Origin of the sequence: Corynebacterium epidermidicanis, assembly GCF_001021025.1 — a bacterium.
GTDB lineage: Bacteria > Actinomycetota > Actinomycetes > Mycobacteriales > Mycobacteriaceae > Corynebacterium > Corynebacterium epidermidicanis.
Genome location: NZ_CP011541.1, coordinates 1,782,980 through 1,840,650 on the forward strand (window position 1 = coordinate 1,782,980; position 57,671 = coordinate 1,840,650).

The 57,671-nt window shown below is 58.5% G+C and carries 51 protein-coding genes, 1 tRNA gene and 1 other RNA gene (2 of these 53 running past the window's edge); 24 read left to right on the forward strand and 29 right to left on the reverse strand.

Features of this window, described 5'->3' with window-relative positions; translation table 11 throughout:
• Nucleotides 1-286, forward strand: the 3' portion of a protein-coding gene (locus tag CEPID_RS08250; protein WP_047240568.1) for a leucyl aminopeptidase. It extends 1,205 nt beyond the left edge of the window; only the last 286 of its 1,491 coding nucleotides appear in the window; its start codon lies beyond the left edge, outside the window; it ends in the stop codon at nucleotides 284-286.
• Between the two features lie 3 nt (nucleotides 287-289).
• Here the strand turns inward: CEPID_RS08250 and CEPID_RS08255 are convergent, their stop codons facing one another.
• Entirely contained in the window at nucleotides 290-685 is a 396-nt protein-coding gene (locus tag CEPID_RS08255; RefSeq protein ID WP_047240569.1) for a hypothetical protein, read from the reverse strand.
• A gap of 131 nt (nucleotides 686-816) precedes the next feature.
• Between CEPID_RS08255 and sucB the strand changes: the two genes are divergently transcribed.
• The 4 genes from sucB to gcvH all read left to right on the forward strand — a co-directional run bounded on the left by sucB (nucleotide 817) and on the right by gcvH (nucleotide 7,397).
• A complete protein-coding gene (sucB, locus tag CEPID_RS08260; protein WP_047240570.1) occupies nucleotides 817-2,838 on the forward strand; it encodes a 2-oxoglutarate dehydrogenase, E2 component, dihydrolipoamide succinyltransferase in 2,022 nt (673 codons plus the stop codon).
• Nucleotides 2,839-3,026: 188 nt separating this feature from the next.
• On the forward strand, nucleotides 3,027-5,879 hold the full coding sequence (gene gcvP / locus CEPID_RS08265) for an aminomethyl-transferring glycine dehydrogenase (RefSeq protein WP_047240571.1): 2,853 nt from the start codon (nucleotides 3,027-3,029) through the stop codon (nucleotides 5,877-5,879).
• A complete protein-coding gene (gcvT, locus tag CEPID_RS08270; protein WP_047240572.1) occupies nucleotides 5,880-6,980 on the forward strand; it encodes a glycine cleavage system aminomethyltransferase GcvT in 1,101 nt (366 codons plus the stop codon).
• A 36-nt stretch (nucleotides 6,981-7,016) separates the two neighbouring features.
• The gene (gene gcvH / locus CEPID_RS08275) at nucleotides 7,017-7,397 is read left to right on the forward strand and encodes a glycine cleavage system protein GcvH (protein ID WP_047240573.1); all 381 of its coding nucleotides are present in this window, start codon (nucleotides 7,017-7,019) and stop codon (nucleotides 7,395-7,397) included.
• 54 nt (nucleotides 7,398-7,451) lie between these two features.
• On the opposite strand, the gene CEPID_RS13315 is transcribed toward gcvH, so the two are convergent.
• Nucleotides 7,452-7,619, reverse strand: a complete 168-nt coding sequence (locus tag CEPID_RS13315; RefSeq protein WP_158408036.1) for a hypothetical protein — start codon at nucleotides 7,617-7,619, stop codon at nucleotides 7,452-7,454.
• A 95-nt stretch (nucleotides 7,620-7,714) separates the two neighbouring features.
• Nucleotides 7,715-8,437, reverse strand: coding sequence for an AIM24 family protein (locus CEPID_RS08280; RefSeq protein ID WP_047240574.1), 723 nt, complete (start codon nucleotides 8,435-8,437; stop codon nucleotides 7,715-7,717).
• A 130-nt stretch (nucleotides 8,438-8,567) separates the two neighbouring features.
• Here CEPID_RS08280 and lipB point away from each other — a divergent pair, with 130 nt between their 5' ends.
• Complete coding sequence (gene lipB / locus CEPID_RS08285) at nucleotides 8,568-9,326, forward strand: lipoyl(octanoyl) transferase LipB (protein WP_047240575.1); 759 nt, start codon at nucleotides 8,568-8,570, stop codon at nucleotides 9,324-9,326.
• A gap of 37 nt (nucleotides 9,327-9,363) precedes the next feature.
• A complete protein-coding gene (gene lipA / locus CEPID_RS08290) occupies nucleotides 9,364-10,383 on the forward strand; it encodes a lipoyl synthase (protein WP_047240576.1) in 1,020 nt (339 codons plus the stop codon).
• A 173-nt stretch (nucleotides 10,384-10,556) separates the two neighbouring features.
• Here lipA and CEPID_RS08295 read toward each other — a convergent pair whose 3' ends face one another.
• Nucleotides 10,557-11,297: an AAA family ATPase gene (locus tag CEPID_RS08295; RefSeq protein WP_047240577.1), complete on the reverse strand. Its 741-nt coding sequence runs from the start codon at nucleotides 11,295-11,297 to the stop codon at nucleotides 10,557-10,559.
• The gene (locus CEPID_RS08300) at nucleotides 11,294-11,977 is read right to left on the reverse strand and encodes an AAA family ATPase (RefSeq protein ID WP_047240578.1); all 684 of its coding nucleotides are present in this window, start codon (nucleotides 11,975-11,977) and stop codon (nucleotides 11,294-11,296) included. Before CEPID_RS08300 ends, CEPID_RS08295 begins: the two co-directional genes overlap by 4 nt.
• A 95-nt stretch (nucleotides 11,978-12,072) precedes the next feature.
• On the opposite strand from CEPID_RS08300, the gene CEPID_RS08305 reads away from it, so the two are divergent.
• Together CEPID_RS08305 and CEPID_RS08310 are read left to right on the forward strand one after the other, a co-directional pair.
• Entirely contained in the window at nucleotides 12,073-12,852 is a 780-nt protein-coding gene (locus CEPID_RS08305; RefSeq protein WP_047240579.1) for a DUF4191 domain-containing protein, read from the forward strand.
• Nucleotides 12,853-12,920: 68 nt separating this feature from the next.
• A complete protein-coding gene (locus CEPID_RS08310; protein WP_144413491.1) occupies nucleotides 12,921-14,537 on the forward strand; it encodes an aspartate:alanine exchanger family transporter in 1,617 nt (538 codons plus the stop codon).
• Between the two features lie 19 nt (nucleotides 14,538-14,556).
• On the opposite strand, the gene CEPID_RS08315 is transcribed toward CEPID_RS08310, so the two are convergent.
• Nucleotides 14,557-15,030: an RDD family protein gene (locus CEPID_RS08315; RefSeq protein WP_047240581.1), complete on the reverse strand. Its 474-nt coding sequence runs from the start codon at nucleotides 15,028-15,030 to the stop codon at nucleotides 14,557-14,559.
• 170 nt (nucleotides 15,031-15,200) lie between these two features.
• Between CEPID_RS08315 and glnA the strand changes: the two genes are divergently transcribed.
• Nucleotides 15,201-16,634: a type I glutamate--ammonia ligase gene (gene glnA / locus CEPID_RS08320; RefSeq protein ID WP_047240582.1), complete on the forward strand. Its 1,434-nt coding sequence runs from the start codon at nucleotides 15,201-15,203 to the stop codon at nucleotides 16,632-16,634.
• A gap of 112 nt (nucleotides 16,635-16,746) precedes the next feature.
• Here glnA and CEPID_RS12930 read toward each other — a convergent pair.
• Both CEPID_RS12930 and CEPID_RS08335 read right to left on the reverse strand, forming a co-directional pair.
• Nucleotides 16,747-17,984 (reverse strand): IS3 family transposase gene (locus CEPID_RS12930; protein WP_407921621.1). Its coding sequence is split into 2 segments (ribosomal slippage): nucleotides 16,747-17,648 and nucleotides 17,648-17,984, totalling 1,239 coding nucleotides; the frame shifts between segments, so codons are not numbered across the junction.
• 376 nt (nucleotides 17,985-18,360) lie between these two features.
• Nucleotides 18,361-19,758: a hypothetical protein gene (locus tag CEPID_RS08335; RefSeq protein ID WP_047240585.1), complete on the reverse strand. Its 1,398-nt coding sequence runs from the start codon at nucleotides 19,756-19,758 to the stop codon at nucleotides 18,361-18,363.
• Between the two features lie 412 nt (nucleotides 19,759-20,170).
• On the opposite strand from CEPID_RS08335, the gene CEPID_RS08340 reads away from it, so the two are divergent.
• The 4 genes from CEPID_RS08340 (at nucleotide 20,171) to CEPID_RS08355 (ending at nucleotide 26,370) form a co-directional block, all read left to right on the forward strand.
• Nucleotides 20,171-20,731, forward strand: coding sequence for a hypothetical protein (locus CEPID_RS08340; protein WP_047240586.1), 561 nt, complete (start codon nucleotides 20,171-20,173; stop codon nucleotides 20,729-20,731).
• Nucleotides 20,732-20,843: 112 nt separating this feature from the next.
• Nucleotides 20,844-22,838, forward strand: coding sequence for a site-specific DNA-methyltransferase (locus CEPID_RS08345; RefSeq protein WP_047240587.1), 1,995 nt, complete (start codon nucleotides 20,844-20,846; stop codon nucleotides 22,836-22,838).
• Nucleotides 22,839-22,841: 3 nt separating this feature from the next.
• Nucleotides 22,842-25,445, forward strand: a complete 2,604-nt coding sequence (locus CEPID_RS08350) for a DEAD/DEAH box helicase (RefSeq protein WP_047240588.1) — start codon at nucleotides 22,842-22,844, stop codon at nucleotides 25,443-25,445.
• 127 nt (nucleotides 25,446-25,572) lie between these two features.
• On the forward strand, nucleotides 25,573-26,370 hold the full coding sequence (locus CEPID_RS08355) for a TIGR02391 family protein (protein WP_047240589.1): 798 nt from the start codon (nucleotides 25,573-25,575) through the stop codon (nucleotides 26,368-26,370).
• A gap of 133 nt (nucleotides 26,371-26,503) precedes the next feature.
• Here the strand turns inward: CEPID_RS08355 and CEPID_RS08360 are convergent, their stop codons facing one another.
• Entirely contained in the window at nucleotides 26,504-27,172 is a 669-nt protein-coding gene (locus CEPID_RS08360; RefSeq protein WP_144413492.1) for a hypothetical protein, read from the reverse strand.
• A 1,062-nt stretch (nucleotides 27,173-28,234) separates the two neighbouring features.
• On the opposite strand from CEPID_RS08360, the gene CEPID_RS08365 reads away from it, so the two are divergent.
• The gene (locus CEPID_RS08365; protein ID WP_047240591.1) at nucleotides 28,235-29,083 is read left to right on the forward strand and encodes a PRC and DUF2382 domain-containing protein; all 849 of its coding nucleotides are present in this window, start codon (nucleotides 28,235-28,237) and stop codon (nucleotides 29,081-29,083) included.
• Nucleotides 29,084-29,164: 81 nt separating this feature from the next.
• Here CEPID_RS08365 and CEPID_RS08370 read toward each other — a convergent pair whose 3' ends face one another.
• Nucleotides 29,165-29,800 carry a cation transporter gene (locus tag CEPID_RS08370; RefSeq protein WP_047240592.1) on the reverse strand — a complete coding sequence of 212 codons (636 nt, stop codon included), beginning with the start codon at nucleotides 29,798-29,800 and terminating at the stop codon, nucleotides 29,165-29,167.
• Nucleotides 29,801-29,837: 37 nt separating this feature from the next.
• Here CEPID_RS08370 and CEPID_RS08375 point away from each other — a divergent pair, with 37 nt between their 5' ends.
• From CEPID_RS08375 to CEPID_RS08385, 3 genes are read left to right on the forward strand one after another with little or no spacing between them, the layout of a single operon-like run.
• Nucleotides 29,838-30,575 (forward strand): hypothetical protein, encoded by a 738-nt coding sequence (locus tag CEPID_RS08375; protein WP_047240593.1) that lies wholly within the window; start codon nucleotides 29,838-29,840, stop codon nucleotides 30,573-30,575.
• Nucleotides 30,576-30,581: 6 nt separating this feature from the next.
• Entirely contained in the window at nucleotides 30,582-31,268 is a 687-nt protein-coding gene (locus tag CEPID_RS08380; protein ID WP_047240594.1) for a sortase family protein, read from the forward strand.
• A 32-nt stretch (nucleotides 31,269-31,300) separates the two neighbouring features.
• Nucleotides 31,301-32,560 carry an MFS transporter gene (locus CEPID_RS08385; protein ID WP_047240595.1) on the forward strand — a complete coding sequence of 420 codons (1,260 nt, stop codon included), beginning with the start codon at nucleotides 31,301-31,303 and terminating at the stop codon, nucleotides 32,558-32,560.
• Between the two features lie 3 nt (nucleotides 32,561-32,563).
• Here CEPID_RS08385 and CEPID_RS12510 read toward each other — a convergent pair whose 3' ends face one another.
• From CEPID_RS12510 to CEPID_RS08405, 4 genes are all read right to left on the reverse strand, one after another.
• Nucleotides 32,564-33,373, reverse strand: coding sequence for a hypothetical protein (locus CEPID_RS12510; RefSeq protein ID WP_052843456.1), 810 nt, complete (start codon nucleotides 33,371-33,373; stop codon nucleotides 32,564-32,566).
• Nucleotides 33,374-33,411: 38 nt separating this feature from the next.
• On the reverse strand, nucleotides 33,412-33,717 hold the full coding sequence (locus tag CEPID_RS08395; RefSeq protein ID WP_047240596.1) for a hypothetical protein: 306 nt from the start codon (nucleotides 33,715-33,717) through the stop codon (nucleotides 33,412-33,414).
• Between the two features lie 92 nt (nucleotides 33,718-33,809).
• Complete coding sequence (locus tag CEPID_RS08400; RefSeq protein ID WP_047240597.1) at nucleotides 33,810-36,878, reverse strand: bifunctional [glutamine synthetase] adenylyltransferase/[glutamine synthetase]-adenylyl-L-tyrosine phosphorylase; 3,069 nt, start codon at nucleotides 36,876-36,878, stop codon at nucleotides 33,810-33,812.
• Nucleotides 36,879-36,926: 48 nt separating this feature from the next.
• On the reverse strand, nucleotides 36,927-38,267 hold the full coding sequence (locus CEPID_RS08405; RefSeq protein WP_047240598.1) for a glutamine synthetase family protein: 1,341 nt from the start codon (nucleotides 38,265-38,267) through the stop codon (nucleotides 36,927-36,929).
• Nucleotides 38,268-38,444: 177 nt separating this feature from the next.
• Between CEPID_RS08405 and CEPID_RS08410 the strand changes: the two genes are divergently transcribed.
• The gene (locus CEPID_RS08410; RefSeq protein ID WP_047240599.1) at nucleotides 38,445-40,073 is read left to right on the forward strand and encodes a CYTH and CHAD domain-containing protein; all 1,629 of its coding nucleotides are present in this window, start codon (nucleotides 38,445-38,447) and stop codon (nucleotides 40,071-40,073) included.
• Nucleotides 40,074-40,083: 10 nt separating this feature from the next.
• Here the strand turns inward: CEPID_RS08410 and CEPID_RS08415 are convergent, their stop codons facing one another.
• Nucleotides 40,084-40,296, reverse strand: coding sequence for a hypothetical protein (locus CEPID_RS08415; protein WP_047240600.1), 213 nt, complete (start codon nucleotides 40,294-40,296; stop codon nucleotides 40,084-40,086).
• Nucleotides 40,297-40,471: 175 nt separating this feature from the next.
• On the opposite strand from CEPID_RS08415, the gene CEPID_RS08420 reads away from it, so the two are divergent.
• Complete coding sequence (locus tag CEPID_RS08420; protein ID WP_052843459.1) at nucleotides 40,472-41,743, forward strand: galactokinase family protein; 1,272 nt, start codon at nucleotides 40,472-40,474, stop codon at nucleotides 41,741-41,743.
• Here CEPID_RS08420 and CEPID_RS08425 read toward each other — a convergent pair.
• The 10 genes from CEPID_RS08425 to cobC form a co-directional block, all read right to left on the reverse strand.
• Nucleotides 41,740-43,149: an RNB domain-containing ribonuclease gene (locus tag CEPID_RS08425; protein ID WP_047240601.1), complete on the reverse strand. Its 1,410-nt coding sequence runs from the start codon at nucleotides 43,147-43,149 to the stop codon at nucleotides 41,740-41,742. The genes CEPID_RS08420 and CEPID_RS08425 overlap by 4 nt on opposite strands.
• 50 nt (nucleotides 43,150-43,199) lie before the next feature.
• Nucleotides 43,200-43,625, reverse strand: an RNA gene (rnpB, locus tag CEPID_RS12610) — RNase P RNA component class A.
• A gap of 96 nt (nucleotides 43,626-43,721) precedes the next feature.
• On the reverse strand, nucleotides 43,722-43,889 hold the full coding sequence (locus tag CEPID_RS12935; protein ID WP_236684226.1) for an isochorismatase family protein: 168 nt from the start codon (nucleotides 43,887-43,889) through the stop codon (nucleotides 43,722-43,724).
• A gap of 57 nt (nucleotides 43,890-43,946) precedes the next feature.
• On the reverse strand, nucleotides 43,947-44,294 hold the full coding sequence (locus tag CEPID_RS12515; protein WP_052843461.1) for a hypothetical protein: 348 nt from the start codon (nucleotides 44,292-44,294) through the stop codon (nucleotides 43,947-43,949).
• Between the two features lie 69 nt (nucleotides 44,295-44,363).
• Nucleotides 44,364-44,990, reverse strand: coding sequence for an MBL fold metallo-hydrolase (locus CEPID_RS08440; RefSeq protein WP_047240602.1), 627 nt, complete (start codon nucleotides 44,988-44,990; stop codon nucleotides 44,364-44,366).
• A gap of 2 nt (nucleotides 44,991-44,992) precedes the next feature.
• Complete coding sequence (locus tag CEPID_RS08445) at nucleotides 44,993-46,099, reverse strand: S-(hydroxymethyl)mycothiol dehydrogenase (RefSeq protein WP_047240603.1); 1,107 nt, start codon at nucleotides 46,097-46,099, stop codon at nucleotides 44,993-44,995.
• A 111-nt stretch (nucleotides 46,100-46,210) separates the two neighbouring features.
• Nucleotides 46,211-47,389, reverse strand: coding sequence for a bifunctional RNase H/acid phosphatase (locus CEPID_RS08450; protein ID WP_047240604.1), 1,179 nt, complete (start codon nucleotides 47,387-47,389; stop codon nucleotides 46,211-46,213).
• Nucleotides 47,386-48,093 carry a zinc ribbon domain-containing protein gene (locus CEPID_RS08455; protein WP_047240605.1) on the reverse strand — a complete coding sequence of 236 codons (708 nt, stop codon included), beginning with the start codon at nucleotides 48,091-48,093 and terminating at the stop codon, nucleotides 47,386-47,388. The genes CEPID_RS08450 and CEPID_RS08455 overlap by 4 nt, the downstream gene beginning before the upstream one ends.
• A gap of 24 nt (nucleotides 48,094-48,117) precedes the next feature.
• On the reverse strand, nucleotides 48,118-49,251 hold the full coding sequence (locus CEPID_RS08460; RefSeq protein ID WP_047240606.1) for a Nif3-like dinuclear metal center hexameric protein: 1,134 nt from the start codon (nucleotides 49,249-49,251) through the stop codon (nucleotides 48,118-48,120).
• A complete protein-coding gene (cobC, locus tag CEPID_RS08465; protein ID WP_047240607.1) occupies nucleotides 49,252-50,265 on the reverse strand; it encodes an Rv2231c family pyridoxal phosphate-dependent protein CobC in 1,014 nt (337 codons plus the stop codon).
• 34 nt (nucleotides 50,266-50,299) lie between these two features.
• On the opposite strand from cobC, the gene CEPID_RS08470 reads away from it, so the two are divergent.
• The 3 genes from CEPID_RS08470 (at nucleotide 50,300) to CEPID_RS08480 (ending at nucleotide 52,479) form a co-directional block, all read left to right on the forward strand.
• Entirely contained in the window at nucleotides 50,300-50,965 is a 666-nt protein-coding gene (locus CEPID_RS08470) for an HAD-IA family hydrolase (protein ID WP_047240608.1), read from the forward strand.
• The gene (locus tag CEPID_RS08475; RefSeq protein ID WP_083984420.1) at nucleotides 50,931-51,473 is read left to right on the forward strand and encodes a low molecular weight protein-tyrosine-phosphatase; all 543 of its coding nucleotides are present in this window, start codon (nucleotides 50,931-50,933) and stop codon (nucleotides 51,471-51,473) included. Before CEPID_RS08470 ends, CEPID_RS08475 begins: the two co-directional genes overlap by 35 nt.
• A 91-nt stretch (nucleotides 51,474-51,564) precedes the next feature.
• Nucleotides 51,565-52,479 (forward strand): SURF1 family cytochrome oxidase biogenesis protein, encoded by a 915-nt coding sequence (locus CEPID_RS08480; protein ID WP_047240609.1) that lies wholly within the window; start codon nucleotides 51,565-51,567, stop codon nucleotides 52,477-52,479.
• Here the strand turns inward: CEPID_RS08480 and cbiB are convergent.
• The 3 genes from cbiB to CEPID_RS08495 all read right to left on the reverse strand — a co-directional run bounded on the left by cbiB (nucleotide 52,476) and on the right by CEPID_RS08495 (nucleotide 54,025).
• The gene (gene cbiB / locus CEPID_RS08485) at nucleotides 52,476-53,378 is read right to left on the reverse strand and encodes an adenosylcobinamide-phosphate synthase CbiB (protein ID WP_047240610.1); all 903 of its coding nucleotides are present in this window, start codon (nucleotides 53,376-53,378) and stop codon (nucleotides 52,476-52,478) included. The genes CEPID_RS08480 and cbiB overlap by 4 nt on opposite strands.
• A 61-nt stretch (nucleotides 53,379-53,439) precedes the next feature.
• Nucleotides 53,440-53,512: transfer RNA gene (locus tag CEPID_RS08490), tRNA-Val, on the reverse strand.
• Between the two features lie 84 nt (nucleotides 53,513-53,596).
• On the reverse strand, nucleotides 53,597-54,025 hold the full coding sequence (locus CEPID_RS08495; RefSeq protein WP_047240611.1) for a DUF3052 domain-containing protein: 429 nt from the start codon (nucleotides 54,023-54,025) through the stop codon (nucleotides 53,597-53,599).
• A 424-nt stretch (nucleotides 54,026-54,449) separates the two neighbouring features.
• Between CEPID_RS08495 and aceE the strand changes: the two genes are divergently transcribed.
• Nucleotides 54,450-57,188, forward strand: coding sequence for a pyruvate dehydrogenase (acetyl-transferring), homodimeric type (aceE, locus tag CEPID_RS08500; RefSeq protein ID WP_047240612.1), 2,739 nt, complete (start codon nucleotides 54,450-54,452; stop codon nucleotides 57,186-57,188).
• 82 nt (nucleotides 57,189-57,270) lie between these two features.
• On the opposite strand, the gene CEPID_RS08505 is transcribed toward aceE, so the two are convergent.
• Nucleotides 57,271-57,671: the final stretch of an alpha/beta fold hydrolase gene (locus CEPID_RS08505; protein ID WP_047240613.1), read on the reverse strand. Its footprint extends 556 nt past the window's final position; only the last 401 of its 957 coding nucleotides appear in the window; its start codon lies off the right edge, out of view; it ends in the stop codon at nucleotides 57,271-57,273.

Consider the following 57,671-nt stretch of genomic DNA (forward strand, 5'->3'; position numbering starts at 1 on the left):
CGGCGAACCCGCCTGGGCAATGCCAATTCCAGAGGAAATGGCCGAGGAAATGAAGTCTGACGTCGCGGATCTGCGCAACTCCGGCGGCAGCCGTTTCGGTGGCATGATGCAGGCCGGCTACTTCCTTTCGGAATTCGTCTCCGATGACATCGAGTGGGCTCACCTGGACATCGCGGGCCCGGCATACAACACGGGTGGAGCTTTCGGCTATGTCCCTAAGCGTGCGACGGGCAACCCAGTTCGCACGCTGGTAGCAACGCTGCAGGATATCGCCGACAAGGGCTAGAAACTATCCTGCTGGATCTTCGCCGCGCTCGAAACGGGCGCGGCGTTGTTGTTGTTCCTGCCGTTTCCGCAGGATCCGATCGCGTTCAATGCGTTCGCGCATCCGTTGTGGGTATCCCGTTTCTTCGACGTCGTAGACCGGAATGTCTAGCAAACGGATGCACGCATCGATGCCTTTTGGTCCGCCGATTCGCCTGCGGGTAAAGTCGCCGGTTTCGTCGACAAGCACGATGCTCATTTCGTTGACTAAGGTTTCTGGTTCGACAAACCCTTCAACAAAGGCCTTACCGACGACCCATGCTTTCAGGTATTCCGCATCTTCCGGCCGAATAGTGTCACCTGGCCCTCGGGGTGGCTTGATGCCTGGTTTTGACCTGCGATTACCAAATAGTTTGAACACAAATATCTATATTAGGCGAGCATCGCAACTCACCTATCAGCCCTATGTGTGACGCTGAGGAAGCAGAACCGGTACGCTTTAGGGTATCAATCGCATTTTTGTCGATCTAGAATTTCAAGGAGTCTTTCACAATGGCGTTTTCCGTTGAAATGCCCGAACTCGGTGAGTCAGTCACCGAAGGCACTATTACCCGCTGGCTGAAGCAGGTCGGTGACACTGTCGCTGCCGACGAGCCGTTGCTGGAGGTTTCCACGGATAAGGTTGACACGGAAATCCCTGCTCCACGCGCAGGTGTGTTGACCAAGATCCTGTTCGAAGAAGACGACACCGTAGATGTCGGTGAAGTCATCGCCGAAATCGGTGAAGAAGGCGAAGCCGCCGATTCAGCAGCAGCTGAACCAGCCAAGGAAGAACCAAAGGCTGAGCCAGCAAAGGAAGAAACCAAGGAAGAGCCACAGGCAAGCAACAACGCAGCCTCCGGCGAAGCTACCGACGTGAAGATGCCAGAACTCGGCGAATCCGTCACCGAAGGCACCATCACCCGCTGGCTGAAGTCCGTCGGCGACACCGTCGAAGTAGACGAAGCACTGCTAGAAGTCTCCACCGACAAGGTCGACACCGAAGTACCTTCCCCAGTAGCAGGCACCATCGTCGAAATCCTCTTCGACGAAGACGACACCGTTGATGTCGGCGAAGTCATCGTCCGCATCGGCGACGCCAACGCACAGCCAGCAGCAAAGGAAGAAACCAAGGCAGAACCAGCCAAGGAAGAACCAAAGGCTGAGCCAGCAAAGGAAGAAACCAAGGAAGAGCCACAGGCAAGCAACAACGCAGCCTCCGGCGAAGCTACCGACGTGAAGATGCCAGAACTCGGCGAATCCGTCACCGAAGGCACCATCACCCGCTGGCTGAAGTCCGTCGGCGACACCGTCGAAGTAGACGAAGCACTGCTAGAAGTCTCCACCGACAAGGTCGACACCGAAGTACCTTCCCCAGTAGCAGGCACCATCGTCGAAATCCTCTTCGACGAAGACGACACCGTTGATGTCGGCGAAGTCATCGTCCGCATCGGCGACGCCAACGCACAGCCAGCAGCAAAGGAAGAAACCAAGGCAGAACCAGCCAAGGAAGAAACCAAGGCAGAACCAGCCAAGGAAGAGCCAAAGGTCGAGGTTGCTGCCAAGGTTGAGGCGCCAAAGGAAGAGGCCGCTAAGGTCGATAATTCCAATGCCCCATACGTCACCCCGTTGGTCCGCAAGCTAGCTGACAAGCACGGCGTAGACCTTTCCAAGGTCGAGGGCACCGGAGTCGGTGGACGTATCCGCAAGCAGGATGTCTTGGCTGCTGCTGGCCAGGGCGAAGCACCTGCGACTACCGCTGCGGCGAAGGGCTCTGCAATTTCGACGAAGTCCGTCGATCCAGAGAAGGCAAAGCTGCGTGGCACCACACAGCGCGTCAACCGTATTCGCGAGATCACCGCGAAGAAGACCTTGGAATCCCTCCACTCTGCAGCTCAGCTGACCCAGCTGCATGAAGTGGATATGACCAAGGTTGCGGAGCTCCGCAAGCAGGCTAAGCCTAAGTTCGTCGAGAAGCACGGCGTGAACCTGACCTACCTGCCATTCTTCGCGAAGGCAATCGTTGAGGCTCTGGTTTCCCACCCGAACGTCAACGCTTCCTACAACGCTGAGACCAAGGAAATGACCTACCACGCGCAGGTCAACTTGGGTATCGCCGTGGATACTCCGGCTGGTTTGCTCTCCCCTGTCATCCACAACGCTCAAGACAAGTCGCTGCCTGAGCTGGCTAAGGCCATCGTTGACATCGCCGATCGCGCGCGCAACAACAAGCTCAAGCCAAATGACCTGACTGGCGGCACCTTCACCATCACCAACATTGGTTCCGAAGGCGCGCTCTCTGACACCCCAATCCTCGTGCCACCACAGGCTGCGATGGTCGGCACCGGAGCGATCGTCAAGCGCCCTGTCGTGGTCACCGAGGACGGCAACGATGCGATCGCTATCCGTCAGATGGTTTACTTGCCAATGACCTACGATCACCAGGTTGTTGACGGTGCCGACGCCGGTCGTTTCATGACCACCGTCCGCGACCGTCTCGAGACCGGCAACTTCGAAGGCGACCTTGAGCTCTAGTAACTAGGCGCTTTTCGACGACATAATGGCTGCTTACCGCACTGCGGGAGGCAGCCATTTTTGTTGTTGCCTTGGTTATCGACTTAAATCACACCGCTCTTATCGATTAAGGTGCGCCACTCTATACTGAAGGGCAACGGAAAAATCCTTTCCACGTCCTGACCTAAACCAAGGAGCAGACACCAACAATGACCGAAAACAACACCTCGGAATTTCTAGGCCGCCACCTCGGCCCCAACGATTCCGAAGCACGGGTGATGCTGGATCAACTTGGCTACGCCACGATTGATGACCTGATCACCGCAGCACTGCCAGCTGACATCGCACTTTCTCAACTTCCCGAGCTACCCGCACCCCTCAACGAGTACGAAGCTCAAGCGAAACTTCGCGAGTATGCCGAGAAGAACGTCGAGAAGCGAGTTTTCTACGGTCAGGGCTACTCTGACACGATCACCCCACCGGTTATCCGCCGCGGAGTCTTGGAGGACGCGGGCTGGTACACCGCTTACACCCCATACCAGCCGGAGATTTCCCAAGGACGCCTCGAGGCCCTGCTGAACTTCCAGACGATGGTGCAGGAACTCACCGGCCTGGACATCGCCAATGCTTCCCTGCTTGATGAAGCGACCGCCGTCGCGGAAGCTGTCGGCCTGATGTCGCGCGCGGTCAAGAAGGGACGTCGCATTTTGTTGGATGCTCGCCTGCATCCACAGATACTCGTCGTCGCGGCGGAACGCGCCCGCACCATCGACCTCGAAGTTGAAATCGTCGACCTCACACAAGGGATCGTCGGCGAAGACCTGGTGGGCGCAGTTATCGCCTGCCCCGGCACCGAAGGCGACCTGCTCGATCCGACGGCGATCATCAACGATCTCCACGACCGCGGCGCATTGGCGACGGTCACAGCAGACATCCTTGGTCTGGTCGCACTGAAGTCCCCCGGTTCGATGGGTGCCGATATTGCCGTCGGCTCCACCCAGCGCTTCGGTGTGCCTCTGTTCTACGGTGGCCCCCACGCTGCATACATGGCAGTTACCGACAAGCTCAAGCGTCAGATGCCTGGTCGCCTCGTCGGTGTCTCCGTAGATGCCGAAGGTCACCCCGCTTATCGCCTCGCGCTGCAGACCCGTGAGCAGCATATTCGACGCGAGAAGGCTACCTCGAACATCTGTACTGCCCAAGCCTTGCTAGCAGTTACCGCCTCGATGTACGCCGTGTGGCACGGCGCTGCTGGTTTGCAGCGCATCGCGGAACGTGTCCACCAGCTAGCTGCGCAGTTGGCCGCGAGCCTTTCCGCAGCCGGCGTCGACGTACTGCACGAGAACTTCTTTGACACGGTCACCGTTTCGGTGCCAGGCAAGGCCGAGGAACTCGTTGCGCGCGCAGCCGAGGCGGGCTACCTGGTTCGTGGCATCGGCACAGACAAGGTATCCGTTTCCTTCGGCGAATCCGCAACCGAGCAAGACGTTGCAGCCCTCGCCGGCATTTTCGACGCCTCGGTGGTTGAAGGTTCCTTAGCTATCCCTGCAGATCTCGTGCGTACGGAAGCCCCGCTGACCCACGAGGTATTCAGCTCCGTGCACTCCGAAACCCAGATGATGCGTTACATCCGCACCTTGGGCGACCGCGATCTCGCGTTGGACCGCACCATGATTCCGTTGGGTTCCTGCACGATGAAGCTCAACCCAACCGCAGGTATGGAAGCTATCTCCTACCCTGGCTTCGCGGGAATCCACCCTTACGCTCCTGCGGACCAGGCTCAGGGCTGGCTCGAATTGATCGCGGAGCTGGAAGACTGGCTAGCTAAGGTCACTGGCTACGCCAAGGTTTCCGTCCAGCCGCCTGCGGGTTCCATGGGTGAGCTGGCCGGCCTCATCGCGATCCGTCGCTACCACGTAGCTAACGGAGACGAAGGCCGCGACATCGTTTTGATTCCACAGTCTGCACACGGCACCAACGCTGCCTCGGCAACGCTGGCCAACCTGCGTGTGGTGGTGGTCGGCACCGCAGCCGACGGCTCGATCGACTTGGACGACCTGGACGCCAAGATCGAAAAGCACGGCGAGCATGTCGCTGGCATCATGATCACCTACCCATCGACCCACGGCGTGTTCGAAGACACCGTCCGTCAAGTCTGCAAGAAGGTGCACGACGCCGGCGGACAGGTCTACATCGATGGCGCGAACATGAACGCCCTGACCGGCCTGGCTGCCCCGGGCGAGTTTGGTGGCGACGTCTCCCACCTGAACCTGCACAAGACGTTCACCATCCCACACGGTGGAGGTGGACCAGGTGTTGGCCCGGTCTGTGTGGCCGAACACTTGGTTCCATTCCTGCCAGGTGATGCCCGTGACGTTGATCCAACCGCCCCAATCGCCGTCGGCGAAGGCGTGCCGGTTGCAGGTGCCGCTTTCGGCTCCGCTGGCGTGTTGCCAATTCCTTGGGCTTACATCGCGATGATGGGCGCCGAAGGACTCAAGGCCGCCACCTCTTATGCAATTCTGGCCGCCAACTACGTCTCCCACGCGCTCAAAGATGCTTTCCCGACGCTCTACACCGGCGAAAATGGGCTCGTAGCCCACGAGTGCATTCTGGACCTGCGTGAGCTCACCAAGCAGTCCGGTGTGACAGCGACGGACGTCGCAAAGCGCCTGGTTGACTACGGTTTCCACGCTCCGACCCTGTCCTTCCCTGTCGCTGGCACCCTCATGGTCGAGCCAACTGAGTCCGAGGACCTGGCTGAGCTGGACCGATTCATTGAGGCGATGCTTTCGATCCGCGCGGAGATTCAGGAAATCATCGACGGCAAGATCAGCCTCGAGGATTCCGTGCTTTCCCATGCGCCGTTCACGGCCCCAGCTATCGCAGCCGACGAGTGGGAATACAAGTTCACCCGTCAGCAGGCGGCCTTCCCAGTTCCGGGTCTGCGTCGCACGAAGTACTACCCGGCTGTCCGTCGTATCGACGAAGCCTACGGCGACCGCAACCTCGTCTGCTCCTGCCCGCCACCATCCGCATTCGATTTCACTGAGGAGTCCTAAATGTCCGATGTGTTGTATTCCCCCCTGCACACCGAGCATGAAGCACTAGGCGCCTCTTTCACTGCCTTCGGCGCGTGGCAGATGCCACTGAAGTACGGTTCCGAACTCGCCGAGCACAAGGCGGTCCGCGAAAACGTCGGACTTTTCGATCTCTCGCACATGGGCGAAATCCGGGTCACCGGCGCCCAGGCCGGCGAATTCCTGGACTACGCGCTGATCTCCCAGCTCTCGACGATCGCTGTGGGCAAAGCGAAGTACACCATGATCGTGCAGCCAGACGGGGGCATTATCGACGACCTGATCGTCTACCGGCTCGATGACGCGGAATTCCTCGTGGTCCCTAACGCTGGCAACGCTGATGTCGTCTGGGACGAGCTTTCCGCGCGCGCTGCGGGCTTCGATGTTTCTTTGGCGAACGAATCCCGCACCACGGCTCTCGTCGCTGTGCAAGGCCCCCGCGCCGAGGAGCTGCTCACCGGCATCGCCGAAGATGCAGCTGCTGTACGTGAGCTGAAGTATTACGCGACGGTACCGGCAAAAATCGCTGGCTTTGATGTCTTGCTCGCTCGCACCGGGTACACCGGCGAGGACGGCTTTGAGCTTTTCCTGCCCAATGAACAGGCCTCGACACTGTGGGAAGCTCTCGTTGCAGCTGGAAAGCCGTTCGAGATGCTGCCATGTGGGCTAGCAGCCCGTGATTCCCTGCGTCTTGAGGCAGGTATGCCGCTCTACGGCAACGAACTCAATCGCACGTTGACCCCTGCCGATGCCGGTCTCGGCGTGCTGGTGTCCAAGAAGAAGGAAGGTGACTTCCTGGCTAAGGATGCCCTCCTCGGCGCCGAAGCTCCGAAGCGCAAGCTCATCGGCTTGCAGGGTGAAGGTCGACGGGCGGCGCGCGCCCACTCGATGATCCTTTCCCCGGAAGGCGCAGAGATCGGCGAGGTAACTTCTGGCCAGCTCTCCCCAACCCTTGGCTACCCAGTTGCGATGGCCTACCTCGATGTGGATTTCGCCGAGGAAGGCCGCGAGCTGGACGTAGATATCCGTGGCAAGAAGCACACCTACCGTGTTGTCAAACTGCCTTTCTACAAGCGTGGCTAAAATTTAATCTGACACTTCTCACCCGAAAGGCTAACCATGTCTAACCTTCCTGAGTCTTACTCCTACTCTGCTGACCACGAGTGGATCTCCGGCGCCGAGGTCGGCGCTACCGTCAAGCTCGGCATCACCGACTTCGCTGCTAACGCTCTCGGTGAAATCGTCTACGTTGACCTGCCTGCAGTGGGTGACACCGTTGAGATCGGCGAGACCTGTGGCGAAGTTGAGTCCACCAAGTCCGTTTCCGACCTGTTCTCCCCGGTCAACGGCACCGTCGTTGCCGTCAACGACGAGCTTGCCGACGCCCCCGAGACCATCAACTCCGATCCATTCGAAGCTGGTTGGCTCTTCGAGGTCGAAATCACCGAGGTCGGCCCAGTCATGACTGCCGCTGAATACGCGGAAAAGAACGGCATCTAGGTCGCCTCACCCCCAAAAAAACGGCCCACCTCAGTATTGAGGTAGGCCGTTTTTCTATTGAATTTGCGGTTGCTTGCGCTCGTGGAACCAGGGCAGCCAGACGATCGTCATGACGAGCACAGCCAGTGCGATGATTACGTAGTACGGCAAGTCCATCGTGTAGCTGAACGCTATGACTAGCGCAGCGAGGGTAGCTACTATTCGCCACGGCAACTTGATCACTGACTCTCTCCTCTACAACTTAACGGTTGTTACTTTAAATAAGTCTCTCAAGGGAGAGAGCGTCAAGCGCTGTAACAGGATCGTAATGGCAGGGGCTAGCTAAACAGATCACTCAGGCCCGAACCAGACGAGCTGGATTCCCCCGCTCCACCGAAAATCTGCCCCTCCGACGGCTGCACCACCACGATGCCCTGACCACCGAATCCCAGCTGGATAGACTCGCCGGTGCCGCCGTGGACCAAGGAACGAAGGCCACCAGTGAAGTCGGTGCGGACCTGCATCTGCACGCCGGAGGTCCACAGCACCGCTGCTTGCGGGTCAGCGAAGGTGGGGGCTTCGGCCACGTTGAGGGCGATTGGATCGCCGTCGGTAAGCACGGCAACGAACCCAGTGCCCCGCAGCGAAACGTTGAAAAGCCCGCCGGCCATCATTCCGCCGCCCTTGATGCGGTGGACGTCCCATTCGATGCTGGAAGAGAACGCGAGGACGTTCTTACCGTTGACGGAGATCATGTCATTTTCCAGGAAGAGGATTTGCACTTCCTGGGCTTGGTCGGCAAGGAAAACCTGGCCAGCGCCGGAAACGTGCATCATTTCTACGCCTTCGCCGGTGACGGCTTTCTTGAACATTTTGCCCAGGCCACCAGACCCCTTGTTTTCAAACCTCACATCGCCCTGGTAGGCCACCATCGAGCCGACCTTCGCTTGGATCGGCGCACCTTGCAAGTTCACCTTGAGCATTTTCTTGTTCTGCTGGACGAACTGGTCATTGGACTGGATTTCAGCCGAGTTTTGAAACAGGTATCCGTGGATTGGCATCGGGGCTCCTCATAGTTGAAAGGTCTGTGCACACCCCATTGAACCCGAATTTCTCCTTTTGAACATCAGGGTTTTCCCCCAATGTACACCTAGTTTTCGGATGCGTCGCATCGGCGTATCCTAATGTTTCATGACAGCCCCTCGCGCCCCTTTTACCGCACCCGATGCCCCGATCCGACGCAGTGGCGAGCCGATTGACGTCGTCAAGCTTGGGCTCCAGGATTATGAGCAGATGTGGCATCGTCAGGCCGACATCGCGGCCCAGCGCGCCAATGACGAGATCCACGACCAGCTGCTGATGCTCGAGCACCCGTCGATATACACCGCGGGCAAGCGCACCCAGCCCGAGGATCGCCCCACCAACGGCCTGCCGGTCATTGACGTGGACCGTGGTGGTCGCATCACCTGGCATGGCCCCGGCCAACTGGTCTGCTACCCGATCATCAAACTCAACGACCCTGTTGACGTGGTCGACTATGTGCGCCGCGTGGAGGAAGCACTCATCCAGGTGGTGCGCCAACTCGGTGTCACCACTGCCGGGCGTATCGACGGCCGTTCCGGAGTATGGGTCCCGGCCAGTGACGGCCGGGCGGACCGCAAAATTGCCGCGCTCGGTATCCGAATCACTCGCGGGGTGTCTATGCATGGGCTCGCGCTGAACTGCAACAACACCCTCGAGTACTACGACCACATCGTCCCCTGCGGCATCGACGATGCCGGAGTGACCACCCTCGCCGCCGAGCTCGGACGAGACGTGACGGTGGATGAATGCATTGAGCCAATTTCGGTGGCCCTGATTGATGCCCTCGAAGGGCGTCTTACCGTGGCTGACCATACGTTTGGCACGGCTCCGGATCCCTGTAAGGGGTTAGGCAAGCGAAAGGTGTAGGGTTGGCTGCGTGACTGTTGCACCTGACGGAAGAAGAATGCTCCGCGTTGAGGCTCGTAACTCCGAGACTCCCATTGAGAGCAAACCACGCTGGATCCGCACCTCGGTGAAAACGGGTCCGGAATATCAAGATATGAAACAGCGCGTTTCCGGCGCTTCCCTACACACTGTTTGCCAAGAGGCAGGGTGCCCCAACATCCACGAATGTTGGGAATCCCGCGAGGCCACTTTCCTCATCGGCGGTGACCAGTGCTCGCGGCGCTGCGATTTCTGCCAAATCCACACCGGCAAGCCAGACCCACTCGATCGCGACGAGCCGCGTCGCGTCGCGGAATCCGTGCGCGAGATGGGGCTTAACTACGCCACCATTACCGGCGTCACCCGTGACGATTTGGAAGACGAAGGTGCCTGGCTCTACGCGGAAGTCGTCCGCCAGATCCACGCGTTGAATCCCAACACGGGCGTGGAAAACCTGGTTCCGGACTTCTCCGGCAAGCCTGACCTGCTTCAACAAGTTTTCGAGGCGCGCCCCGAGGTGTTCGCGCACAACATTGAAACCGTGCCACGTATCTTCAAGCGCATCCGCCCAGCGTTCCGCTATGATCGCTCCCTGGACGTCATCCGCCAGGCTCGAGATTTCGGCCTGGTGACCAAGTCCAACCTGATCCTCGGCATGGGCGAAACCGTCGAAGAAATCCAGGAAGCCCTGCGCGACCTGCGTTCGGCTGGCTGTGACATCATCACCATCACCCAGTACCTGCGCCCAGGACTGAAATTCCACCCGATCGAACGATGGGTGAAGCCGGAAGAATTTGTCGAGCACGCAGATTATGCCCGCGAGCTGGGCTTTACCGGCGTTATGTCCGGCCCGTTGGTGCGCTCCTCCTACCGCGCCGGCCGCCTCTACGCCCAGACTATCGCCGCACGCGGCGAGGAACTGCCAGAGAACTTGAAGCACCTCGCTGAAACCTCCGCTGGTTCCACCGCCCAGGAAGCCACTTCCCTGCTGGCGAAGTACGGCGCATCCGAAGACACCCCCGTGACCACCCGCGCATAGTCTCGCCCCAGCGGGCTCGTGCGCCTAATCGACGCCAGCTTTTCTAGATTCCTGGAGAAGCAGGCGTCGATTTCGTGTTTTCGTTCGCTTTTGTGCCCGCCTGGTTTGGGAGTCGGCGAGAGTGTGAAAACGGGCGGGCGGCACGTCGGCCGTCGCCAAGCCTGTGGCCCGGATCAATCCTCGGGAATCGGGTCTGCTTCGCACAGGTAGGCGGCGGTGCCGAGGGGATCGTCGATAAACTCGCGCGTGGCTTCGACCAGGGAGGTTTCCTCATACGACACGCGGGTCAATGCGCCGTCGCGGATCTCGAGAATCTCCGCGCCTGGAACGGCCAAAATGATCGGCGAATGGGTAGCGATGATGAACTGCGCACCACGCCTGGCCAGATCCGCGATACGAGCAGCGGCAACAATCTGTGAGTCGGGCGACAGCCCAGATTCGGGCTCATCCAGGAGGTACAGTCCATTCGCATGAAAGCGGTTCTTCAGCAGGTGCAAGGAGCTTTCGCCGTGTGACATCGTGTGCATCCGCGGGCCAAAGCGCGGATCGTAGAATCCAGGCGCATCATAATAGCTAAAGACCTTGTTCATGGCCTCCGCGCGCAAGAAGTAGCCATCGCGAGGGTTGCGCGAACGGAAGATACGCAGCCAATAGTGCAGCTCGGAGACGGTATCCGCTGAAGAAAATAGGCTGTTTCGAGTGCCACCGGCTGGATTGAAGCGCATGCCGACGGCCAATGCTTCCACCAGCGTCGACTTACCAGCACCGTTTTCCCCCACCAAAAAAGTAACGGAAGACGTGAAGTCGATCCGGCCGGCGCCCAACAGCGACTTCACGATCGGCAACTGACGCAGGTAAGCGTTATCTTCCCCTGGTTCGAGTTCCGAGAGCTCGAACCCACTGATAAAAGTCATCGCAACCTGCCTAGCTCTCCGAGGATCCGCTGCTGCGGGTCCCGCAGGAAGTCGCGATAAGTCAGGTAGATCGGGTGGTCCTCGTACGCCACCTGACCAAGCCTTTCCGACGACAGATGCCAAATATCCGCTCCTGGCACCGCCAAAATGATCGGCGAGTGTGTTGCGATAATGAATTGTCCCCCACCTCGAGCGATCATGTCGATATACCCCAATAGCGCCATTTGATGGATGGGACTCAGCCCGACTTCGGGTTCATCGAGGATGAACAGTCCCTTGGAAAAGAAGTGGCGCTCCACCACATCCATGATGGATTCGCTATGCGAACGCGCCACCGGCTCGCCAGCATTCGCCACATTGAATTGAGTTTCCGAGCGCAGAAAATAGCCATTGATCAGCGGCAATGAGCCTCGAATGACGAGGGCGCGGTGCAGCTTCGAGGTGGTCCATTCTGCTGCGCGATTGAACTCAGCCTGTACGCCTCCGGCGGCGTCAAACCCCAACCGGCACGCCATCGCCTCGATGAGCGTGGATTTTCCGGCACCGTTTTCGCCGGTCAGGATCGTGACTGGTCGCGTGAATCGGAAAGTCCCCAGGGCACCTAGATGCCTGGCCAGCGGCAGCGATGTGGAATAATCCCCATTGCTGATGGGCTTCAGGTACAACCGGTCCACGTACATGAGATACACGTTACCTCCGTTCAATTGGGCGTCGAAAAGCACGCGTCGGGGGCCGATTAGCGTAAAGCACCCCCAAATGTCCTAAAGTAGTGGTCATGGCAGATGCAAAGAAGGCGCAGTTGAAGGCAGCCGAAAAGGAAGCAAAGGCAGCTAAGCGCGCGCAGCGAAAGCAGAATTACTCGCAAATGTGGCAAGCGTTTAACATCCAGCGCAAGAACGACAAGGCGCTGGTTCCGCTCATGCTTATCGCAGTGGTCGGCATGGCCGTGCTGTTCTTTGGTCTGGGCTTGCTCTTCAATTCGCAATGGTGGATGCTGCCGATTGGTTTGGCGCTGGGCATCATGCTGGCGATGTTTATCTTCACCCGACGTGTCGAAAAGTCTGTCTACGACCAGGCTGAAAACCAGCCCGGTGCTGCCGGTTGGGCACTGGAGAACCTCAAGTCGGGTGTCGGAATGGCTTGGCGCACCAAGACGGCGATCGCTGCCAACACCCACATGGACGCGGTCCACCGCGTCATTGGCAACCCCGGAATTGTCCTGGTTGGCGAAGGCGAAATGCATCGACTAAAGCCGCTGATGGCGCAGGCCGAAAAGCGTCTGAACCGAGTTTCCGGCGGAGTACCGATCTACAAAATCTACACCGGTGAAGGCGAGGACCAGGTCCGCATCCGCAACCTGCAGCGCGAACTGATGAAGCTCCCTCGCAACTACAAGAAGGACGAAGTCTACGCGTTGGCCAACAAGATCGAAGCCATGGACCACATCTCCGGCCAAGGCCAGCCAGGCTTGCCGAAGGGCCCTCTGCCCAAGGGCGCGAAGGTCTCCGGTATGAATCGGCGGGCGCGCCGCCAAGCTGAGCGCGGGGGACGCTAGCTCACGGCTGTTAGCGCCCTAGCTCGTCCTAGTTGATGACGGCGCAAATATCATGCACACTGCTTAGCGTGCAGGTATTTGTAGAAAATCAACTACTTGCCCTAGTGACCATCATGGCACTGGGGCTTTTGCTTGGCCGCGTCCGGGTCTTCGGCTTCCAACTAGGAGTTGCCGCCGTCTTATTTGTGGGCCTAGGCTTTGCGACGCTCAACCCAGCTATCGCCCTGCCACCCATCGTCTTCATCATCGGTCTTTCCCTGTTCGTCTACACGATCGGCTTAGAGTCCGGGCCGGACTTCTTCCGTTCCTTGCGGACCACCGGATTGAAAGCAAATATCTTCGCACTCGCGGTCATAGCTGTGTCCACGCTGTTGGCTTGGGTGTTGATCAAAGCCTTTGATTTAGATGCCGCCACCGGCGCGGGTATGTTCACCGGAGCGCTCACCAACACGCCTGCGATGGCCGCGGTGGTGGATTCTCTGCCAGGTCTAGTTAGCCCCGACCAGCTCGCGGACGTCGCCGAACTGCCGGTCGTTACCTATTCATTGGCCTACCCGATCGGTGTGCTGGGTGTGATCGTGGCTATCGCGGTTTGCCACGCACTGTTTCGCGTCAATCCGGCTGCCGAGGCGGAGGCCGCGGGCGTGGCCGTGCACGAGCTTCTTACCGCCCGGGTGCGGGTGACCAAGGACGATCTTCCTGCGTTGACCAACATTCCCTACATTTTGGAACTAGACATCATCATCTCCAGGCGGGAGCGCGCAGGCGAACTGCATATCCCTGAGCTGGGCGATCGGGCACGCATCGGCGACATCTTGACGGTCGTCGGCACCGAATCCGAAGTCGCGCGCGCAACGGCGTTGATGGGTGAGAGCGTGCCCGGAGATCCCACGCACGACGAGGGGCTAGACTATCGACGCATCTTCGTCTCGAACCCCTCCATCGTGGGAATTCCACTCGCGAAACTGCGCCCCCAAATGTCCGACATGTTGGTCACCCGCGTGCGGCGTGGCGACGTCGACATGGTGGCCACCCCCGAGATGAGCCTGCAACTCGGGGATCGCGTACGCGTAGTCTGCCCCAGCGAACGCCTCGACCGAGCGACAAGGTTCTTCGGCGATTCCTACAAGAAAATCTCCGATATCAATCTGCTGCCCCTTCTGGTGGGGCTTACCCTCGGCGTTGTGGTGGGCATGATTGAATTCCCACTGCCGGGAGGAAGTTCGCTCAAGTTGGGCAATGCCGGCGGGCCACTGCTGGTATCGCTGGTGCTCGGCGCGCTCGGCCGTACCGGCCCAGTGGTGTGGCAGGTCCCCTACGGTGCGAACTTGGTGCTGCGGGGCCTGGGAATCACTTTGTTCTTGGCGGGCATCGGCACCACCGCTGGTGCGGGTTTTGCTAAGGCGTTGGCCGACCCTGCGTCGCTGACCGTTATCGGCGTAGGAGCTTTGTTGACCTGCGCGTTGAGCTTCCTCACCCTCCTTGTGGGACACAAAGTGCTCCGGATTCCATTCGGTCAAACAGCTGGCATCCTCGCCGGAATTCAAACCCACCCGGCCGTGCTCTCCTACGCTAGCGACCAACAAAACAATGAGCTGCCCGCGTTTGGCTATACCAGCGTGTATCCGCTGAGCATGGTGGCCAAAATCGTGGCAGCTCAAGTGTTGTTGTTTGTTTTGCTCTAGCTAGCGCAACCGCGAAGGCTTAGCCGAAAATAACCGCGGTTTGAGTAGCGCGGTCGTGGAGTCCCCGCCCGTCAGCGTCCACCATAATCGGCGGGAAAATGAAAACCGTCAGCACGGTACGCACGAGGGCACGGACGAATCCAACGCGACCGACGGCGTCGACACGCGCCACACCCATGCCGAGGATTGCCTGGCCCGGGGTGCGGGCGAACAACCACACGCTCACCACGGAGATAAGGCAAAACAGGATAAGGGTGAGTGTCGACACTCCCCCGAGCGCATCGGTGAAATTACGAATAATGATCGCGATGAACATGCAGAGAAACCAGTCGATCGTAATTCCGACTGCACGTCGCATGACACTGGCCAACGCACCTGCCCCTTTTTCCGGGAGCCCGAGCTTTTCCCCAGGCCAGCGACCTGGTGCCATGGGATCATCGGCGTCGCCCGGAATCATCGGGCCTTCAAGCCAGCTGCGTTTTTGTTCAGACATACCTAGCAATTTATCCCAGCCGTGAATCAAACACCGAAAACAGGGGCGGAAAATTACAGTTTGACACCAGAAGGTTTGTACACTGGTGCGCATGTGGCGATTTGCCTGGCCTGCCACAGGCCGAGTGAATGCGCCGAACTTTTACACACTATTTCCGCGAGGAGCACCACGTGGCTTTTGAAAGCGTTGCTGATGTCGTCAAGTACATCAAGGACGAAGAAGTTGAATTCCTAGACATCCGCTTTACCGACGTCCCCGGCACCGAACACCACCTTTCGATCCCAGCATCGATGTTCGATGAAGAAACCGCAGAAGCCGGACTGGCATTCGACGGCTCCTCTATCCGTGGGTTCACCACCATCGAAGAATCCGACATGAACCTGCTGCCGGACGTAAAGACGGCAATGATCGACCCGTTCCGACCAGCAAAGACGCTGAACATGAAGTTCTTCGTCCACGACCCATTCACCCGCGAACCATTCAGCCGTGACCCACGCAACGTCGCACGCAAAGCTGAAGAATATTTGGCCTCCACTGGCATCGCCGACACCTGCTTCTTTGGTGCCGAAGCTGAGTTCTACCTCTTCGACTCGGTACGTTTCCACACCGATGTCAACGCCTCCTTCTACGAAGTAGACAGCGACGAAGGCTGGTGGAACCGCGGTTCGGAAACCAACCTCAACGGTGGACCAAACCTCGGCTACAAGAACCGCACCAAGAAGGGCTACTTCCCTAACGCGCCTTATGACGGCGCAGTGGACATCCGCGACGACATGGTCCGCCACATGCGCGATGCTGGTTTTGACGTAGAACGCTTCCACCACGAATGTGGCCAGGGCCAGCAGGAGATCAACTACAAGTTCAACACTCTGCTGCACGCAGCAGACGACCTGCAGACGTTCAAATACATCGTTAAGCAGACCGCCCACTACCACGGTCAAACCGCCACCTTCATGCCTAAGCCACTGGCGGGCGATGCCGGATCCGGTATGCACGCCCACCAATCGCTGTGGAAGGACGGCCAGCCACTGTTCCACGACGATAACGGCTACGCGGGTCTCTCCGACCTCGCCCGTTACTACATCGGTGGCATCCTACACCACGCAGGTGCGGTGCTGTCCTTCACCAACGCGACGTTGAATTCCTACCACCGCTTGGTCCCAGGCTACGAAGCTCCAATCAACCTGGTGTACTCGCAGCGCAACCGCTCCGCAGCAGTGCGCATCCCGATTACGGGCTCCAACCCGAAGGCAAAGCGCATCGAGTTCCGCGCGCCGGACCCATCGGGCAACCCATACTTCGGCTTTGCTGCCATGATGATGGCTGGTCTCGACGGCATCAAGAACCGCATCGAGCCACACGCACCAGTGGACAAGGACCTCTACGAACTCCCACCTGAGGAAGCAGCCTCCATCCCAACCGCCCCGACTTCCCTCGAGGCATCCCTGGAAGCACTCGCCGAAGACCACGAGTTCCTCACCGAAGGTGGCGTCTTCACCGACGACCTCATCCAGACCTACATCAAGTACAAGTACGACAACGAGATCATCCCGAACCGCACGCGGCCAACCCCGCAGGAATTCGAGATGTACTTCGATTGCTAATGTAGGCGGGACATTTGCGTTTCTGACCAGCAGTTATTCGCGAATCTCCCAAACTTAAAAGAAATCCCAGTCTACTCTTGAACTGGCCCCCGAAAGTTGGACTGGTTTAATTCTAGGCGGTTTGGGTTTCAAGGGTCTGGTTCCGATAGTGCATCGGGGTCAGGCCCTTGAGTCGTTGTTGGATGCGTTCGTGGTTGTACCAGTGAATGTAGTCATCGAGTGCGTGGTAGAAGTCATCCTGACTGGTAAATGACTCACCGTGGTACATCTCTGTCTTGAGGTGCCCGAAGAAGTTTTCCATCACCGCGTTGTCGTAGCAGTTACCTTTCCTTGACATTGACTGCACACCACCAATGCTGTCAATGAGGTCGCGCCAGCTGGAATGCTGGTACTGGAACCCTTGATCCGTATGCACCAGTAAACCTTTTCCTGGCGATTGTTGTGCGATGGCATCACGCAAAGACTGTGACGTAAACGCTGTATTCGGTGAGGTAGACACGCTATACGACACGATCGCCCGATCATATAGGTCCATGATCGGCGACAAGTAAACCTTGGTGCCAGCGACCCGAAACTCCGTGACATCACTTACCCACACCGTATTTGGTGTATCCGGTGTGAAGCATCGATCCAGCACGTTCTTGGCGATGTGGCTGACAGTGCCTTTGTACGAGTTGTACTTCTTTTTCACCCTGACCTTGGACTTCAGCCCCAACTCGTCCATGAGCTTGTAGACCAGCTTGTGGTTAACCGCCCACCCTTGCCGTTGGAGTTGAGCATGCACCCGCCGGTAACCATAACGACGGTTCATCCGCTGAAAGATGTCACGGATTGCCTGCTTAAGCTGGGCATGCTTATCAGCTGCAGTGAGGCGTTGTTGGTGATAGTAAAACGTCGACCGGGCAAGACCTGCCGCAGCAAGCAGATCATCCAGCCGGTGGTCTGACTTGAGGATGACGATAGCCTCGACCTTTAACCTCGTCGCTGGTTCCTCAAGTCCCGCAATTTTTTTAGGTATGCGTTTTCCGCCCGCAATTTCTCTACCTCGCGGCGCAGCCGATCTTCCTCAGTCACTGTCTTCGTAGGTGAACTGCCCTTGGGTCGTCCCTTCGGCTTCGGTCGCAAGGCTTCGTCACCACCTGCACGCCAGGCACGGACCCAACTCGAGACAAGCTGGTCGGAGGACAACCCGAACTCGCGGGCAAGATCCATCTTCGACTCACCAGCAATGAAGCGATCGACGACTTCCTTCTTCACCTCGAAGGAAAACTGCTGCTTAGTTGGTTTCTCCACAAGACACAGCCTGCCATGAAGCTTGAACCGACGCTCAAATCGCTTCACCGCATACAGGCCAACCCCTAAACGATTAGCTGCCGCCGTGTAGCCCAGACCCTGTTCAAACAATGCAACCAACTGCTCTCGCTGAAACTCACTCAGAGAACTTCGTGCCCTCAAAGAAATACTCCCCACTAGTTAGAAACTGATTTCTCAGTCCAACTAATGGGGAGCAGTTCACACTCGCTGGACTCTCCCTGACCTGAGGCGTAAAGCTTAAAGCCCTAGCCTCAATCCAGGGAGCCAGGCAAGCACCCTCTCTCACCCAGAGAGGGTGCTTTCGTCATTGGGCTGCCCAAACTTACATTGGCTCTACTCCCGCGCAACCAGAGGCAATCGCAGGTGAAGCCATAACCCGAGGCCACGAACTCTTAGGACTCGGCGGTTACTGTCACTCGTCCCACCACTGAAAGTCGTCCGTCAGCCGTCCCGCCACCGCTTCGATCTCGGCTCGGTGGTCGTAGCGGTCGAACTTTGCGGGAGCTGGAATCTCTACATCCGACAGGGGCTTCGCTCGCCCCGCGACCCGAGCACTCCACGCTAGGTAGTCAGGGTCCACACCACCCTCCCGCGCCGCTGCCAAGAACTGCTGCACTGAGACATACTCATGCCACCTAGACACCTGCTCGGTCAGGGTTTTCCACTCATGGTCTTCCTGAACGCGCTGCGCTACGAGCTTCGCTGCGGTGTCGAGACGGCGCTGCCAAGCGGATTCTTGAATCTCCTTCATTTCCGCCCGGACACTGTCGGCCAATTCGATCTCGACTAGCGCGTCAAGGAGGTCAGAAAGCTCTGTGTCTAGCCGTTCGGGCTTGCGCTTGGTGTCCCTAACGGACCGAAACCCAACTTCAATGCTCAGCCGCCCGTTTTTGACTTGGGCGTAGAACTTCCGAGTGGGCATGTCAGAGCTTCCAGTCCACCTCCTGTGCTCTTCAATTTCCTGTTCCGTAGGCTCGCGCTGGAAGGAGTCATGAGCCTCCACCACCTTGACTTCATAGCTTCGGTGTTTCGTCTTCACTTTCACATAGCTGGGAACGTTGTGGGCATAGCTGTAGTACCGTTCATCTCTCTCGTACTCCACTGTCCAGCCAAGGCGTTCGACTTCTTTGAACAGGACGTGCAGCAAACGGCGGGCACGGGGTTGCGTCTGGGGAGAAACCTTGAAGTGCTTGCCCTCGGAGAACTTGCCGACCATGGGGTGAAACTTGTTGACTCGTTTCGCCCCTGTAGCAATGTCCAGATTGCGGGGTTCAAAAATGACCTTCTTCACAAGAGCAACCCAAACGTGCGACGCCGGTTCACGCAGGTATCGCCTGAGGGCAAACTCGTAGTGCAAAACCATGTCTTCGCCGATAAGGTCCTCGCGGAGTGCAAGGGCTTTGAGCTTTGGCTCCCAGACAGTCTTGAACGCTTCCTCGGAGCATAGGGCGCGGTACGCCACACCTTTCGGGTCGCGCAGACGCTTGTACAGCACCTCGACCACTTCGTCACTGGGCTTTGGAGGTGGCGGAGGAACGGGCGCCGGTCGTTCGATTGGCCGGGGTGGGAAGACTGCGGTGCGCTTGCGCTGTTTCACCAACGGTTCGGTGCCAGCAAGGACCCGTTTACCACGAGCAGTCACCGAGGCTTTCCAGGTCTGCCCATGGCCCTTGATTTTCACGAGACCGTGGCCCTCTAGGGTACGAGCGAAAATCTTGTAGTTTCCTTGTGGTACCGAGTCCGCCGGGCAGCCGTCGTTGATCCAGTGCAGGACTTCCTTTTGACGCTCGTTGAGAGTCTTCGCAGCCATAGATTCATTATCAAATGGGCAGCCCGGTCGCGCAGCCCGGAAGTCCTTACGGGTCGCGGTGGGTTGCTCCAGCCTGGGACTGCGACCTGGTGGCACCTAGAGTTCGTGGGCTACAGCGACACATCTAGTCACTGCGAGCTGGTCGTGGTACCGAGTTTGATACGACGTGGTAGCTGGTTTTCTATAGGCGGCTAGGTGCTGGAAGGGAGGTTTCCGAATCCCCTATCCTCCGGTTAAGCACCGCAAATTTACTTCTGTCACTGATTAGGACACAGCAACTGACGCAACCACAGTAAACAGCCACCAAAATGCAAAGATCGAACATTCATGCGACAGTTTCAGTGGAGTTGTCCAGGCAACGGAATAAGGTAGCAATAACACCAATCCCCCATAAACCAAGGAGATGCCCTTAATGTCCCAGTCCGATAAATACACCATCGCCGACGACCTGATCCGCGAAGTTGGACAGCACCCACTACGCGACCTCAACGCCACCGCCCTAGGCGAGCGCCACGGCGTTGCTGCCGAGAGCATTGTCAAAGTCGGTCATTGGTGTATCGACAACGGCTACATGACCAAGCAATCCCATTCCGACATGAACCACGTCATATGGTGCGGCATGTTGACCGCCGACGGTGAAGAAGTCGCCGCGGGTCTTGCCACCACTCGCCCCGAGCCAACGCCAACTCCGGCCCCAGTCTTCAACTTCAATGCCCCTGTAAACGCGGGAATTATCGGCTCCGGCAACACACAGAATGTCACCCTCACAGTGTCCGAAGCACAGGTCCTTGCCCTTGCCGAAGCGCTCCGTCACGACGGCCACGTCGCGGAAGCCGACACGGTGCTCGCAGCAACTAAAAACGGAAAACAGCCTGGGCGACTGCTGGAGGCGTTCACAGCCATTGGTCCGGCGCTCGATAGCTACGGGAAGTTCGCCACCGCGGTGCTTGGCATCCTCACCAGCACGCAGTAGCCCCTCCGACTGCGACCCTATGCCACTAAAAGCAATGGGGTCTATCCGCCTAATTGCTACCATTGATAAAGACTTTTCAGCAAACATTCAGACACGAATTTCAGAAGGAACCATGCCCCCACAAAAACTTGAGCTGACCTGGTTCAATAAAGACAAAGCACTCATTCCAACAGAAACCGGAAAATATGGGTACACTTGGGTCGACCCCCGCGACCCGCGGTACTGCGAAACGCACACCTTGACGGTTCTCGAAACGGTGACGGGTCGGCGAAACGAGAAGCGGGACGGGGTGCAATACGGGGAACGTGCCGATTTGGAGCCTCAAAGCGACAACTTGCTCATTCAGGGAGAATCCGGGGATGTTCTAGAGGCGCTGACACGCGTGCCGGAGTTGCGGGACAAGTATGTCGGCAAGGTTAAATGTGTGTACATTGACCCGCCGTTCAACACCGCTCAGACATTCACCCACTATGAAGACAATCTTGAACACTCGGTGTGGCTGACGATGATGCGTGACCGACTCCTTCACCTCCGCGATTTGTTGAGCGAGGACGGCTCGATTTGGGTTCACCTCGACGACGTGGAGAACCACCGGATGCGGATGCTTATGGACGAGGTGTTCGGGTCAGGGAATTTTGTGACTGAGGTGGTTTGGGAGAAAACCTACTCACCACGCAATGACTCGAAAGGGATTCCCGCAGTTACGGACACGATTTTGGTCTATCGAAAGTCGGATCAGTTCTCCCCGAATCGTTTGCCGCGCACGGCGGAGATGGACGGTCGATACAAGAACCCTGATGGAGATATTAAGGGAGCATGGAAATCGGCAGATACAACTGCACCGCTGGCACAGGAACGTGGTTATTTTGGCGGAATTCAACACCCAATCAGCGGCGAGCTAATCTACCCTCCGGGATCGAGGCACTGGGTTCTTAGCTACTCTAGAATACTCACATCCATTTCAGAATACGGAAATTATATCGCTGTCCCTCCTAGTGAAGATTCGCTATTTCGCAGAGCTCAGCTGATGGGTATTCCTGTCGAAGAAGTCCGGTCGGATATGCCCGACCTGGTCCTTGCAACCGACCCAGAAACGTTTCCATCCCGATCTGCAGTGGATCGAATTGAATCAGGTAACTGGCCAGAGATGTACTTTTCGCAGAAGTCAATTGGGCGAAAGGCTCATTTGTCGGAAGTAGCGGGGAGGATTGCCGCCAACTTCTTACCGCATTCAGAAGTCGGACACAATGATGGAGCAATTAAAGAAATCCGCGCACTGTTCCCAGGGCAAAATCCGTTCACTACCCCCAAGCCCGAGCGCCTCCTCGAACGCATCATCCACATCGCCACTAATCCCGGCGACGTGGTGCTCGACGTGTTCGCCGGTTCGGGTACTACCGCTGCGGTAGCCCAGAAAATGGGCCGCCGCTGGGTCACTTGCGAGCTCCTTGAGGACACGTTTAACCGCTTCACCCTCCCACGCTTGACCAAAGTGGTAAACGGCCAGGACATGGGCGGAATCTCCACGTCCAAGAGTGAGCGTATCGACGACACAGACAATGGCCTGCCGGAAGGAATGACCCCAGACGAGGCGCAGAAGCTCACTAGCTTGCTCAATAAGGCAATCAAGGAGCACGACGACCTCAAGAAGTCTGCTGACATCAAAGCACTCAAGGCGCTGGTCAAGACGAAAAACTCTGGTGACGTGGTGAATTGGCTGGGTGGAGGTGGGTTCACCGTCGCCAAGCTCGCCCCTTCATGCTACGACTACACCCCAGAGACCGGATACACGCATCTAACCGACGCTGCGACAGGCGAAACGCTGATCGCTTCGGTGGCGGCAAACCTGGGGTTCCATCTGTCGGCAAGTGACCCACACTTCTCCGGTCGCCGTAACAACGAGCATCTAGCCGTCGTGGAGGGTGTACTCACCGAAGCTAAGGTGGGCGACCTTATGGCGCACCTGCCGGAGGGTCATTCGATTTTGTTTGCTGCAACCAACCTGGATGAGGGAGTGCGCGATGTGGTCCGTTCCTACAAGAATGGCTCCCGTGTAGTCCACGTCCCACTTGACTTGTTCCCATTTGGCGAAGAAGAGGAGAACTAGACCATGCCGCTGAATATCTCCTACGACGAGAATTTGATCGAGCAGATGAAGGCCAAGTTCGACTTGCGTCAGCCGAATGTTGAAGCGCTTAAGGCCATTGTTCGACGCCTGGAAAGTGGCGATTTTGACCCACAGAAGCAGCTGCTCCTCGACCTTGCCACTGGTGTCGGTAAGACGTACATCATAGCGTCGCTAGTGGAATACCTGCGCCGCCAAGGCGTGATGAATGTGATGCTAGTTACCCCGAACACTGTGGTGCAGGACAAGACGGTAGCTGACTTCTCGCAGGGTTCGAACCGCTACATCGGTGGTTTTGACATCCCACCTGCCTTGGTCACTCCAGACGACGTGCATAAGCTGCGCTTGGGTGAGTCGTCGTACCACCTGTTCGCCGGTGAGGGTGCGTCCACGGTCTACATTTTTAACGTCCAGCAGCTGTTCCCACCAAAAGACGGAGGTAAGAACGAGGCGACTGGTGTGGAAGCCCAGCGTCGCAAGACGTGGCGTTTCCAGGAGGAGACGGGCATCCTCGCAGAACGTCTTATTGAACTGGACGACCTAGTGGTGATCGTCGACGAAGCTCACCTGTTTGGTTCTACTGCTGCGCGTTTCCAAGAATCATTGAAGGCCTTCCATCCTGCTGCGACAGTGGGACTTACTGCGTCATCGTCTAAGGGCGATGACGTTGTTTTCCGCTACCCGTTATGGAAGGCGATCTCCCACGGGTTCGTCAAACAACCCGTCTTGGTCTACCGCAACAAGGGCTACAAAAAGGGCGAGGCGGAGCGCCAGCTCCAGGACGCTATGTCTCTTTTGGCTTTGAAAGAGGAGGCATACCGACTGCACCGAGAGGCACACCCTGACGGCAAGCAAACGAAGCCACTTCTTTTCGTCGTGTGTACCGATGTCAACCACGCGACGGAAACCGCGACGACGTTGCGCAACACGTACTTCCCAGACCCGAACGCCGTCCATGCCGTCCTCCAGGTAGATAACCAGCACGATGACGCGACAACGCAAACCCTGCTAAGAAACCTTGACGAACCGAACTCCCCTGTCCGGGTCATCGTGTCCGTAAATAAACTGCGCGAAGGGTGGGACACGAAGCGTATCGCGGTGATGTGTACCCTGCGCGCAATGGGCTCGGAAGTGCTCACCCAGCAGGTAATGGGCCGTGGCCTTCGCTTGCCCTTTGGCAAGCTCACGAAAGTTCCTGCCATCGACGAGCTTGATATTATCTCCCACAAGTCATTCGTTGACTTATTGACGTCGGAGAACGTGCTGCGTGAGTTCGGTATCGAGGAAGACATTCCAGGCGTCAAGCCGGAATTGGTCTTGCCACCGAGCGGCGGCAGCGTGTCCCCTGTTGTTGATCCTGGTGTGACCGGCGACGAGATTGGGACGGGTACCGAAGCTGACGACAATACTGGAGATGGCAATGGAGCCGGCGCGACCACCGGAGATCAGGACCATTCAGCAACTGGCGTACCGTCTGCCGGTTCGGGTCTTCCTATCGGGGCGCGAAACGTGGGCGATGACGAGGAGATCACCACTGGTGTTGAGATTGTCGCGCCGGTTGTCGTAAAAGTGAACGAGGCGTTTGAGGGGCAGACATTTACGTTCCCCTCCTCGACAATGACTGAGACACAGCGCCCGTTCAGCTTGGTGGATATTCCCACCTCGGTGATCGTCGAGGCCGCGAAGAAAGTCACTGACCACGGGGAACTTCTTGACCGCGCAAAGATCATCGTCGAAGAAGCCGCCGACAAATTGGGCGTGAAGCACATGGAACGCCAGTCTGTGCCGAGTTTCAGGGAGTCGACGAGCAAGGTGGAGAGTGAGCTGACGAATAGGCTCATGCGAACGGGGCTTTTCCAGGCGACGAAAGAAAATGACGCGGTGCTGCGCCGGAGCATTGTCCCAACGTTTATGAAAGCCTCTGGGGTTGAGAAGTGGACTGTCAAGGCCAAGGAGTCCGCAGTGGTGAGTCTGCTGGACATGGTGAAGCAGGAAGCGAAGGCTGCGGTTGCGAAGAACACGTTCACTGAGGTCACTGTCCACCCAGTAACTCTGCCGGTGCAGACCTCGTACATCCTTCCCGTTGGCCGGACGGTACAGAAACCGCTGGAGAACGTGAACCAGAAGACGCGCACCAAGGACGCTGGGTTTGCAGCCAAGCAGTACTACGGACCGTGGGACAAAGGCTTGTTCGATGCCGCCGCCTTCGACTCGTTTACTGCTGAGTACCAACTCGCCCGGCTACTCAACTTCGACCCGAACGTGACGTGGTGGACGCGTATCTATGAGGACAGCGGGGCGAAGGTCGCCTACACCACGCGCAACGACTATATTCCTGATTTCGTCGTGTTGGGCACAGACGGAACCTATTGGATTGTTGAAGGTAAGGCTGACGACAAGCGCGAGGACGAGATCGTTGTACGCAAGCGTGAAGCCACCGAGCGTCTATTACGTTCCCTGGTGGCTCACCCGGACTACCAGGACGCCACCTGGGCGTACCTGATTGCGTTCGAGAGCGACATTCGCAACAGCGACTCGTTTGCAGAGCTCATTAGTATTGGCTGCGTGGAGAGGATGCTGCCGAGTTAAGAATCAAGTCGCCTAGGTATCGGCCCCTGCTGCATGAGCGCCCACTCAGGCACTCGTGCAGCAGGGGTTGTGCCGTCCTCCCGTGAGGTGCCTTGCCAACGCAATCAAGGAAATAGACTCTAAGTCTATGAGCACACCGTCATTCCCATCTGCAACGCTTACCTCACTAGCCAAAGCTATCGGCGACACGGAAAATGGTCTCACCGGCGGCGAGATCGAGCAACTCCTTCACCAGCTCAACATGTACGACCCTGGCGAAATTACAAAGTGGAGGCGACTGGTAGCCGCTTTTGACCACTCCCAACGCACCCGCGGCAACGCCGACCGCGTAATCACGTTCCTCGTACGCGCCTTCGCTCCGGCCCGCTACGTCCACAACCCAGAACTGTTTGACATCAGGCGACGCCTCATCAACCCAGTTCTTGTGCTCCACGGTCTCAAGGTAAACGATGAGGGTGGAATAGCACGGACAAAGGGCGCGTCGACCCTAATGGAAGTCCAGCGACTCACCAACACAGTGCGGGAGGAGCTAAACCGACGTGGTACTCACAAGGAGGTCCTGGCCTACTGCGAGGAAGAGATTCTGCGCCACGGTTACCTTCACGCGGTCTTGGAAGCCTCAAAGTCCGTGTTTCAGCGCTTGCGGGACATGACGGGTTTGGGCATCGACGGTTCGGCATTAGCAGACGCGGCACTGTCTACAAAGAGTGGCATCTTAGCCATCAACAGTCTTAACACCGAGACTGAGCAAAACGAACAAAATGGGCTGTGTAATCTCGTGAAGTCGATTGGTGGCTTGTATCGAAACCCGACCGCACACGACCCGAGACTGAACCGAATAGTGACAGAAACGGAACTCTACGAGGCATTGTCGCTGCTGTCGTATGTTCACCGGCGCCTCGACGACGCTACTTTAAGAGCTTAGCCACGAGCACAGCCAGTTTCGCAATGGGAATTAGTGGAACATTTTCGTGGGAAACTGAGGCTCGGGGCCTGCATTAGCACAGTTCAGGAAGCTATTTATAAATGCCCAGCGGGGTCCGTGTTCAGCTTTTCTGTCATTGCAGTCGCTTCTTGCCGATGAAACCTAGCCTACGAACTTGTCGAAGTTCCCATGGCTGAGTCAGCGGGCCAACGGATGGTCTTGGGGTTTTGCGTGGTTTCCATCGCCCTGGATTGACGAACGGCAGTTTGGAAACAAAACGATTCCTCCACACCCACTCCTCTAAGTCCCCGTTCAAGTCGAAGCGGATGGCTCCAGGTTTCAGACCGACCCCATCAGGTTGAAGCCACGCCACACCAAATCTGATCCCATCAATGAGTTCCTTCTGGATCATTGAAACTACACTGACCCTCCCATCTTCACATGTGAGCTTAGGGATGGGCTCTTCAAATCCAGTCCGATCACTCACTCCGTCCTTCCCCCAAGTGTATGGGATCACCTGGTAGTACTCGGCTGGCCCCGTAACCTCAAAGGACACCATGAACGGAACGTACTCGTGCTTCATTCCTGCGAGCGCCTTGTCTATTTTCACGGCATCTTCTGGGCTGACATCTTCACGAGAGATGTGCTTAACACTGATATTCATTCCACGACCGCCGTTGGAAGTTGTCGCTTCGTGAAGCTGGCGCCAGGACAGAAGCAGCGCAACAAGCGAAACAAACAGCGCCGCGGCTGCGACGAGTAATGAAAGAGTATCGAATGGTAGATGTTCCACATTTCCCATCTAATCAGTTTCAGCGGGAAAGCCACGCGGTCTTTCGGGAAGGTTTTCCTTGATGCCCCGTTCGCTTGCACGCCAAATAGAAACGCAGCGACACCGTGCGACACTAACCTGACTCGCCCTTCTGACGCTTGCAGCGTGAGCACTTTCGGTTGGGGTAACTGCGTGAACTTAACCTGGTTGACCTGCGTAAAGCTCCGGCGCCGTGAAATCAGAGGGGGTTTCGTCGTGAAGGGCCACTAGGTGGGTGTGTGTTCGCGCTGGTCAAAGAGAAACGCAAATGTCCCTAGGCGGCGACGCTTAAAACAGTCCCCTTTGGGCCAGTTCATTGAACTGGCCCAAAGGGGTTTTTCAATGCGTGGGCAAGCTGTCTTGGGGTTAGGTAAAGAAAAGTGTGTCCGGTCTGTGTGTCGCTGGCCGAACCTTTTGTGTTTTGAGCGAATGGATCTTTCCAATTCTTTCCGGGGCTGCACAAGTGCTAGTCAGTACTTGTGCAGCACATTCAGCAGGCCGACGACACACCGACCGGACACATGCTTCTTCACTTGACCCCTGCCCGGACTGCCCCAGCCAGCTCGCCTCTCAGGGCTGCCCCAGCCAGCCCGTCTCTCAACTCGCCTCAGGGCCGCCTCACCACCCGCCGATTGCCTTTCAAACGGCTCAAAATGATGCGCTGACCGCCTGAAGCCGCCTCCCAAACTGAACAACCTCAAAGGCATTCAACGCGACATGTGGCCGCCGAACAACGGCCAACAGCATAGGGATTTTCGCCAAATCTTCGTTTCGTTAAATTTCTGTGACCTTCGACTCCTCCACCTCACCGCATCACCAAGCGCGGCGGGGCGTTCAACTCACAAACACCAGCTGACACTTTAAGAGGCGATCAATCAAACACCTAAGCACTGCAGATCACAACGCTGTAACAAAGGGCCATCAGGGCGTCGAAAAGCGGGTCCAGCAGGTTGCGCAAAGGTGCGGGGGCGGACGAACCAGACTTAGCGTGGAATCACTGCCAACGACGGCAGGTTAGTTAGGAAAAGCAAACGCTGAGAAAGGATCTAGACAATGAACACCACTCGTAACATCCAGGACCTGTTCAACGCTACTGCTTACGACAACACAGGCGACAAGCTCGGTGGCGTGAAGGAAATCTTCGTCGATGACCGCACCGGCCAGCCAACCTTCGTTGAGGTCGGCCACGGGCTGTTCGGCATGAGCTCCTCCATCGTTCCACTGCGTGGACACAAGCTGGCTGGCGACGATCTGCAGCTCGCATTCTCCAAGGATCGCATCAAGGATGCGCCGGACATGGACGTTAACAACGCACTGACGCCGGCTGATCAGAATGAGATCTACCGCCACTACGGTGTCGCAGACATTGAAGACACCGAGCGTTACGACGACCACCGTGGACGTGTCGCTGGAGGCGCAGCCGGAACCGGCGCTGGTATGGATGCAACTGAGACCGGCCACCGCACCGACCACGTGGACCACACCGACCGTCACGACCTCACCGACGACAACACCTTGGTTCGCTCCGAGGAGCGCCTGAACGTCGACACCGAGCGCGTGGAAGCTGGCGAGGCTCGCCTGCGCAAGTACGTCGTTCATGACACCGAGACTGTCGAGGTCCCAGTGACCCGTGAGGAAGTTCGCGTTGAGCGCACCCCAATCGATGGCGAAGCACGAGAAGGTGTCCTGCACCGCGCTGGCATCGGCGAGGACGAGGCATCCGTTACCCTCCACGAGGAGCGCGTCACTGTCAACAAGGAAACCGTTCCGGTCGAGGAAGTTTCCCTTCAGAAGGAGCGCGTCCACGACACTGAGCGTGTGACCGAGGATGTGCGCAAGGAGCGTATCGACGTCGACGGCGTCGAGACCGATCGCAACTTCAATGGTCGCGACAAGATCTAACTGATCCGCACCTAGCTCAATGGGCTGGCTCCGATCCCCGGGGCCAGCCCATTTCCTTTGATTGCCACCAGCTGGATCTCCCTAATGGCAGTCGCAATCTTCTTCGAGCTCCCCCTCCCACGCTTCTTTCGCTTCCGCCAGCGCAAACCCCGCGATAACGAAGGAAGCCAGCGCGTCGAAACCACCCCATCCGGTGGCTTCCAGCAAAACGATGCCGATCAACGCCGACGCCGTCATCATGAGGCAAATTTTCGTCTCGGCCGCGTCGGAGAGAATGAGCTGGTCGCCCAGCGCCTTACCTACACGGTTCTTTTGCCACCACAACAGCGGCATCACCACCAACGATGCCACCAAAACCGCGATCCCCAACCAAGAACGCTGTGCCACCTCCCCGGAGCGCAATCCCAAAATCCCCTCCACGATCAGGTAGCCGGCGAGGAGGACGAAACTCACCGCCACCAGCCGCAACGTGATGCGCTCCTTATCTTCGCCCACTCCTTCGGGTTCGCCACTGAGACGGCCACGCAGCCGGAGCGCCACCAGTATCGCCACCAAAGACTCAATGAAAGAGTCCAGCCCGAACCCCACCATGACCTCGAGCCCAGCGCCACGCCCCGACCACACAGACAGCACACCCTCCACGAGGTTGTAGCAAATGGTGAATATGGCCAAAACCAGTGCGGTGCGGGTCAGGCGACGAATTTCTAGGTCTGTCATATTCGGTGATTCTAGCGTTGAGCTAGGCTAAAGCCTCATGGAAGCCCTCATCAGCCACTTTGGCCCGGAATATGTCCACCTCGCCGAGACTTTTGGGCCAGCCTCTGGCCTCGCTTTTCGACGCACCGTCGCCACTACTTCCGTGGTCACTGCGGTGACCAGTGGATTTCAACCACGGGAATTGGCGTGCACCATGTTGGAGGCAGACCTCGGGGCGGCCGTGGCCGTCCTGCATATCGCGGCGGCACGAGCTGAGCAGGAGCTGCAGGGCCCTTGGCCGGATGGTCGGGTGTGGCTAAACGACCAACCCATTTTGGGTGGGACGCTCATCCAGGCTATTGTCGCTCGGAACCACGATGTCGACGAGTTTTACGCGCTCACCGAAAACGAAGCGCTAGTGGTGGCGGAAAACTCGATCAGCGCGCTCGACATTGCGTTGGCAAGAGACCCGCTGGCGTTCGCGGATCCACTGCGGGAAGACCACTGGGATCGCGCCGCGTTGTCAGATGAGGCACTTGCGTCGGTTGGCGTACTGACTTCGAAGCTAGCGCACACCGCGCCACTGCGATGCCTTGAGTTCAAACAATTTGGCAAATTCGTGGCGCTGACTTGCGAGGAACCAGAGGACTACTTCGATGATCCTGACAATTTTGAGGTGCGACAGGCCACCGAATTGCTTCCGCGATTGCACGGTGCCCGCACCTTCTTCGTGGATCCACGCCCGGGCGAGACCCTACAATATACCGCACTTGGCTGGGAGTATTCGGTAGTCTAACTGACTATGAGAAAAGTCACCGGGTTGATTGTTGCTGCCACACTAGTTTTCGGCCTCACCGCGTGTGGCAAGAAGGAAGAAAGCCCAAGCGAGGCGCCGACACCCACGGTGACGTCGACAAGCACGCCCACCCGGACCCCGACGGTCAACGATGCCCCAGCCCCCGCGCTGACCGGTAGTTTCGCGATGGATGGCCCTGCACCCGTGCCCGATGCTACCTATGCGTCGATGCCTTATGTACTTCCACTGAACCCTGCCGGCCCGCAAGAAACCATGGTGCGGTGGGTGGAAGGCTGGGGAGTCGACCCAAAGCACGCTGAAACGGGCACCATGTACGTGCTCGGACATGCCTGGGGCCAGCAGAAGCTCGTGTTTAACCCCATCTCGGAAAAAGTCACCGCCGCGGTCAACCTCAGCGAACCCCCACAGCAGGTGCCGGCTGTTTCCGGTGACACCGTTGGTCGCCATGCCACTCCCGTGCTCAATGGCTCCCGCATCACCATGCGTGACGACGCCGGTCTGGCTCGCGAGTGGATCGTCGATAATGCGTACCTCGTGGATAAATACGATGCGATCGAGGACAAGGAACTCGTCGATGAGCATGCTCCCGGGCGAATCGTGCTCATTGCGTGCTCCGTGTCCGGCACCGATGACCTGGGGTACAACGTGATCGTTACCGGGCATCTCGCCTAACCGCACCACCAATGGAGGATTGAAAAACCACAATGCCACATAACCCAAGAGAGCAGCTGACCACCCAAGCGCTTCTGGTTTGGACCGGTGCCATGCTGGTCTACGTGGTGGCGATCGCCGGTCGCACCTCGCTCGGGGTAGCCGGAGTGGAAGCCCTCGAGCACTTCCACATCAACAACAGCAAGTTGGCAGTGTTTACTGCTGTTCAGCTGGGGGTGTACGCGCTCGCGCAGATTCCGATGGGTATGGCGATCGATAAATTCGGCGCACGCCGAGTACTCGTCGTAGGTGCGATCGTCATGGGGCTCGGCCAGGTTCTGCTGGGCTCGACATCTTCTTTCTGGGTGGCGATCCTCGCCCGCATCCTTGTGGGGGCCGGCGATGCCACCGCATTCTTGTCCGTGATGCGGATCCTTCCCACCTGGTTCCCAATGCGACTGACCCCGCTATTTACCCAGCTCACCTCGGCGATGGGCCAGGCCGGGCAGTTCATTTCGGCAGTGCCCTTCCTGGCGCTCTTGGGTGCTACTGGTTGGCAAACAGCGTTTGTCAGCTTGGGCGCAGCCGGCATTCTGATCGGTTTGTCCGCCCTCGTGTTGGTCACCGATTCCCCATTATCTGCGCCCACTCCGCCTGCGACGACGCCGAGCCGTTTGGGCGAAGTTTTGCGCAATCCTGTGTGCTGGATGGGACTGTTCAATCACGGCCTCATGCTCATGCCCTTGATCGTGTTCACGCTGCTATGGGGCATGCCGTTGATGACCCTCGGGATGGGACTCGATGAATCCGTCGCAGCCAGCGTTTTGGTGATCAACACGATCTGCAACGTGATCATCGGGCCCTTCCACGGCGTGCTCTCGGCGCGAAGCGGACGAAACCGAGAGTTTCTCACCATGGCGCTTGCCACCGTCATTCTCCTGAGCTTCCTGTGGTTCTTCGCCTCCCCTACCCCGCGCGGTTTCTTATCCATCGCGATCATCAGTGGACTGCTCGGAGCGCTGGGGCCTGCCGCTAACTATGGCTTCGACTCGGTCCGGGAAAACCTGCCGCATTCGGTGGTGACCACCGGTACTGGGCTATCAAACATGGGTGGATTCACCGCAGCGATGCTTGCTGCCCAAGGAATCGGCCTGCTCCTCGACCACCACGCAGAATCGATACCTAACTGGCAGGACTTCGCAGCCGCGTGGTTCGCAGTGTACGCGGTATGGGCCTTCGCGATGTTGGGCTTGGTGCTCTCCCGGCGCGCTTTTACCAAGCGGTATCCGGGAGCGCACCGCCGCCAGGGCTAGGTGTTAGCTAGCGGTAGTGGTGGATGGGCTGTTCGTGGAGCTTTGATCCGATTGCTGGCTGTCCTGCTTACCGAAGCGTCCGCCTTTTGCGGTGCCAGGCTCGCCCATTCCGTGTCCGCCGCGACCTTCGAGGCCGACCCGGCCGCCGTGTCCGCCACGGCCAGCACCGTCAAAGAGCACGCCCGCATCAAAGGCCTTCAAAATGGCGTCCTTGTCGCTGGAAGTGATTTTCCCATCGGTGACGGCTTGATCCAGGCGCTGCCCCAACTCGTCACGGTGCTGAGTTTGTTCTGCTTGATGCTCAGCGTCAAAAACGGCTTTCACATCGACAACATCCTTGCCAAGAGCATCGGCCAGTTTCTGGGCCATTTCATCGTGCTTCGTCTGCGGATCTTGCTGTTGTCCGTCCGTCGGCTTGATTGAATCGAATGCTTGCTGCAACTGGTCTTGTGTGCCCCCGAGCTTCGTAGCCAAATCGGCCAAGCGAGTTTGAGAACCGTCGCGCATTCCGCAGTGCTGCCCGCGGTCCTGTGCTTGGGTTGCGGTGCTGGATTGGTTCTGGTCGCCATCTTGCGCCATCGCAAGGCCAGCGCCACCGATCAGTGCGAGGGCAGCCATAGAGGTTGCCACCATCATGTTCGGCTTGATGCGGTAAGACATGGAAACTCCAAAAAGGTCATATTCCACGGACAAGCGGATGAACGCTGCTAGCTTGGGGGTCGAAACCCTCCTGGTGAGGATTTCCTTGTCCGATGTCTCCACTAAAGCCACCCATACCCACAAATCGGTGGAAAATAAGTGCAAAATAGCCATGATTAGCTACCAAGACACTGTTGATGCTCGCAATAAACCTAAAACCTGCGATTATTCTTGTTTCCGAGCAAGTTTTCTACCAAACCCCTGACGGCTTCATCGGTAACAACTTGCCGCACAGCTTCCCCTAATGGACTCTCAACGGCGATAGACTGCTCCACTTCTGGCTCGTCCCCCTTCGTTTCCTGTGGCTGCTTGCTCGGCGAGGCCACCTCGATACGCAGCGTACTGCCTTCCACTGTGATTGGGGTGCTGCCGTCAGCGCCGGCGGCCAGCGCTGCGTCGATAAGCGTGGCTAGCTTTTCGACGTCCGCATCCTGCAAATCAAGTGACAACGAAATCATGGTGCTCCCTAGGTCGTGCGGTGGTTGTGTTGCCTACGTTAAGGCAGCTGGGCCACGTCAGCTAGATCCTTAGGGGCGATCCCCACCCCCGTTTAGTGTGTTGGGGTGGGCTCTCCCCAAAACACTTCATCGACCACGCTGCGGGCGCGACGGGTGACCTTAAGGTAGAAGTCCAGGAACTCCTGGGTTTGGTTGCGGTTCCACCCCGCCGCGGCTGCCACCGAACCCAAGTGCGGACCCGACGGAGGCAGTTCATCGGTGCGCTTTCCGCGCACGAGCACCAGCGCATTGCGCGCACGCGTGGCCGTCAGCCAGGCGACCCGAAGGGTCTCGACCTGGGCGGGCGGGATTAATTTGTGTTCCTCGATCACGTCCAAAGCCACCAATGTTGACGGGGTGTGCAACTCGGGGACCTCGTGGGAGTGCAGCATCGTCAACAGCTGGACAGTCCATTCGATATCTGTCAGGCCACCACGCCCCAGCTTGGTGTGCATGTTTCGATCCGCACCCCGGGGCAGCCGCTCATTGTCGACACGCGCCTTCATCCGGCGCACTTCCTGGACCGTTTTCTGGCTAGCGCCCGAAGGCGGATAGCGGAATTGGTCAATCATCTTGATGAACTGCTCACCAAGCAGCTGGTCCCCGGCGATGGGAGCAGCCCGCAGCAAGGCTTGGATTTCCCACACCTCACCCCATTGGCGGTAGTAGCGTTCGTAAGACTCCATCGTGCGTACTACTGCGCCCGAACGCCCCTCCGGACGCAGCCCCAAATCCACCTCGAGGGACGGGTCTTGCGAAGGCTTGGACAACCTCGCCCGCACCCGATCGCACACCCCGGTAGCCCACTTCACCGCATCGTTTTCGGTGACGTTTGCGTGTGGAGCGCAGACAAACATCACATCGGCGTCCGAGCCATAGCCTAATTCTTGGCCGCCGAGCCGGCCCATGCCGATCACCGCGATCCGGGCAGGCGCCTGGGCACCTTCCGCAGTGGCGGAGGCAATTTCCGCCGCAAACGCAGCATCGAGAACGGCATCCCACACTCGGGACAATCCCGCGCACACCTCTTTGACGTCCATGAGCCCGAGCAAATCAGCAGCAGCGATGCGGGTCAGTTCCACGCGTCGGAGCCCGCGGGCGACCTTCACGGCTTTATCTGGGTCAGCATGCCGACGCACCGACGACACCAGCGCAGTAGACACCGCCTCAGGGTCGGTTTCCAGCAGCATTGGGCCGTTGGCGCCATCGCGCAGCAGCTTGACTGCATCAGGAGTGGCTAACAGCAGATCAGAAATATACGGCGAGGTGCCCAGAATGTGCATCAGTCGCTGTCCAACCACGCCTTCATCGCGCAGCATCCGCAAGAACCACTGGCGGTCATAAGCTACGTCGGAGAGCTTGCGATAATTCAATAGGCCAGCATCCGGATCAGCCGTATCTGCCAACCAGCCCATCAGAGTGGGAAGCAAAATCGCTTGCAGTTTAGCTTTCCTGCTGCTGCCGGCCGCCAACGCCGAGAGGTGCTCATAGGCGCGATCGGGGAATTGATAATTCAAGGCCGCGAGCTGGCGCTTAGCCGCTTCTGGGGAGAGCCGCAGCGTATCAACCGACATATTGGTGATAGATTCCAGCAGCGGCCGGTAGAACAACTTGGAATGCAAACTCGAGATATCGAGCCTGACCCGACGGAATTCCTCCGCCAAGATCTCCGCGGACTTCTGCGCGCCTGCCCCTACTATCCCGGTGGAACGCGCCAACCAACGCAGCATATGTTCGTCGGCTTGGGCCGGCATGGTGTGGGTGCGCTTGAGGCGTTGCAACTGCAGCCGGTGCTCTAGCAGCCGGAGGAACTCGTAATCCGCGATGAGCGCCTGCCCGTCTTCTCGCCCGATGTAGCCACCGGCGATCAGCGCAGCAAGGGCATCAACTGTGGATAAGACGCGAAGGGTTTCGTCGCTACGCCCGTGCACCATTTGCAGCAGCTGAACGGCGAATTCGACGTCACGCAAGCCGCCAACGCCGAGCTTCAGCTCACGTTCCCGCAGGTCTTCCGGCACATTGTCGATCACTCTCCTGCGCATAGCTTGGACATCCGCAACAAAGCTATCGCGGGTGGATGCCTCCCAAATCTTGCTCTCCAGCGCTTGGCGATAACTTAGGCCCAGCGGCGTGTACCCCGTCATTGGGCGAGCCTTCAGTAATGCCTGGAATTCCCACGTCTCCGCCCACCGCTCGTAGTAGGTCACATGGGACTCAAGCGTGCGAACCAAAGCGCCCGCCTTGCCTTCCGGACGCAGCGCCGCATCAACCTCAAAGAAGCACTTAGAACCAATGCGCATCATCTCACCAGCCAGGCGTAATAGCTTCGCATCGATCTGATCGCCAACGAAGATGACGTCCACGTCCGAGATGTAATTGAGCTCTCGCGCCCCACACTTACCCATCGCGATCACTGCCAACTGGCCCGGTTGCTGTTCGCCATAAACCGACGTTACGGCCACAGCCAGTGCTGCGGTCAACGCCGCATCCGCCAAATCAGCCAATGCAGCCGACACTGCCGGAAACGGCACTTGAGGCTGGCCCGGTCGACGGTCATTTTCCGGGTAAGTTCCCGCTAAATCATGCGCGGCGATCCGCATGAGCAGCGTCCGATAGTGCTGCTGAAGAGACCGTTCGGCCTCCAATCCAACGATCCCTGCCCGGTAGGTGCCCTCCGTGTCGCACTCCGTCACCGCGCTATCACCCTCCAGCCCCGCGGGGACGGCCTCCACACAGCCCAGCATTTCCCGCATCATTTCCTGGCGGTCAGGCAGCGGCTGACACAGCTGAGACCATAACTCGGGGTGGGCCACCAGGTGATCCCCGAGCGCGGATGACGCACCCAGCAAAGACATCAATCGGACTCGGAACGCCACGTCCTCCCGCAACGTCGCATTGAACGAAGCCTCCTCCGCGGGCAGCTTCACCAGAGTCTGAGTCAACCTGATGAATTGGTTGAGGGCAAGATCAGCATCGCCCGCCCCGGATAGGGCCCACAGCAGATCCAGCGACTCGGCGTTATCCCACCCGAGCATCTCCAAATCGGCGCGGGCGGTCGAACTGGTCAGACTCAGCGCACCCGGGGTTGGGATCAACGATCGGGAGCTACGCGGGGTGGTCATAGTGGTGGTTCCTCATCAGGTTGGTTGGCACGGGGCGTCGATAAGCGATTAGTAGCCCAAGTCGGTTCGCAGCTCCCACGGAGTGACTTGTTCCTGGTAGGACTGCCATTCGCGCCACTTGTTGCGAAGAAAGACCTCAAAGACGTGCTCTCCCAAAGCGTCCGCGACCAGTTCGGACTTCTCCATCAGCCGCAGGGCGTGGTCGAGGCTGGATGGCAAGTCGACGTATCCCATTGCCAGGCGTTCCCGGCGCGTCAGCGAGGAAATATCGTCTTCTGCGGGGTCGGGAAGCTCGTAGCCCTCCTTGATGCCCTTCAGCCCCGCAGCTAACAGCACGGAATAGGCCAAGTAAGGGTTGGCTGCCGAGTCAAGGCTGCGGATCTCGATCCGTCGGGAGTTGACCTTTCCGGGGCTGTAGGTGGGGACGCGCACGAGCGCAGATCGGTTGGACAAGCCCCAGGTCGCTGCAGTGGGCGCTTCATTGCCGAACATGAGGCGCTTATAGGAGTTCACCCACTGATTTGTCACCGCAGAAATCTCGGGGGCGTGCTGCAAGATGCCGGCGATGAACTGCTTTGCGGTGGTCGACAGGTTGTATTCATCGTCGGGGTCGTGGAAGGCGTTGGTGTCGCCTTCAAACAGGGACATGTGCGAGTGCATCGCCGAGCCCGCGTGCTCTTGATAAGGCTTGGGCATGAATGTGGCGTACACGCCGTTGCGACGCGCGACGTCCTTGATCAAGTAGCGAAACGTCATCACGTTGTCAGCCATCGTCAGGGCATCGGCATACCGCAGGTCGATTTCCTGCTGGCCCGGGCCGATTTCATGATGGGAGAATTCCACCGAGATTCCCATCGCTTCCAAGGCAGCAATGGCGTCGCGGCGAAAATGCGGGGCATCCTCATGTACCGCCTGATCAAAGTAACTTCCGGAATCTGTAGGGATCGGCGAGGTGCCATCGTTGGGGAGATTCTTAGTTAGGTAGAACTCGATCTCTGGGTGGACAAAGCAGGTAAAGCCTTCTTTCGCGGCGGCTGCGGTTTGCCGACGCAGCACTTGGCGGGGGTCGGCCCAGCTCGGCTCGCCATCGGGCATCATAATGTCACAGAACATGCGTGCGGTATGCGGTTCGTCGTCATCGTGTTCAAAGGGCATAACCTGGAAGGTGGACGGGTCGGGGCGCGCAATAGTGTCGGATTCGCTCACGCGGGAAAAGCCCTCGATTGCAGAGCCGTCGAAACCGATACCCCCTTCGAAGGCAGCTTCGATTTCCGCGGGAACAACGGCAACCGATTTCAGGTAGCCCAGGATGTCGGTGAACCAGAGTCGGATGTAGCGGATGTCGCGTTCCTCGAGCGCACGCAACACGAATTCCTGTTGACTATTCATAGCACCCACCTTAGTTGAGCCGCAATGGCAAACGGAGGCCTTTAACTTCCACATCTTCGTCCCAAAAAGTGCCTGCCCGGAACCCAGCTGTGTGCCCGGGTATGCCACTACTCAGGCAAAACATGCGAAGATGGAAATTACTGAAGCTCGGCAAACAACAGGAAGGTTGGTTTCCACATGAATGCAACAACATCAATAGAGGTAGAAGCTAAGTTTTCTGCAGCCCCAGATTCCCAGGTGCCAGAGCTCACGACCATCGACGGTGTGGACTCCGTGCTCGAGACCACTATCCACCAGCTGTCCGCGCGCTACTACGATACCGCGGATCTACGGCTCACCCGGGCGAAAATTACTTTGCGACGTCGTACTGGCGGCAAAGACGCTGGTTGGCACCTAAAACTACCTGCCGAATCCGGGCGGCTTGAGATCGGCGTGCCCCTAAACGATGGCGATGAAACCACCCCTCCCGCCGAACTCCTCGACCTGGTCCGTGCGCTCGTGCGCGACTTTCCGCTAGCTCCCATCGCGCAGGTAGACAACGAGCGCCACGAATCACTGCTGGCTGATGGTACGGGTGAAGTTGTCGCTGAGTTTTGCGACGACCACGTCACTGCGTGGTCGTTGCTTTCGGGCGGGGCAAAGACCCAATGGCGCGAATGGGAAGTCGAGCTGTCCGGCGAACACGCACCACACAACCTCCTAGCTTCCGCTGCGGAAGTGCTCAGCGCAGCCGGTGCTACCCCTTCAGATTCCCCATCCAAGTTGAAGACAGCGCTGGGAGAATCAATCAACAATGCACCCACCCCGCCCGGGATGGCTGCATTGGACGAGACGAGCGCCGCATATGCCGTCATCAATGCGCTGCGGGCCAACCGGGATCGCCTCATTGAAATGGACCCGCAGGTGCGCCGCAATGAGTGGGATTCGGTGCACCAGATGCGCGTGGCCACGCGCGAGTTGCGCTCGCTGATGCAGACCTTTGAAGGCATCCTGGTCGGCGAAGAGTACGCCCGCGTCGCAGAAGAATTGAAGGTATTGGCCCAGGTCCTCGGCGTGGCACGCGATGCTGAGGTTGTCCACGAACGCTTCCTCATGCTGCTCTCCCTCGATGACGATCACCTCATCGACGCAGACGCCACCGCACACTTGAGCCAAGATATGCAGCACAAATACGATCGCGCGCACCGCTACATCCTGGCATCGCTAAACTCGGAGCGCTACTTCCGCATGCTGGACAGCTTGGACAACTTGATCGCCCATCCGCCACTGGCCGAGGTTGAAGAAGACCTCGACGTCGATGAGGCCACTCCCGAAAAGGTGCATATCGACGAGCAGGTGGTGCTATTCGGCCACTTGGAAGCTGCCTACCGCAAGCTCATGAAGCGGCACAACAAGGCACTCAAAGAATGGGAAGATGACTCCCTTGCGTTGCGGGAGCGGGAAGAAAACTTCCACAACATGCGCAAAGCAGCCAAGAAGCTGCGCTATTCCGCTGATGCAGTCGGGCGAGCCACGAGCGTACAGACGAAAGACTTGTACGCCGCGTGCAAAAAGATGCAGTCTGTTTTGGGTGACTTCCAAGATTCAGTCACCTCTCGTGACGAGCTCCTCCACCTCGCCAAACGCGCCCGCGCGGCGGGGGAAGACACTTTCGCTTACGGCGTGCTGTACCAGCGGGAACGCCACATCGGCTTGCGTGCGCTAGAGGAGTACGCGGATGCGGCGCGAGAAATTGAAAAGGCCTACCGAAAGCTGGAAAAGGCCGTCGAGAAGGCTGCGACGGCCAAAGTCAAAAACCGTAAGTAATAACTAGCGGCTAGTTTTCCCACTTCGGGGGCACACCCCAATTGTCGTCCGCTTCGTCCGCTGCATCGGCTGCTTGAGTGCGCTGAGCTGCTGTCTCCAGGGCGTGGCGGGCGGCTTCCTCGGATTCGTAGGGGCCCATGCGTTCATCCCACGCTAGTTCTTTGCCCTGCGCGACCTGCCCGCTGGCCGGATTGTAGTACCACTGGGTGTCGTCATTAGCCATGATTGTGCTCCTAATGATTTTTGGTAAATGCTTCGTACTATTTCTACGCTAGTTGCGTTGTGCAGGGCGCGCAGCAAGTATAAGCGCGACGGCGAACGCAGCAAGCCCAAGCTACCTCGTGCCGCTAAGCTAGGGAGATAAAAGTTTGCTTCCGGTTGAAGGAGTTCCTAAGCACATGCCCGAGTGGCCTATTCCTGAGCAGAATGTGTCCGAACGCGCACTCCAGCTGCATGCTCGTGCCTACGGCGAGTCTGCCGAGTTCGCCGGTATCGCCCCCGCTACCTGGAAACTCATCGGCGATCATATCGATCACATTGGTGGTTTGGTGGTCTGCGCCATCGCTAACCTCCATGTGGCCGTGGTAGCGAGCAAACGCAACGATGACACCATCATGGTCACCGCACACCAGCGTGGCCTGGACTTAAGCGAAGAAAGCTTCACCGAGTCAGTGACGTTAAGCCAGCTCGCTACCCAAGCAGCCAACCAACCTCAGGACGATCACGCACCGACGCGCCCACTGGGTGGCCTGGCGACGCGACTCGGTGGGGTCGCCTGGATGCTGGTGCACCGTCAATTCCTTAGTCGGGATACCGCTGGTTTCAACATCACCGTCGTCTCTGACATCCCGTCTCTGGCTGGCCTGGGGGCGGACGTGGCGTGCGAAACCGCGTTTGCGATCGCCTTAGCGCAGCTCACCGAACACAAAATCGACCCACCGACCCGTGCTCGTTTGTCCGAGTACTGCGCAGCCGCCGCAGCCATATTCTCAGAAAACCCACCAGTGTCTGCTCAATACGCGACTGCTTTGCGTGGGCATCATGACGCGTTTACCATCGTGGACTATTCCGACGGTTCGGTAACCTCAGCACCGAAGTGCACCGACCTTCAAACATTCCTCGCAATACCTCCCGCCGAATGCAGCGAGCAGGTGGATGAAATTTTGCGTCGCCAACACTTCGCCCGACGCGCCGAGAAGGCCTTCGGTGTTGATTGCCTGCGACGATTGCCCGATGCGAAGGAACGTGTCCTGCAGTGGCTGATGGCCATGTACCAGCTGGAGGAAGACGCTCGTGGTCCCCTGCCGACAGCTTCGGAGGCGGAACAATGGCTGACGTTTTATGATGCCGAATTGCAGCGAGCACAACGTGCGGCCGCAGCGTTGCGAGCGCGCAAGACCACCGACGTGATGCTAGCCGTCAACGAGTCTGAGAATGGGCAGACCACTGAATTCGGGCTTCAAGCCCCAACTTGCCAGGCGGTCGTCCAGCTAGCGCTGTCGCGCGGCGCACTAGCGGCCCGCGCTGCGGCCTCCGGCTATTCCTCCGGGGTGATCGCACACGTAGCGCAAGCGAAAGCGCGCAATTTCCAGGCCGACCTGGCCGATGACGGTTTCGTGGTTGTCGCCCTGGAATCCGGCGAGTGCGCGGAGCCACTTTCGCTAAACTAGGCCGGCCAGGCGAAAGACACCGTGCGCTTATCGACGTCCGTATCGACCAAACGCACGGGTTGTTTGGTCCCCTCTTGTGGCGCTCCTGAGCAACCGCACAGCAGTGGTGGCGCAGTTACGAAAATTCGGCAGGAGTCCTTTTCCACCTCGGTGTTGAGGATGAGGGCATCGAAAGCCTTCCCGATATGCGGGGCCAAGACGGTGGCTTCGGTAAGGCGGAGACACGCGCGATCTACGTTGCTGGCGAGTGTGGTGGTGCGTTCCATCGCGGCCACGATCTCGGCGCCTTTGGTATCCACCCACGTCGGGATTTCGCGCCCACTGTGCAATGCCAGGCATACTTCGGTGGCGTAGCGATCAGCCAGTCGTCGCAAAGGCGCGGTGACGTGGGCATAGTAGCCGCCAACTCCGGCGTGGGTATCCTGCTCCGAGGGTGCGGTGGCCCCGGGGCCGAAGTAGACATAGCCGGACCCTCGCAGCAGCTTTTGAGCTTCGCGCATGATGGCCATCCCGCGAACCTCGGTGACATCGACGCTGGCCAAGAACTCACCCACTGGGGTTCGGCCGTCGTAGCGATACCCAAAGGCCTGGGCTTCCGTCACGAAGGCCCGCATCGACTTTTCGTCCGCCGGTCCAAGGGTACGCAAGATACCTCGCTGAGCCTTCGCCATCATCTGCCCCGCTATCATGCCGGTGAGCAGGGAAATCTCCGAGTTCCACTCCATGACGGGCAGCCGGGGTTCGAGTTCGAGTTCATAGGTGCCATCTTCAAGTCGCTCGACGCGCTGCGCAGGCAGCCGCAAGTTGACGGCGGAGCGACGAAGGGCACTTGCCTGACGACGCCGCCCAACCTTTGGCAGCAGCGCGATAGATGGGTGCAATGTGCCATTGTCGACATCACGCTGCACCCCTTCATAGTCCAGTCGAGCTCGACTGCGCACAAGCGCGCGTTCGACGGCATACGTGCGCACTTCGCCCTGTGCATCGAGGTCGATCGTCCACACTACGGCCGGCCGGTCGACGTTCGGCAATAGGCTTGCCGCTCCTTCGGAGATCTCCTCGGGGTGTAGGCGCGCTGGCTCGTCCGGCAGGTAGATCGTTTGGCCACGACGAATAGATTCAGCTTCCAGTTCTGAACCTGGGTGGATAAAAGCCGCGACATCTGCGATCGCGTAGTAGACCCGGTAGCCGTCGGTAAGCGCTGTGATGGCCACGGCTTGGTCGAGGTCCATGGAGCCCACAGGGTCGATGGTGACGAACTCGATTGCTCGATAATCGGTGCGCTGATCAGCGAAAGCGTCCGTGGTGTGGGCAGCGGCCTGATGCAGTGAGTCGGAGAAACTAGTGGGAACCGAGAATTCCTCTGCAATTGGCCGGAAGTTAAGCGCGGCGGCATATAGCTTCATGGGTGCCCATCTTGCCACATCTGCTCGGTTGACGACGCAGAAGAAGGTGGCGAACGAGTCGACCTATGAGCCGGATTATGTCCCCGCCCGCCCCGAAGAGCGCGCGGGTGGCGATCATCCATCTGGACCAGCCATCACTGGTGGCCTCAAGCAGCTACCCGCGGACTCGGGCGAGCAGCCCTCAGTCGTCCGCGCAGCCACACCCGAGTTAAACTCGGGTGCAGCCTCTTGCCTTGCTCCCAGTGGGGTTTACCTGGCCACGCTAGTCACCTAGCATGCCGGTGCGCTCTTACCGCACCCTTTCACCCTTACCTGATGGCCGAAGCCCCAGGCGGTCTACTCTCTGTTGCACTTTCCCTCAGGTCACCCTGGGTTGCTGTTAGCAACCACCGTGCTCTGCGGAGTCCGGACTTTCCTCGACACCGGTCAGCACCCTAACAGGCCGATACCACTGCCGCGATCACCCGGTCGGCTCGTTCGCAAGTGGTGAGTCTACTCGGTCGAATGCGAAACATAAACTCTCCACGGCGCACCGGTGGGAAAGATAGATGCGCTGAACTGAGCGCGCAAAGCTAGCTCTGAGCATCGATGATTTCTGCGGTCGTGGCAACTTCCGCAAACATCGGCAGTGAGCGCTCAAGCGACCAGCTAAGTCGCTGAACAGCGTGATCAGTGATGGCATCGGAGATCACCACGACATTAAACCCGGCGTCGAAGGCGCCACGCACGGTCGATTCCACACCGATGCCGGCTACGATTCCACCGATGAACAGCTGCGTGATGCCGCGGTCGCGCAGTTACTGGGCAAGGTTTGGGTCACTAAACGCGCTGGTTGCAATCTTGACGGAGGACAAATCCTCGTCACGTTGCTCTAGACGGGAATCCGTGACGGAAAACTCCGGCGGCATCTGGCCACGCGGAGGCATCTCTCCCGCGCAGCGACCGTAGGGCAGTGCGCCGGCATTTGCCCACACCGCGAAGCCACCGCGTTCGCGAACCGCACTGACAATCTCGTTGATGTTAGCGATAATGTGCTCGGCGACTTCCGCTGGCAAAGATGGCACCAGGCCATCTTGCATATCGACGGGGAGCACCGCAGCGTGGTCATCCACTCGAGTGATTGGCGTGAGGTTTGCCCTTTCCACAATCGACTTCTAGAAGTAACTCATGTTGGTAGTTGCCCCAACACTACGTCTCGGGGCACCATATTTGGCCTAGTAGCCCCGCTTAATCCACTCCTCCAAATGAGGCGCCTCCGCGCCCACAGTGGTGTGATCACCGTGTCCTGTGCGCACGATGGTATTGGCGGGAAGCGTCAGCACAGATGTCTGCAACGACTCGATAATTGTGTCGAAAGAGCTGTAGGACCGACCGGTAGCGCCGGGCCCACCCTGGAAAAGGGTATCGCCAGAAAACAGCTCGCCGGCCTCCGGAAGATACAGGCAGCATGATCCTGGGCTGTGTCCTGGCGTGTTAAGCACCTGCATGTCCGTGCCGGCAATCTGGAATTTCTGCAGGTTTTCCAGATCCTCATGGGCGAGTTCACCGTGGGTTTCCTCCCACAGCATTTGGTCGCCGGGGTGAACAAGAATCGGGGCGTCGAGCTTCTCTGAAAGCTCGGGCGCCACCGTGATGTGGTCATTGTGCGCATGTGTACAGATGATGCCCTTCACCTTGCGCCCAGCCACTGCGTCGATGATCGGCTGAGCGGAATGAGCTGCATCGATGACAAAGCATTCGGAGTCGTCGCCGACGACCCAAATGTTGTTATCTACTTCCCATTCGCCACCATCGAGGGCAAAGATTCCATGGGTTACTACGTGATCTATGCGGAGTGTCATAGCTACAGCACTACCACCGAACGCAACACTTTGCCGGTCTTCATGGTGTCAAAAGCCTGCTCGATGTCGTCAAGCCCGACGCGCTCCGAGACAAAGTCTCCGAGCGGGAACTGCCCCTGCAGGTGCAGGTCGACATACATGGGGAAGTCGCGTTCTGGAAGGCAATCGCCGTACCAGGAGGATTTCAGCGCCCCGCCGCGTCCGAAAACGTCAATTGCGGGCACGTCGATGCGGGCAGTTGGGTTCGGCACCCCGACCATGACGACGGTTCCGGCGAGGTCGCGGGCGTAGAAGGCTTGGGTCCAGGTCTCGGGACGTCCTACGGCGTCGATGGCAACGTCGACGCCGAAACCGCTGGTGAACTCGCGGATTTTAGCCACTGTGGAGTCAGTGTCCCCGCTGCCGGTGCCGTTGATGGAATTGATTGTGTGGGTAGCACCGAACTGCTTCGCCAGCTCAAGTTTGTCGTCAGAGATGTCAATGGCGATGATTTTCGTGGCGCCCGCTAATTTGGCACCTGCGATGGCTGCCATGCCAACACCACCCACCCCGAACACAGCGACACTATCGCCTCGCCCGACGTTTCCAGTGTTCACGGCCGCGCCTAGCCCCGCCATCACACCGCAGCCAAGCAAGCCCGCTACCGCTGGGTCTTCTTCAGGATTGACCTTGGTGCACTGGCCTTCATGGACCAGCGTCTTTTCCGCGAACGCTCCGATTCCCAAGGCGGGTTTAAGCTCAGTGCCGTCCTCCAGGGTCATCGGCTGAGAAGCATTGTGGGTGTTGAAACAGTATTTAGGCTCGCCCTTTTTGCAGGCACGACATTCACCGCACACTGCTCGCCAGTTAAGGACAACAAAGTCCCCTACTTCCACGTGGCTGACCTCGCTGCCGACGGCATCGACAATGCCGGCAGCTTCGTGGCCGAGCAGGAATGGGAAAGCGTCTTCGATGTCGCCGTCGCGGTAAGCCAAGTCGGTGTGACACACCCCGCAGGCCTGGACTTTTACCACGACATCGTGCGCCCCAGGTTCTGGGATGACCACGTTGACGCGTTCGACGGGCGCCCCCTTTTCCCGCGCGATAATTCCGGCAACAACCTCGGCCATGTTCTGCTCCTTTTCCACAACAAGAAACTCTTATTGAAACACTGCCACCCTACCGGAGCAGGACAAATGAAGCAGTTTTGCATTAAGGGTTGGTGTTGCAGACCACGCAGATCAGAGATGGGCAGTGTCGTTGAACAACCGCACGAGGGTTGGGCCGTCAGCGTAGAACTCCGCGATCGACACCGACGCAAGATTCAACTGCAACCGGTGCACCACCCCAGGAGGAGCGCCCAGCGCCAACTTCAGGATGCTCTTAATCGGCGTGACATGGCTAACCACCAGGATGTTCTTGCCCCGATGTTGCTTTTCCAGCGCATCAACAACCTTCTTCGTCCGGCGCATCACCTGCTGTACAGACTCCCCACCCGGCACGGCTAGCTTGGTATCCGCAAGCCACTCCCGGTAAAACTCGGGGTCCTGCTGCTGCACCTGCCCGAAAGTCTTGCCTTCCCAGTCGCCGAAATCCAATTCACGAAGATCCTCGATCGTTTCCACCGGCAGCCCGATCTTGTCCGCTACCGCCTGAGCCGTCTGCTGCGCGCGACGCGCGGGCGACGCCACAATGAGATCAATGCCGCCATGGGACGCCAACCGAGTCGCCGTCGCCTCCGCTTGCGCACGACCATTCTCGCTCAGTTCCGGATCCGACGATCCCGAGTACTGCTTGGCCACACTCATCGCGGTCTCCCCGTGCCGCAACAAAATCAGCCGGGTAGGTCGCATTGTTGCGCCGTGCCAGGCAGCATCGGGCGTCGAAACGCTGGCCGGCTTTGCGACGCCGTCTGCTCCCCCTCCCGCTACCAAGGAGTCTTCCTTCGATGTTTCCCCTGGCGTGCCGGACTCCAGCTTGCTAGGGGAACTCCCGCCGACAATTCCTACCTGATGCCCCGCAGCGCAGGCATCCATCGCGACATTGGACAGCTCATCGGCCTTCTTGTTCTTCTCCCGCGGTACCCAGCTATAGGTCACCTTGTCGAAGGTCCGCGCGATGCGCTGGGCCTGGGTCGCCAGGGCTTTCATGTCCGGGTGCTTAATTTTCCAATTCCCTGACATCTGCTCGACGACGAGTTTCGAATCCATAAACACCGCAACCTCGGTGGCACCGAGTTCGGCAGCTGCGGACAGCCCTTCGACCAACCCGTGATACTCAGCTACGTTGTTGCTGGCTTTGCCCACCACATAAGCGATTTCGCGGAGAATGTGCCGATCAGCGTCATAAACCACTGCCCCCGCCCCGGCGATCCCAGGGTTTCCGCGGGAACCTCCGTCAGCTTCGATGATGACCTTCATCGGCGTACCAAGTAGGTTCCGCAGTCCGGGCAGCGCGGCATTTCGTCTGCTGGAGTCGCGCGGATCTCAGCGAGCGCTGCCGGTGGCAACACTAGATGGCAGCCACCGCAGGTTCGGCCGGTGAATTCGGCGGCGCCCACTCCGAAGATGGCGCGCTGTTCGTCGTACGCGGCTAGAGCCTCGGCGGAGATATGCACGCGAAGTTCGGCTGCCTGACCGGAACGGTCCTTGCTGTCCTCGGCATCCTGTGCGGACTCGGCAGCGCGCTGCGCGGCGGCCAGCTTGCGCTCGATTTCGTCTAATTCGGCTCCGTTGCGGTCTACATTCGCGCGCAGTGCATGAATCTCATCATGTGCCTCTTTGAGCTCTTGCTGCATGTCCGACAAGCGTCGTTGGGCAGATACCAAATCATGTTCGAGATCCCGGCGCTGATCTGCATCGGTTGCTGCCCCGAGCCCTTGCTTGTCCGCGCTGATACGACGGTTCAACTTGGTCATATCGGACTGGATCCGTCGGATCTCCAGTTCGAGGTCAGCTACGTTGAGCTGCGCGGACGCCGCGAGGGATCGCTTCCGATCGGCTTGTTCCCGAAGCTTTGTGACCTCAGCATCCTCCGGTAGTTGCTTTCGCAAACCGGCATCCAAGGTGCGCTCAAGGTTGGCGAGCTCCAACAACTTCTTTTGTTCAGTGGGGGTAATTTTCATTGTGCGTCCTTGCTTTTGGGTGTCTTACTTGGTGGGGTCAGCGGTGATGGTCCAAGGATCCGTACGGATGTCCAGTACCTGCGTTTCTACCCCCGTCTGCGTGCTGATCACCTCAGCAGCCTGGGCACACCACGGAAACTCCGACGCCCAGTGCGCCGTATCGACGATCGCAGGTCCCCCAGCTCGCAGATGCTCATCGACGGGGTGGTGGCGCAAGTCGGAGGTGACATAAACATCCACGTCGAGGTGTCGTACCGCGTCGAGGAAACTATCTCCGGACCCGGAGGAGACCGCCACCTTGTGCACCATTTTGTCTGGATCCCCGGCAGCGCGAACTCCCCACACAGTGGTTGGCAGGGCGTCGGCCACCTGCTGGGTGAAGGCAGCCAGGGTTATTGGCTCTGGCAAGTACCCGATGCGCCCCAGGCCGGGGGCGTCGTCAAGCTGCTGCGGGACGTCAAGCTCAACACAGTCGAATGCGGGCTCCTCATAGGAGTGCGCGCTGCGAATTGCTGCTTCGATCGCTGACCGGGCTCGGGTCGGTGCCACAAACTCGATGCGGGTTTCCGCCTCGTGGTGCAGTTCACCGACGCTACCCAAGGTGGGTTGCGCACCCTGTTGTGGTCGAAACTGTCCCTGTCCCTGCCACTGGAAAACGCATTCGGTGTAGTCTCCGATTGCCCCACCACCTGCGCTAAAGACAGCTTGTTTCACTGCTTCAATGTCTGTTTCTGGGACCATCACACCCCATTTGTCCGTGCCTGGTTGCTGAGCCGGCACGATTGGCCGACCAGGTACGATACCCACCAGTTCAGCCAAGCGATCATTAACACCCGGTCGGGCCGAGTCTGCGTTGGTATGAGCCGCGAACAGCGCTACTCCATTGCTCAGCAGGGTGTGAATCACCTTGCCCTTTGGCGTATCTGCAGCAACACTCGTGACCCCGCGCAGCAACAACGGATGATGCACGAGCAAAAAGTCTGCGCCTGCCGCTACTGCAGCTTCGGCTACTTCTTGCGTACAGTCGAGCGCCACCGCGACCTTCGTGACCGGAGCTTCGGGATCCCCGCAGATGAGGCCAACCGTATCCCAAGACTCGGCGAGTTGTGGTGGGTAGGCGCGTTCAAGGACCGCGCGGATGTCTCCAACCGTAGTCATTTAGAGCTCCCTTAGTAGTTTTGCTACTTGATCTGCAGGCCGGACTGCCAGCCGCCAGTAACTCGAGTCTAGCCCGGGGAAAGTATCGCACCTGCGCACCGCAATTCCGCCAGCCAACAATCGGCGTCGAGTAGCTTCTGGATCGGCCGTCGGTGGGCGCACTAGGACATAAGGTGCCTGGGTGGCGGAGGCGATTTCAAAACCGGCACGTCCCAAGGCTTCCGTCATGGCGATCCGCTCGGCGGCGATTACCCCACCCATAATCTCCACTTCACGGGCGCCCCTTTCGGCAATGGCTGCTATTGCACGCAGCTGCAACGTGCCAAGTGGCCACTGTGCCCTACCTCGACGAAGGAGGGAAATCGTGTCTGGATGAGCAATAAGATACCCGCAGCGCAACCCAGCTATCGCCCAGGTCTTGGTGAAACTACGCAGGACGATCACATCCCTTCGAGACGCCGCTTCGGTAGCTAGAGAATCCGATTCGGAGGAGACGTCCAAAAACGCCTCGTCGACGACGAGCGTGCGTCCTTTGCCGAGCTGCAGGAGATCAGCGGGATCGTGTACTACCCCGGTGGGGTTCGTCGGGTTGCCGATCACCACTAGGTCAGCATCACCTAGGTCCTCCACGCCAGTTAATTCAAACGGCGGCGGCAAAACTACGTTGCGTACCGCGATACCCGCCTCCTGGAAAACCGCATTCGGCTCGGTGAAACCAGGGTGGATAATCGCTACTTGCTTTGGCGCAAGCTTAGGCAGCAGGGCAAAACCCTCAGATGCCCCAGCCAGCAACAACACCGACTGCGTGGGCACACCATGCAGCTTAGCGACGGCGCTTTCCGCCGTTGCAACATCTGCTGCGCTGGGGTATGCCGCCAGGTCACCCACGGCATCAATAAGTACTCGCTGCAGCCATTCAGGCGGACGATTGCCACGGACATTCACCGCGAAATCAACCTTGGCATGGGCGGCATCAATATCGCCGTGAAATCGGTAGGGATCAAAGGCACTCACCCAACTAACTCTATTGTCTGCCACACTATGAGGTGTGCATATCCTCTTTGTAGACGTTGACGGAACGCTGATCGACTCCTTCCCAGGTATCCGAGCCTCATATTTACACACCCTTGATCAGCTCCAGTGGCCTACACCAAGCGAAGACGTGATCGCCGCAATTCCCGGCCCTCCGATGGAAGACTCGATGCGTGCCCTGGGCATGAGCCCCGAGCAAGCTCGCGAGGCCCTAGGTGTTTATCTCAAGCACTATGGCGAGGTCGGCTATGCCATGAGCACGCCCTACCCTGGCATGCACGAATTCCTGCGCACATTTTCCGACGCCGGTTTCTTGCTTTGTACCGCGACATCTAAGGGGGAACAATTCGCCCGACAAGCCCTCGAGATGCACGGCTACCTGGAGTTTTTTGACTTCATTGGCGCAGCGGAGGAAGATGGCACGCGTCGTAGCAAGGCGGCTGTGATCGCGCACGTATTGGACACGATGCAGCTGCGAGATCAAACACACAGTATCCTCATGATCGGCGACCGTATTCACGACATCGAAGGCGCAGGCCAGTTCGGTATCGATACAGTGGTCGTTGACTGGGGCTACGGCACCGAAGAAGAAAGAAACTTGGCTCGCTTCCGAGCACACGACGCAATCGAGTTGGAGAGTATTGTTCATGAGTGGTCAGCGCACCGGCGGACTCAGCAGTAGTGACTTCGAGACCGAACGGACCGAAACTCTCTACGTAGTTTTTGTCTGCACGGGTAACATTTGTCGTTCCCCCATGGCCGAAGTCATGTTCCGCGACGCCGTTGAACAGGCAAAACTCACCCGATTCGTGCGTGTCCGCTCCTGCGGTATTGGAGGTTGGCACGTCGGCCAAGGCGCCGACAAACGTGCGGTGGCAGCACTCCGTAACGCTGGTCTCGACGGCTCCCAGCACCGCGCCGCCCAGCTTGGCGACGCGCATCGCTCCGCGAATCTCTTCATTGCTGCCGACCGTGGCCACGTTCAGGACCTCATCGCGAGAGGCATACCCGCCGAAAAAATCCGCTTGCTTCGCTCGTTTGACCCTACTTCCGGCGAGGACGTTGACCTCGCAGATCCCTATTACGGTGATGATTCTGATTTCGCCACCACTAGGGAGCACATTGAACAAGCAGTGCCCGGCATGTTGAACTGGGTCACGGCCACGCTGGCTACGACTTCGAGCCGTTAGGGCCCCGCGCCCAGGCAGGCTGTGGCTCGCAGGCACCTACTTGGGGTTGGTTACCTTAGCGCACTAAGCTTGGTTGATTGTGAGCACCCCAATGAAGAAACCTCAGCGTACTGGCATTTTGGCAACTTTTCTGAAGCCGGGCTGGGTGGTCACAGTTTTGCTCATCCTTGCGTTTACCTACGTGGCCTTTACGGTTCTCGCGCCGTGGCAACTCCATAAAAACACCGCACTTACGGAACGTAATCACCTCATAGAGAATTCTTTCCAGGTCGACCCGGCCCCATTGAGTGAAGTGTTTAACCCCGATGGCACGTTGCCTGCCAACCACGAGTACCGACGCGTCGAGGTGCGCGGCCACTTTCTTCCCGATTCAGAAGTCGTCATGCGCCTGCGCCCCGTAGACGCCGGCCCGGCCTTCCATGCGCTCACCCCTTTCCAAGTCGACGGCGGACCAATCATCCTGGTCAACCGAGGTTGGCAGCGACCGGCCGACGGCAAGATCCCCCCTAGCTTCACCACCGCACCGCTCGGGGAAGTCACCATCATCGGCTACGCTAGGCTCACCGAGCCAACTCCTGCGAACCCACCGATCAAGGAGCAAGGCCGCACCCAAGTACACGGGATCTCGACTTCCCAAATCAGCGAACTTACCAGTCTGAGCCTTTCACAGGACTATCTACAGCTTGCCGACGGCCAACCGGGCGTACTCACCGCGTTCCCCCTACCCAAGCTCGAAACTGGACCCCATTTGTCCTATGGAATCCAATGGATCGCCTTCGGCATTCTCGCCCCCATCGGATTGGGATATTTCATCTTCGCGGAACTGCGCGAACGGCGTCGAGAAGCAGCAGAATTGGCAGAACTTGCGGGCCTTGATGTCGCTGCGGTGGTCGAGGAAGAACAAAGCGAAACTCAGGTGTCGCAGGCGGCTCGGACACGCTCTCGCTATGGCGAGCAAGCCAGCTCGCGGAACTTGTGGGCACGTGATCGTGAGGAACGGTTTTAGCCTCGTTGAGCGCTGAACAGGACCGCCAGAACTCCCGCGATGAGCTGAGTGCGGCGGGCAAGGCGCACGGCGGCACGGACGGTGTCGGCAGTCGGTTTCGGTCCTCGACTCAACCTCGGCCGCTGCTCCGTTCCGTGCGGATAGATGGTGGGCCCGCCTAGTTGCACGCCCAGAGCAGCGGCGGCAGTCGCCTCAACCGGGCCAGCGTTCGGGCTTGGGTGTGCCGAGGCGTCTTCTTTCCATGCACGCACCGCCTCGCTCCCGCGACCTGAAATCGCAGCGCAGAGAGTGTGGATTCCGGCGGTGAGTCGGGCGGGGACATAGGCCAGCAGATCGTCCAAGTTCGCTGCTGCCCAGCCGAAGTTGTTGTATCTTTCGTTTCGATACCCCACCATCGCATCCAGAGTGTTCACGCAGCGATGCACGACCACCGTAGGTGCACCCCCGACCGCCGCCCAAAACAGTGGCGCGATCGCTGCATCGGAGGTGTTTTCGGCGATGGACTCGGTAGCTGCGCGGGCAATGCCAGCGTCATCAAGCTGCTGTGGGTCCCTCGAACACAACCACGGAACCCACGTGCGAGCTCGTTCGATATGGCCTGCGCTAAGTTCTGTTGCCACCTGTTCGCCGACGCGAGTGAGGCTGCTGCCACCAAGTGCAATCCACAAAGTGGCTGCGGTGGTCAGCGTCGGAGCTTTAGAGTGGAGCCACTGCGCGGCCAATGCAACTGGTGCCACGGTCACCAGGAGATGAGTTACACCAGCAGCTGTGCTGTCGCGATAGAGCAGCCGCTCGGTGACGGTGGCCCAAGTCCCGAAGTAGGCAACTGGGTGATGCTGCTCGGGATCAGCGAACACACGGTCGGCTACGAGTCCGGTTCCGATTGCTAAAGCACGCATGGCTGCACTCCTCAGAAATGAAAAACCCCTCCTCACGATGCGTGAGAAGGGGTTTTAGCTGTGCGCCCTGACGGGCTCGAACCGCCGACCTGCTGGGTGTAAACCAGCTGCTCTTCCAGCTGAGCTAAAGGCGCATGTCTTGCAAGTCGCTGTTGTTCTTAGCGACTCGAAAAACAATATCACGCAAAAACTAGTGCACAAAACCCACTGGTCAGGGGCTACTTTTTTACCCCGGACTGCACCAGGCAGGACCCCTGCCATGCGCCGACGCGAGTTGCTTTAGTTTGGACCAGGCCAGAGAGCTTTGCAGATTCCGCGATTTCACCTGCGACGATATGGCCCGGCTTGCCAGCACCAGGGGTGAGGAGCCAGATGCGACCGTTATCAGCGAGAGAGCGGATGGAATCTACCAATCCGTCAACCAAGTCGCCGTCTTCCTCGCGCCACCACAGCAGTACGACATCGCATACTTCATCGGTATCTTCATCCAAAAGGGCCTCGCCGATGCGATCCTCCACGGCCTCGCTGATTGCAGAGTCACAATCTTCATCCCAGCCCACTTCTTGGACGATATGATCCGGCTCAATGCCGAGCAATTGTGCATAGTCCTGGGCGCTTTTAGTTGCGGCACCCGGAGTGTCGACCACTGTGAATTTCCTCCTTATTGGGGCCTGGCCGTGTGAGCGCAGGCGTATTTAGTGCTGTTTGTGCTCAAAATACCAGCTCTATTGCATTCCCACCGAACAATGAACGATTTTTTACGCCCTTGCACTGCCTGAACTACTGTCCAGACGTGTCCGCATCGGCAGGACTTCGCACGCTTCCAGGGTTGTTTACGCCACGATATGGCCCGCCATGCAGGTTTGTCACACTATGCTACCTGCATAAATAACTTCTCAACACCGCAAACCTTGCAAACTTGTCAATTTCCAAACTTCACTTTGCAACCTGTAGCAACGAGATGTTGCATTACCCCGTATCCTTGAGCCTATATACGTGACTGCAAACCGGCTCACTGATTTCCGGTGGGTGCTTAAGTCATGTACGTCAAACAACCCTAAAGGAGAATCCATGGCTGACGACAAGCTCGGTGGCGCACCAGAAGACGGGTCAAACTTCGCCCTGATTCGCGACGGTGTCGCTTCCTACCTCAACGATTCCGACCCCGAGGAAACCGCCGAGTGGATGCAGTCCCTCGACGGGCTGCTTGCGGAATCCAGCCCAGAACGCGCCCGCTACCTGATGCTGCGCTTGCTCGAGCGAGCATCTGCTCGTCGTGTACCGCTGCCTCCAATGACATCGACCGACTACGTTAATACGATCCCGACGACACAGGAACCAGAATTCCCTGGCGACGAGGCCGTCGAAAAGCGCTACCGCCGCTGGATGCGCTGGAACGCTGCCATCATGGTGCACCGCGCCCAGCGCCCGGGCATCGGGGTTGGTGGCCACATCTCCACCTACGCGGGCGCTGCCCCGCTGTACGAAGTCGGTTTCAACCACTTCTTCCGCGGTAAGGATCACCCAGGTGGCGGTGACCACATCTTCTTCCAGGGCCACGCCTCCCCCGGCATGTACGCCCGCGCTTTCCTCGAAGGCCGTCTCTCCGAGGACGACCTGGACGGCTTCCGCCAGGAAGTCTCGCGCCCACAGGGCGGAATTCCGTCCTACCCGCACCCACACGGTATGCGCGACTTCTGGGAATTCCCGACTGTTTCGATGGGCCTGGGCCCAATGGATGCCGTCTACCAGGCGCGCTTCAACCGTTACCTACACAACCGCGGCATCAAGGACACCTCTCAGCAGCACGTGTGGGCGTTCCTCGGCGATGGCGAGATGGACGAGCCAGAATCTCGTGGCGTGCTCCAGCTAGCTGCCCTGAACAACCTGGACAACCTCACTTTTGTGATCAACTGTAACCTGCAGCGTCTCGACGGCCCGGTGCGCGGCAACACGCAGATCATCCAGGAACTCGAGTCCTTCTTCCGCGGTGCCGGCTGGTCCGTCATCAAGGTGGTCTGGGGTCGCGAATGGGACGAGCTGTTTGCCAAGGATAAGGAGGGCGCTCTCGTCGACCTGATGAACAACACCCCAGACGGTGACTTCCAAACCTTCAAGGCTAACGACGGCGCATACGTCCGCGAACACTTCTTCGGTCGTGACCCACGCACCGCGAAGCTCGTTGAAGACATGACCGATGAGGAAATCTGGAACCTGCGTCGTGGCGGCCACGACTACCGCAAGATCTACGCAGCTTACAAGCGTGCGATGGAGACCAAGGACCGTCCAACCGTCATCCTGGCGCACACCATTAAGGGCTACGGCCTCGGCCACAACTTCGAAGGCCGAAATGCCACCCACCAGATGAAGAAGCTGACCCTGGAGGATCTCAAGCTCTTCCGCGATAAGCAAGAGATTCCAATCTCTGATGCTGAGCTGGAGAAGGATCCATACCTGCCTCCGTACTACAACCCAGGTCCAGATTCCCCAGAAATCAAGTACCTGCTCGAGCGTCGTAAGGAACTCGGCGGATTCCTGCCGGAACGTCGGGAAACCTACACCCCGATCGAGGTCCCTGATGTGGATTCGTTGAAGTCCCTGCGTAAGGGCTCCGGTAAGCAACAAGTGGCTACCACCATGGCTGTGGTGCGTACCTTCAAGGAGCTCATGCGGGATAAGGAGCTGGCCAAGCGGCTGGTGCCGATCATCCCGGACGAGGCTCGTACCTTCGGTATGGACTCCTGGTTCCCAACGCTGAAAATTTACAACCCGCACGGCCAGAACTACACCCCGGTTGACCACGATCTGATGCTGTCCTACCGCGAGGCTGTCGACGGCCACATCCTGCATGAAGGCATCAACGAAGCAGGCTCTACCGCTTCCTTCATTGCTGCTGGTACGTCGTATGCCACACACGGAGAAGCGATGATCCCGCTGTATATCTTCTACTCGATGTTTGGTTTCCAGCGCACCGGTGACTCGATCTGGGCTGCTGGTGACCAGATGGCTCGTGGCTTCCTGCTTGGTGCCACCGCTGGCCGAACCACCCTTACCGGTGAGGGCCTACAGCACATGGATGGCCACTCCCCAGTTTTGGCTGCCACCAACCCAGCTGTCGTCTCCTACGACCCAGCATTCGCTTACGAAATCGCACACCTGGTCCGCGAAGGCATCGACCGGATGTACGGCCCGGGCCGTGGCGAGAACGTCATCTACTACCTGACGATCTACAACGAGCCAGTATCGCAGCCCGCTGAGCCAGAAAACCTGGACGTCGAAGGCCTACACCGCGGCATCTACCAATATGCCGTCGGCGAGGGCACCGGCCACGAGGCCAACATCCTCGCTTCTGGCATCGGCATGTCCCAGGCACTGCGCGCGGCAGATATGCTCCGCGAAGACTACAGCGTGAAGGCCAATATCTTCTCCGTGACCTCATGGAACGAGTTGGCCCGCGAGGGCGCAGCCCGCGACTTGGAACAACTGCGTAACCCAGCCGCTGAGCTGGAAGACGCGTTTGTCACCAAGCAGCTGTCCCACGTCTCCGGCCCATTCGTCGGCGTGTCGGACTTCGCCACAGCCGTCCCTGAGCAGATCCGCAAGTGGGTCCCAGGCGACTACACCGTGCTCGGCGCCGACGGTTTCGGTTTCTCCGATACTCGCGCAGCAGCTCGCCGCTACTTCAACATCGACGCAGAATCCATCGTGGTTGCTGTGCTGATGGGCTTGGCTCGCGAAGGAAAGATTGAGATGGCCGTGGCAGACGCCGCAGCCAAGAAGTACAACCTCACGGATCCAACCTCCGTGTAGTACTTCGCTAACACAAAAGGTGGCTATTTGGGCAGGTCTTCCTGCTCAGATAGCCACCTTTTCATGCTCTGTATTCCAAGAGTCAACAGCGAGAGAGCAGTTCTGCGAGTGCACCGTTGACCACTTCAGGGGCTTCCAAAATGATCATGTGTCCCACCCCCTTGGTTTCGATCAGAGTGGCATCAGGCCAACGATCGACAATGTGCTTGGACTGCGATAGCGGAGTGACGTGATCATCTCGGCCGACGATAACGAACCCGGGGAGGCCTGCCAGACGGTCAGCTGCGGCCACTTCATCATGCTCCTGCAAGTCATGGAAGTAACCGGCAAATGTTGATAGCGGCGTTTTGTGGATCATGTCGGCATGGAACTTGACCAGGTCATACGGCGTCGAGTGCCGTTTGAAAACTGTGGCCGCTAGCGCTGGCGCCAGTAAATCTGCCATTTCTTCGCGAAACTTGTCAATGCGTTCCGGGGAAGACT

Coding starts and splice junctions, on each gene's coding strand:
- lipA (WP_047240576.1), top strand. CDS start 9,364: ATGCTCCGCGTTGAGGCTCGTAACTCCGAGACTCCCATTGAGAGCAAA.
- CEPID_RS08405 (WP_047240598.1), bottom strand. CDS start 38,267: ATGAATAGTCAACAGGAATTCGTGTTGCGTGCGCTCGAGGAACGCGAC.
- CEPID_RS08360 (WP_144413492.1), bottom strand. CDS start 27,172: ATGGGAAATGTGGAACATCTACCATTCGATACTCTTTCATTACTCGTC.
- CEPID_RS08480 (WP_047240609.1), top strand. CDS start 51,565: ATGAAGAAACCTCAGCGTACTGGCATTTTGGCAACTTTTCTGAAGCCG.
- CEPID_RS08370 (WP_047240592.1), bottom strand. CDS start 29,800: ATGACAGACCTAGAAATTCGTCGCCTGACCCGCACCGCACTGGTTTTG.
- CEPID_RS08380 (WP_047240594.1), top strand. CDS start 30,582: ATGAGAAAAGTCACCGGGTTGATTGTTGCTGCCACACTAGTTTTCGGC.
- CEPID_RS08395 (WP_047240596.1), bottom strand. CDS start 33,717: ATGATTTCGTTGTCACTTGATTTGCAGGATGCGGACGTCGAAAAGCTA.
- CEPID_RS08305 (WP_047240579.1), top strand. CDS start 12,073: ATGGCAGATGCAAAGAAGGCGCAGTTGAAGGCAGCCGAAAAGGAAGCA.
- CEPID_RS08315 (WP_047240581.1), bottom strand. CDS start 15,030: ATGTCTGAACAAAAACGCAGCTGGCTTGAAGGCCCGATGATTCCGGGC.
- CEPID_RS08425 (WP_047240601.1), bottom strand. CDS start 43,149: ATGAAGCTATATGCCGCCGCGCTTAACTTCCGGCCAATTGCAGAGGAA.
- CEPID_RS08365 (WP_047240591.1), top strand. CDS start 28,235: ATGAACACCACTCGTAACATCCAGGACCTGTTCAACGCTACTGCTTAC.
- CEPID_RS08345 (WP_047240587.1), top strand. CDS start 20,844: ATGCCCCCACAAAAACTTGAGCTGACCTGGTTCAATAAAGACAAAGCA.
- CEPID_RS08460 (WP_047240606.1), bottom strand. CDS start 49,251: ATGACTACGGTTGGAGACATCCGCGCGGTCCTTGAACGCGCCTACCCA.
- CEPID_RS08340 (WP_047240586.1), top strand. CDS start 20,171: ATGTCCCAGTCCGATAAATACACCATCGCCGACGACCTGATCCGCGAA.
- CEPID_RS08350 (WP_047240588.1), top strand. CDS start 22,842: ATGCCGCTGAATATCTCCTACGACGAGAATTTGATCGAGCAGATGAAG.
- gcvP (WP_047240571.1), top strand. CDS start 3,027: ATGACCGAAAACAACACCTCGGAATTTCTAGGCCGCCACCTCGGCCCC.
- CEPID_RS08300 (WP_047240578.1), bottom strand. CDS start 11,977: ATGTACGTGGACCGGTTGTACCTGAAGCCCATCAGCAATGGGGATTAT.
- CEPID_RS08445 (WP_047240603.1), bottom strand. CDS start 46,099: ATGGCCGAGGTTGTTGCCGGAATTATCGCGCGGGAAAAGGGGGCGCCC.
- CEPID_RS08295 (WP_047240577.1), bottom strand. CDS start 11,297: ATGACTTTTATCAGTGGGTTCGAGCTCTCGGAACTCGAACCAGGGGAA.
- CEPID_RS08355 (WP_047240589.1), top strand. CDS start 25,573: ATGAGCACACCGTCATTCCCATCTGCAACGCTTACCTCACTAGCCAAA.
- CEPID_RS08400 (WP_047240597.1), bottom strand. CDS start 36,878: ATGACCACCCCGCGTAGCTCCCGATCGTTGATCCCAACCCCGGGTGCG.
- CEPID_RS08415 (WP_047240600.1), bottom strand. CDS start 40,296: ATGGCTAATGACGACACCCAGTGGTACTACAATCCGGCCAGCGGGCAG.
- lipB (WP_047240575.1), top strand. CDS start 8,568: ATGACAGCCCCTCGCGCCCCTTTTACCGCACCCGATGCCCCGATCCGA.
- cbiB (WP_047240610.1), bottom strand. CDS start 53,378: ATGCGTGCTTTAGCAATCGGAACCGGACTCGTAGCCGACCGTGTGTTC.
- gcvT (WP_047240572.1), top strand. CDS start 5,880: ATGTCCGATGTGTTGTATTCCCCCCTGCACACCGAGCATGAAGCACTA.
- CEPID_RS08385 (WP_047240595.1), top strand. CDS start 31,301: ATGCCACATAACCCAAGAGAGCAGCTGACCACCCAAGCGCTTCTGGTT.
- CEPID_RS08410 (WP_047240599.1), top strand. CDS start 38,445: ATGAATGCAACAACATCAATAGAGGTAGAAGCTAAGTTTTCTGCAGCC.
- gcvH (WP_047240573.1), top strand. CDS start 7,017: ATGTCTAACCTTCCTGAGTCTTACTCCTACTCTGCTGACCACGAGTGG.
- CEPID_RS08420 (WP_052843459.1), top strand. CDS start 40,472: ATGCCCGAGTGGCCTATTCCTGAGCAGAATGTGTCCGAACGCGCACTC.
- CEPID_RS12510 (WP_052843456.1), bottom strand. CDS start 33,373: ATGGCTATTTTGCACTTATTTTCCACCGATTTGTGGGTATGGGTGGCT.
- CEPID_RS08450 (WP_047240604.1), bottom strand. CDS start 47,389: ATGAAGGTCATCATCGAAGCTGACGGAGGTTCCCGCGGAAACCCTGGG.
- CEPID_RS08440 (WP_047240602.1), bottom strand. CDS start 44,990: ATGACACTCCGCATAGATCACGTAGTAACCCATGGAATCTTTGCCCTC.
- aceE (WP_047240612.1), top strand. CDS start 54,450: ATGGCTGACGACAAGCTCGGTGGCGCACCAGAAGACGGGTCAAACTTC.
- CEPID_RS08475 (WP_083984420.1), top strand. CDS start 50,931: ATGAGTGGTCAGCGCACCGGCGGACTCAGCAGTAGTGACTTCGAGACC.
- CEPID_RS08455 (WP_047240605.1), bottom strand. CDS start 48,093: ATGAAAATTACCCCCACTGAACAAAAGAAGTTGTTGGAGCTCGCCAAC.
- CEPID_RS08280 (WP_047240574.1), bottom strand. CDS start 8,437: ATGCCAATCCACGGATACCTGTTTCAAAACTCGGCTGAAATCCAGTCC.
- sucB (WP_047240570.1), top strand. CDS start 817: ATGGCGTTTTCCGTTGAAATGCCCGAACTCGGTGAGTCAGTCACCGAA.
- CEPID_RS08375 (WP_047240593.1), top strand. CDS start 29,838: ATGGAAGCCCTCATCAGCCACTTTGGCCCGGAATATGTCCACCTCGCC.
- CEPID_RS08335 (WP_047240585.1), bottom strand. CDS start 19,758: ATGGCTGCGAAGACTCTCAACGAGCGTCAAAAGGAAGTCCTGCACTGG.